Source organism: Melissospora conviva, from assembly GCF_049523535.1.
In the GTDB taxonomy this organism is placed as follows: Bacteria; Actinomycetota; Actinomycetes; order Mycobacteriales; family Micromonosporaceae; genus Melissospora; species Melissospora conviva.
This window is the reverse complement of sequence record NZ_JBLLDT010000005.1, coordinates 280541-337047: the sequence shown is the minus strand read 5'-3', so window position 1 is coordinate 337047 and position 56507 is coordinate 280541. Positions and strand designations below refer to the sequence as shown.

Below are 56507 nucleotides of genomic sequence, written 5' to 3'. Positions count from 1 at the left end.
GCCTGCTCGTACCCGTCGTGCTCTTGCCCCTACGTAACCGGGATTCCTCGACCGCGGCGCTGATCCTCCTGGCGGCGGCGGCGGTGGAAATAGCGCTCTTCGTTTTCTGGGTGGCGGTTTCTTTCAGTGGCGTGTTCTTCCTCGCGCAGCCACTGCTCCCCGAGGCGCTGATGTGGTGCCTCGTTCTGGATGCCGCTGCCGTTGGGGCGTTGACCGGGGGGTGGCTCGACTTGCGGATGGCGCAGCGCCCCGCTCCGGCCCCCGCACTCGCGGACTGACCCCGCCACCGATCCGGGGACGACAGTCAACGGCGGCGTTGCCCCCACGGGCGGGTCGGTTGCAGCACGGCCTCGCTCAGCGCTTTGGTGCGCAGGTGCGTGATGCGCCGGTACGCGGGGTCGGCGACCATCTGGCTGAACGCGTGCCGGCTCAGGTAGCGGACGAGCAGGACGGCGTCCCACTGCTGGCCCGCCTGAGCGATGAGCGGGTCGCCGCCGTCGCCGGCGTAGACGACCTCGACGCCGTAGCGCGGGGCGACGGTCTCGGCGAAGGCTTTCGAATACTGCTGGTAGTAGGCCCGGCCGCCCTCGGCGAAACGGAGCAGGTTCAGCATCACCACCGGCTGATCCGGGTCGTCGGCGAGGAAACCGGCGAGGAAGTCGCCCTCCGCTGTCACCGCCATCGCTGACCTCCGTTCTCGCGGTTGTGGCCATGCTCCGGCGGGGAGCGGCTGCCGTCAATGAGGTGCGCGAGTGGGATTTTGCACTCTCAGTGCACTTGTCTGGTCTTTCAGCTCTGCCTAGCGTCACTGTCATGGCTGCTACCTGGACCTTCGCCGTGGCCCGTGACGACCTCGCCCGCACCACCCTCACCGAAGGCACGACGCCCGCCGTCGCCGACGGCGAGGCGCTGCTGCGCGTCGACCGCGTCGGCCTCACCGCCAACAACATCACGTACGCGGTGCTCGGCGACGCGATGCGCTACTGGGAGTTCTTTCCGCCCGCCGCCGGCGGGCTCGAGCAGCAGTGGGGTCTGCCGCCACTGTGGGGCTTCGCCGAGGTCGTCGAGTCGCAGGTGCCGGGAGTCGAGGCCGGGCAGCGCGTCTACGGCTACCTGCCGCCCGCCGGTCACCTGCTGGTGCGGCCCGACCGGGTGGACGCCACCGGGTTCCGTGACGCGAGCGTGCACCGGGCCGAGCTGCCCTCGCCGTACAACGCGTACCGGCTGACCACCGGCGACCCGGCCTACCGGGCGGACCAGGAGGATCTGCTGATCCTCTTCCGGCCGCTCTTCTTCACCTCCTTCATGCTCGCCGACCAGGTCGTGGACAACGACTTCTACGGCGCTCAGACGCTGCTGCTGTCGTCGGCGTCCAGCAAGACCGCCTACGCCGCCGCGTTCGAGCTGCACGGCCGCGGCCCGCGTCTGGTCGGCCTCACCTCGCCCGGCAACGTCGAATTCACCCGCTCGCTCGGCTGCTACGACGAGGTCGTCTCCTACGACGACCTCGGCACCCTTGACGCGGTCCCGACCGCCTACCTGGACCTCTCCGGCGCACCCGCGACCCGCGCGGCCCTGCGCGGGCACCTCGGCGACCAGCTCGTACGCGATGTCGCGGTCGGCCTCACCAACCAGATCCCGAACGCCGCCGCTGCCGAGGAGGTCTTCTTCGCCCCCGTGCAGATGCGCAAGCGCCGCCAGGACTGGGGCCGTGACGGGCTCGACCAGCGCTTCGCCGACGCCTGGCAGCGCTTCGCCAAGGTCGTCACCGGGTGGATCGACGTCCGGGTCGGCAGTGGACCCGCCGACCTGGAGCAGGCGTGGCAGGAGGTCCTGACGGGACGAACGCCGCCCCGGGTGGGGCACGTCGTCCAGCTCTGAGCGGTACGCCGAGCCGGGTGGCTGCGAGCGTCGATCATCGAACGGCCCGGCTCGGTAGGGTGTGCCGGTGCCTGACGAGAATTCCTCACCTGAGGTCATCGGCCATTTCGAAATCCACATCACCGTCGCGGCGCCGGATGTGGATCGGCTCGCCCTCTTCGCCGACACGCACGGGTTGAAGTACACCCACGTGGTCCTGGACGGTGGCCGTACCCCGTCGCAGCCGATGCTGACGCTGACCGGGAACGGATTTCTGGACGGGCAGCGGCGTACGGCCGAGCAGTGGGCTGCGCGACTGCGGCATGCGGGCCTCTACGTCGTACGGACCAAGATCGAGGCCGCGCCCTGGTGCAGTGGCGTGCCCGCAACCGACGAGGAGGCCGCTGCCCAACCCCCGGGGCGGTACTTCGAGCACCACGTCAAGCTCCTGCTGCCACCGGGCGTGACCCCGCTGGTGGCCGCCACCGAACTGGCCGAGCGGCACGACGCGCGTTTGTCGCGCAACGCCCGGCGGATCCGGGAGGACGGCCACCGGGAGCGGTTTGTCACGCAGCGCTGTTACGGCGTGGGGCGTGCTGCCGCCCGTGCCCGGCTCGACGCCCTCGTCGCCGCGTTCACCGCCGACGGCCACGACATCGCCGCCGTCGAGGAGGAGTACGTCGTCTTCGACGACCGGATCGGTCTGGATGCCGAATGGCTGGAGTCATCCCGGGCGCGCGAGGCGGAAAGGCGGAAGGAGCGCAAGGCCCCGCTCCCCGGCGGCACGGGTCTACCTGCCACCTACCGTCCGCTGCCGCCCCGGCCGGGCGTTTGGCAGCCGGCCGTTTTCGACCCGGCCCTCAAGCAGTACGAGGACGCCTACCGGGCGGGCGAGCCGGTCTTCGCCGACCCCGCCGAGGGCGGGCGCTGGCGGGCCGCCCGGCGCGGCGCGATGCGGCATCTGCTCGCCGTCGTCGCCGACACGCACTGGGCGAAGCACCTGGTTCTGCGGGGCAGTGTGACGATGCCGGCCTGGTGCGGCGACGCCGCACGGGAGCCGGGGGATGTCGACTTCGTCGTGATCCCGCCGTCGATGGCCGTTCACAGTGCCGATGCGGATGCCATCCTGGCCGGGATCGTGGAAGCTCTGCGGGAACGGCCGGGAGCAGGGCTCGACGCCGGCCGGGTGGAGAGCTCCGACATCTGGACCTACGAGCGCGCCGACGGTCGGCGTCTGCTCGTCCCGTTCGCCACCGACGACGGACAGGTCGGGTCGGTGCAGGCGGACTTCGTCTTCGGTGAGCAGCTTCCGATCGCGCCCACCCCGATCCGTCTGGACGGGATCGACCGTCCCCTCTCCGCCGCCGGCCCGGCGCTGTCGCTGGCGTGGAAGCTGATGTGGCTCGCCACCGACCTCTACCCGCAGGGCAAGGACCTCTACGACGCGGTGCTGCTGGCCGAGCGGACAATCGTGGAGCGGCAACTCGTCCGCGATCTGCTCCGCCCCGAGCACGGCGCCGAGGCCGACGACTTCACCGCTGAGTCGGTGCTCGCCTGGGACGTCGACTGGGCTGAGTTCGTCGGCGAGTACCCGGCGATTCCCGGCACCGCCGCACACTGGCGACGCCGCCTCGCGCTCGCCCTCGACCGGATGCCCGGCTGGCGGTGACCCGGGCGGGGCGGGCAGCGGACGGCCAGGTCAGCTCGCTGCGATAACCGCCGGGTGTTTCCCGTTCGTCGACGGAGCCTCCGCGGCTTCGGTCCACGCGGGCGGGCTGGAGGTGTGCAGGCGGACGGCATCCCGCCAGGCGGCCAGGCCCCCGCGTAAGGGCCAGGCCGGGGTGGGGGCGCAGTGGATTCCGCACGCGTGCACGTCCTCTCCGAGCTTGCGGTGCGCGTTGGCGAGTGCCGCCTCGGCGCCCGCGACCCGGGCCTCGGCCTGTCTCCGAATATGCGGCATCGCCTGCGCGTACCGGGCGATGTAGGCCTCCACGTACCACTGATTCTGCTCAGGGGAGAGGCTGCTCAGGGCCAGGATCGGCGGTTGTCGGCCCTCGAGGATTGCGGCACGGAAGCGGTCGTGACCGTCGAGAAGGACAAAGGAGTCAAGACCGCTGATCCACCACACCAGGATCGGCGGCAGGCTCCCGTCACGTGCCTGCTTCCGGTACGCCTTCACCCGGCTGTCCCCGGCGTCCGACAGTTGTCGCAGCGGCAGGACCTGTCCGCCGCCGTACGTCGGCCACCAGCAGATGAACCCCTCGGGATCCCCCGAGAGCAGTTCCCAGCGCTGCGCGGTGTAGTACGTCTTGTGCAGCCCCCACTGGGGATCGGAGTCACCACTGATGATCCAACGGCCGCTCTGCAGTGGACCAAGATCGGTGCCAGCCAGTTCGCTCGCGAAGTGATGGGCCCATCGGGACAGCGTGGAACCGGTGTCACCGGTGGCCACCATGCGGGCGTGTGCGGCGCGGATCGGCGGAACCGGGGAGCGGTACCGGTCGGTGCGCAGGTAATCGACGACGTCCCTGCGGCAGGGCCGGGTACGGGCCAGCAGCACCGCCTCGGCGTCCTGCCGGAGCAGCAGCTGTCGCCGGCCCGCGATCTGCACCTGAAGGCTGGCCCGCCGGGGGCGCCCGACGTCTAGGACGAGCGCCTGCCATGATTCGCCGTCGGCGGTCATGATGTTGGATCGCTGCACCGCGCCATCGTAGGTGGCATCCGAACACCTCGGCACCGACATTAGGGGCGGTAGGGCTGCGTCCGTAGGGTGGCGGCGAACTCTCCTGACGAGTGGAGACGTACGGCAGCCCACCAGGAGGCATCGCCGCCGGGCAGCGGCCAGGCAGAGGTACGGCCACAGTTGATCGCGGCGTTCTGCACGCGTTCTCCGAGTACGCGATGCGCGGCAGCGAGAGCCTCCGCGGCCCCGGGGATGCCGGCTCTGACCTGCCTGTCGATCTGTGGCACAGCGGCCGAATACCTCGCGATGTGATCGTTCGTCTCGTGCTGCATCCGGGCTGCCAAGACGCTCTGTAGCGTCAGCATTGGTGGTTCCTGGTTCTCGAGGAGAGCGGCACGGAAACGATCGTGACCGTCGAGAACGACGGAGCAGTCGAGGCCGCTGATCCACCACAGCAGGATCGGCGGCAGGCATCCCTCACGAGCCTGCTTGCGGTACGCCTTGACCCGTCCGTCGTCGACGTCCGAGAGTCGCCGCAGCGGCAGGACCTGCCCACTGCCGTTGTGCACGAGCCAGTCGATGAACCCGTCGGGATCGTCAGTCAGCAGAAGCTCCCCCCAGCGCTCCGCCGGGCTTCGGGCGCCGGAAACTGCTCGCAGCTGCGCGTCACGGCCGATGGCCCACTGTCCTGTCTGCAACGGACCGAGGTTTGTCGCGGCCAGTTCGCGCGCGAAGTGGTGCGCCCAACGCGACAGTGTGGAATCGGTGTCCCCGGCTACCAGGTCGCGGGCGTGTGCGGCCCGGATCGGCGAGACGGGAGAGCGAAACCGGTTGGTGCGGAGGTAGTCGGCCCCGGTGTGGAAGCGACAAACCTGGGCCAGGAGCACGACCTCCCCGTCTTGAACGACGAGCAGTTGTCCCCGGCCGGTCACCTGCACCTGAAGGCCGGCGCGTCGGGGGCGGGCAACGTCGAGGGAGAGGGCACGCCAACCCTGGTCGCCTGCTGCCCGGACATTGGACCTGTGCATCCCGTGATCGTAGGGAGGAACCACGGATCGAGGTGCGCCACCGGAATCGGTACCGGTGCGGTCTGCCAGCGTCGCGGTGCCTTGTTCGCGTCTGCGATGCTTCCGGGCGTGACGACCGGCAGCCCCACCAGACCACGCCCGCGCCGCCGCGTCTGGCGCCTCCTGCTCCTCGTGGCGGCCGTGCTCGTGATCCTCGTCGGCGTCGCGCTGGTGGTGGTGCCGAGGTTGATGCAGCCGGGTCCGCGTCCGCTCTTCCAGATGCCGGTCGGCTGTGGCGAGACGTGGCAGATCGGCACCTATCCCGGTCACGGCGATTTCGACGTCGACCTGTTCCCCATCGAGGGGGAGCCGTGGGGGCAGCCGGTGCTCGCCTCCTACGCCGGCACGGTGACCGTCGCCGGAATCAACGGCACGCTCGGTGGGCGTACGCCGGAGGACCCGGACGGGCCGCGCGGACGCGGTGGTGGTTACTGGGTCAAGATCGATCACGGTGGCTGGTGGGAGACGCAGTACCTGCACCTGCTCGAACCGCCGATGGTCGAGGTGGGTCAGCGGGTCGCCCAGGGCGAGCAGATCGGGCGGGTCGGCAGCACCGGTAACTCCGGTGCGCCGCACCTGCACTACGAGCAGCGCCGCAGGTGGCAGAAGGTCGAAACCCACTTCGACGGGGTGCCGTCGGGCATCACCCACGACGACGCCGAGTACACCGTCCGGCTGACCAGCAACAACTGCGAGTAGCCGCAGTCCTGGCGGCGGGGCGGAAGAACGCCGGCCCGCGCCGCCGACGGGGAGCAACCTCGGTGTGGACTAGGCGATTGCCATTTCTCCGGTGGGCTGCTCGCCGGCCGGCTCGGCCGGCATCGGCGTCGGCTCCGGTCGCTGCTGCGGCACCGTCGGGTACTCCGCGGTCTCCGAGCCGCCGCCCGCAGCCGCGGCCATCACCGCAGCCGCCGCCAGGTCCGCGACCCGCTTCGCTTCCCGCTGCACGCGCGCCCGTACGTCCTTGGCGTGCTGCTCGACCGAATCCGCCGCCCGGCGGGCCTCTGCGAGTCGGTTCGTCTCGGCGGTGAGGTCCCGGCGGATCTCGGTGACCTGTCGCTGCAGCCGCGTGTACTCGTTCTCGGCGGCCGCGCCCTCCTGCTGGATTTCGGCGAGCTGCTGCCGGCCGGCGTCCAGTTCGGAGTTCAGCTGCATCAGGGCCTGCCGCTGCCGCTCGACCTCCTGCTGCACGGCCTCCAGCTGCTCCTGGTGCAGAGCCGCCTGCTCGTCGGCGCGCTTGCGTACCTCGGTCGAGTACTGCTGCGCCTCACCGATCAACGTGCCGATCTTTTCCTCGGCGGCGGTCAGCTGCGCGGCGACCTCCCGCTCGGCGGTGGCGCGGTGCTCGGCGAGTTCCTGCTCGGCGTTGGCCCGCCGCTCGTTGATTTCCCGCTCCACATTGACGCGCAGCTGGGCCAGCTCCTGCTGGCTCTGCGCCCGCGCCGCCTGGATCTCCTGCTGGATCTGCGTACGCGCCGCCTTGGTGAACGCCTCCGCGGCGGCCCGGGCCTCCTCGGCCTGCTGCGCGGTCAGTTCGCTGATCCGCGTCGCCTCCTGCTGGGCGTGCGCGTACGCGGCCTCGCCCTCGCCGCGCAGCTGGGCGACCAGCTCCTGGATGTCGGCGAGCTGGGCCTCGGCGGCCGCGCGGCGCTCCTCGTAGAGCTTGTCCTGCTCGGCGCGGCGCGCGGCCAGCTCCTCCTCCAGGTCCTGCAGGACGGCGGCGGAATGCTCGCGTGCCTCGGTGCGGATGAGTTCCGCCTCGTGGCGTAGCTCCTCGGCCCGCTGCTCGGCGGCCTCGGTGATCAGCCCGGCCTGCTTTTCGGCCAGCGCCAGGATCTGCTCCACGAGCGGACCGAGATCACGGAAGGAGGCGCGGTCCACCTGCGCCGGCCGTTCCCGCAGCGAGGCCAGCTCGGCCTGCAACTGTTCGAACTGCTGGGCGTGGCGGCGCAGCTGGTGCTGTGCCTGGTCCCGTTCGGAGCGCAGCTGTGCCGAGGCGGCGTGCAGATCGTCGATGTAACGGTCGACCTGCACCTTTTCGTAGCCGCGACGTGCCTGCTCGAACATCGGCCGTCCGGCCGCCTCGCCGCGCATCGCGAACGACTCCCCGCCGTGGGACATGCCGCAAACCTCCGTACCGTGGGCCGTTTTTCTTCGGCCGACGGCGGACCGCCCGGCCGACAACGATGGAGCGCAAGGTTACCGCCGCCGGGGTGGAGACTACGGCCCACCTCGGACGGGTCTCCCACCGGCATTGTCCACGCGGGCCGGTCGGTCCGGGCTGCCACGTGCGGTGCCGTGGCAGCGTGCCGACGACGGTGCCCGTGGCTGCGGCCGTTCCCGGCGGCGCGCATGGGCGCGTACTGCAGATCCTGTCGCCAGTGCGGCGATACCGTAGGCCGGTCGTCGACGTACTTCGATCACTGTGAAGGATTTCCAATGACGTACGCGCAGGTTGTCGTGAGTATGCCGATCGCCGACAGGGCCGTCTCCTGTCGCTTCTACCAGGAGGCGCTCGGTCTGGAACCGATCGGCGAGCCCGCGCAGGACGGCATCCCCGAGCCGCTGCAGTTCGCCGTCAACGACGGCCTGCGCCTCATGCTGGTGCCCGCCGACGGCTTCCGCTGGGTGCTCGGCCCGCGCGAGGTCGCGCCGCGTACGCACGCCGAGTCGGTCCTCGGCCTGACCGGAGCCACCCCTGCCGAGGTGGACGCCATGGTGGCGCGAGCCGGTGCGGCCGGGGCCGAGGTGGTGACCGCGCCCTCGGCGCAGCCCTGGGGATACACCGGCATGTTCGCCGATCCCGACGGCCATCTCTGGGAGGTCACGGCAGTGGGCCCGGAGGAGAGAGGGCGGTGACCGCGTACCGTCATGGGACGATGCCCGCCCGGCTGCGGCGCGGCCACCGTCAACGCACGTCACGCGGTTCACAGGAGGATCTGCGCTCCGTACGGCGCCGGGTGTCGATCATCGATCGTGGACGTGTCTCTGGCAGTATGTCGGCCATGTACGACTTGCAGCTTCCCGAGGGCAGTTGGCGGGACTGGGACGTCACGTCCTGCTCCGACGGTGAGCTGCGGCTGGCCGCGGGCACTGACCTGTCCCGCGATCACGGGCTGGAACTTGTCTTCCAGGAGGCCGTATACGTCGCCTGCCCATCGTTGTTCCACACACCGGTCTTTCGGCAGCCGACCGCCTTCGAGTACGAACTGGTGCGGCAGTCCGTGGGCCGGGAGGTTCCGGTGCTGGTCGCGTTCGACATCGCCGACGCCGAGCGGGGCAAGCTGCCCTGTCTGATCGGCGCGGAGCGGGTCGAGGTGCGGCAGGGCACTGTGTTCCGCTACCACCGCACCGACCTGAAGCCCGGCGAGCGTCTCGCCGACTGGCTGCGGGCAGCCTGAGCGTGACCCTGGCGGTGGGCAGTCTGGCTGCGCCCCCGGAACCCGCCCGGTCGATGGCGGTTACCGCTGCGAGCCGGCCGGGTATGCGCCGGGTTCGCGACGGAGGGTTGATCCTCCGCCGTCAGGAGGGAGACCTGTGATGGGTGACCGCAACCAGCTCCACGACCTGCGCAACCAGGCTCACAAGGCCGGCGTCGAGGGCAGTTCGAAAATGTCCGAGTCGCAGCTCAAGCGGGCCATGCGTGACATGGACAAGGGCATGAAGCCGATGATGGCCAAGCAGGACGCCCGGTCCAGGAAGTGACACCGCGGCCGTGCGCCGGGCGACCGGTGGACGGGTGACGTTTCGTCGACGTGGGGGCCGCGACAGCGGCCCCCACGTCGCTGCCCGGGTGCTACGGCCCCTTCGCTCTCGCATGGTGGGCAAACCTTGATAACCCACCGGGTTGATAGGACACTGCTCGCATGCTGCCCCGCCTCCGACTCACCTCCCGCCGGGTCGTCGACCTGATGCGGGTGGCGTCCGAGCTCTGTCCGGGCGACCGCCGCACCACCTGAGGCCACCGTCGGTTCTTCTCCCGACGGGCATCGCCGACCACCTGCTTCACCTGCGACTGCGCCGCGTCATCGGCGCGGTGAAGCTCCTGCTGCCGGGTCTCCGGCAGTCCTCGCCTTCCGCGCAGCCGCGAATCGACGGCTGTCGCATCGTGCTGCCTGACCGGCGGCCGGCATCCCACCCGCAACAGCAGCGCCGCTGTCGGGCACCCCCCATCTCGCGAAGGAATCGTGATGAGCGCAGAACCGTCCGCCTCGGCACCGCCGACGGCGAAGGAGAGTCATTTCCACATCAACGAGGACTGGGCCGCGACCATCCTCGGTCTCGTCCTGCTCGCCCTGGTCCTGATCGGCGCCATTCCCGCCGGGCTGGTGCCGTGATGAGCAGCGACCACAGCACCGACGTCGCCGTGGCGACCGAGGAGTCCGGCGATCAGACGTACGCCCCGTCGCCGCGCTCCGGCGCGTTCTGGGCGTGGACCCTCTTCGGCCTGGTGGTGGTCGTCGGGCTCGCCTGGCTCACCCGCTACCTCGAGGCGAACGTGCCGGGCTATTTCGAGGGCACCAGCCTCGAAAAGATCGCCAAGGCGATCGAGTACCCGGTCTACGCCATCCTGCTCGGCCTGCTCGGCAACGTCGTCGTCACCTTCACCGGCATCCGGGACCGCATCGCCGCGGCCTTCCGGACCGAGTTCTTCATCAAGACCGGTCTGGTGCTGCTCGGCGCCTCGATCAACCTCTCGGTCATCGCCAGCGCCGCCGGTCCGGCGATCGTGCAGGCGATCCTGCTGATCACCGGGGTCTTCTTCTTCACCTGGTGGCTGGCGGGCAAGTTCGGTCTCGACGACAAGCTGCGCGCGCTGCTCGCCGCCGCCGTCTCGATCTGCGGTGTCAGTGCCGCGATCACCGCCGCGGGCGCGGTGCGGGCCCGCCGGGAGCAGCTTGCCTACACCGCCAGCCTGGTCATCATCTTCGCGTTGCCCTCGATCTTCCTGCTGCCGTGGCTGGCGGGTGTCTTCGGGCTGACCGATGCCGTCGCCGGCGCCTGGATCGGCGGCAACATCGACACCACCGCCGCGGTGACCGCGGCCGGCGCCCTCGCCGGTGAGGAAGCGCTGCAGATCGCAAGCATCGTCAAGGTCACCCAGAACGCGCTGATGGGGCTGGTGGCGGTCGCGCTGACCGCGTACTTCGCTTTCAAGGTCGAGCGCAAGCCCGGTGCGGCGCGGCCCGCCCTCGGTGAGCTCTGGGCGCGGTTCCCGAAGTTCGTCCTCGGCTTCGTCGCGGCCTCGGTGATCGCCACCTGGTACCTGGGCTCGGCCGGCGCCGACGGCAAGGCGACCATCGGCATCGTCAACGACCTTCGTGCCTGGTTCCTTATCCTGGCCTTCGTCAGCATCGGCCTGGAGTTCCGGGCGGCGTCACTGCGGGAGGCCGGCTGGCGGCCGATCGCGGTCTTCGCCGGCGCGACGGTCTTCAACCTGGCGCTGGCGCTCGCGCTGGCCTCGGTGCTCTTCGCCGGTTTCGGCGCCTGAGCGTGGCGGGTGGGGACGGTGTCCTCCGGTCCCCACCCGCCTGACCGCCCCCGGAAAAGCTGTGGCCTCCGTCCCAAATCTTCACGCTCCCGATACGTGTCTGTAACGGAGTTCGCGTTTGCGGTTAGTCTGCCGCCACGACGGGTGCTCCCGTCGGGTCGAACAGCCGTGACCACAGCGTCGTGATCCCGCGGCTGAACGGGCCTACCGCGAGCCCCGCTGGGGACTCGTCGCCGGGCCGGTGACGGTCAGGGCGCCCAAGGCCCCAGAGAACGCGCAGGAGGACGGATGTCGGGACGCGACAAGTCAGCGGTGATCTTCGCGGACGTGGTACGGCGCAATCCGGGAGAGAGCGAGTTCCATCAGGCCGTGCTGGAGGTGCTGGAAAGCATCATCCCGGCCCTGGACAAGCACCCCGAGTACACCGAAGCGAAGATCATCGAGCGGATCTGTGAGCCCGAACGTCAGATCATCTTCCGGGTGCCGTGGGAGGACGACCGCGGCGAGGTGCACATCAACCGCGGATTCCGGGTGGAGTTCAACAGCGCGCTGGGCCCGTACAAGGGTGGCCTGCGCTTCCACCCCTCGGTGAACCTGGGCATCGTCAAGTTCCTCGGTTTCGAGCAGACGTTCAAGAACGGCCTGACCGGGATGCCGATCGGCGGGGGCAAGGGTGGGTCGGACTTCGACCCGAAGGGCCGCTCGGACCGCGAGATCATGCGGTTCTGCCAGTCGTTCATGAACGAGCTCTACCGGCACATCGGCGAGTACACCGACGTGCCGGCCGGTGACATCGGCGTCGGCGGCCGCGAGATCGGCTACCTCTTCGGCCAGTACAAGCGCATCACCAACCGGTACGAGTCGGGCGTGCTCACCGGCAAGGGCCTCGGCTACGGCGGCGCGCAGGTGCGCCGGGAGGCCACCGGTTACGGCGCCGTCTTCTTCGCCGACGAGGTCCTGCGGACAAGCAGTGACCGGCTCGACGGCAAGCGGGTGCTGGTCTCCGGCTCCGGCAACGTCGCCATCTACGCCGCGGAGAAGGCCCAGCAGCTCGGCGCCGTGGTGATCGGCTGCTCGGACTCCTCCGGCTACATCCGCGACGACAAGGGTCTCGACCTCGAGCTGCTCAAGGAGATCAAGGAGCTGCGGCGGGTCCGGATCGACGAGTACGTCCGGGCCCGTCCGCATGCCGCGTTCGTCCCCGGCAGTCCGATCTGGGAGGTGCCCTGCGACGTCGCCATTCCCTGCGCCACCCAGAACGAGATCAGCGCGACCGACGCGGCGAACCTGGTGGAGGGCGGATGCCGGCTGGTGGTGGAGGGTGCCAACATGCCCACCACCCCGGAGGCGCTGCGGGTCTTCGAGGGCGCGGGCGTGCGGTTCGCCCCGGGCAAGGCCGCCAACGCCGGTGGTGTCGCCGCGAGCGCGCTGGAGATGCAGCAGAACGCCAGTCGTGACTCGTGGTCTTTCGGGTATTCCGAGGAGCGGTTGCAGGAGATCATGAAGGAGATCCACGCCAGCTGCCACACCACCGCCGAGGAGTACGGGATGCCCGGGAACTACGTCGCCGGGGCGAACATCGCCGGTTTCCGTCGGGTGGCGGAGGCCATGCTCGCGCTCGGGCTCATCTGAGCTGCGGCCGGGGCAACTGGCAGACGTACCCGACGAGAGGACTAGCTGTGGCTCAGATGCTGGCCGGACGACTGCACGTGAAGGATCGGCGCTTCGCCCTGGATACGGTCCCGGTGCCCGAACCGGGTTACGGCCAGGTCCGGATCAAGGTCGAGGCGGCCGGCGTCTGCCTCTCCGACGTGCATCTGATCGACGGCACGCTCACGCCGCTCTACCTCTCCGGTGACGTGGTGACTCTGGGCCACGAGGTGGCTGGGACCGTCGACGTCGTCGGTGACGGGGTCACCGACTGGCAGCCGGGTCAGCGGGTGCTGCTGCAGGCGGGGGAGATGGACGCCAAGGGCACCGTCTACACCCGTGGGGTGGATTACGACGGCGGCTGGGCGGAGTACGCCCTGGCCTCCGCCACGACCCTGGTGGCGATCCCCGACGATCTTCCCTTCGAACAGGCCTGCATCATCCCGGACGCGGTCTCCACCCCCTGGGCGGCGATCACCAGTACGGCGCAGACCCGGCCCGGAGAAGCGGTCGCGGTCTGGGGTGTCGGTGGTCTGGGCGCCCACGCGATCAAGCTGCTCCGGCTGGTCGGGGCGGCGCCGGTCATCGCCGTGGAGCCGAACGAGGCGGCCCGGGAGCGGGCGCTGGCCTTCGGCGCGGATGCCGCCTTGGATCCGGCCGATCCGGGGCTGCGAAAGGCGCTCGCCGCGTTGACCGGCGGCCGGGGACTGGACGTCGCGTTCGACTTCGCCGGGGTGCCGGCGGTACGTGAGCAGGCGCTGACGGTGCTGGGCAAGAAGGGACGGCTGGTGCTGGTGGGGCTGGCGCAGCAGCCGGTGACGATCCCCTCCGACACGGTCTTCGCCTACCTGGGGCAGGCGGTGCTCGGGCACTACGGATCCGAACCGGAGCACGTGGAGCAGTTGGTGGCGCTCTCCCGGCAGGGCCGGCTGGATCTGGCCGACTCGATCAGCGGTGTGATCGCGCTGGCCGACGCCGGTAAGGCGGTCGAGCAGGTGCACCGCAAGCAGGGCAACCCGATCCGGTTGATCCTGCGTCCCTGAACGGCGCCGACCCGCGGGCGCCAGGCGCCCACGGGCCGGTCGGTACGTTCGTCCGACTCGCGGCGGTGCCGCCACCGGCAGGTGGCGGCGCCGCCGTCGGTCACTTCAGGCCCGCCGCCTTCGGCGGACCGCCCCGGCCGTCGGAGTCCGGGCCGGCACCCCGGCCGTCGGATTCCGGGGCCTTCGTCGCCGGTGCGCCCGCGGGCACCGCGACCGCGTCCGGACCCTTCTCTGTTGCGGGCAGGTCCAGGCTGCTGCGGAGCACGGTCGGCTTGAGCAGCAGCGAGGCGACGACGCTGATCACCGCGATAGCCGCGGAGATGAGGAAGATGTGCCCGGTGGCGTCGCCGTACGCACCGCGTACGACGGCCACGACCGGCGCCGGCAGCTCTGTCAGGTTCAGTGCGCTGGTCCCGCCGGAGGCCGCCGGGTCGATGCCGAGCGCCGTCAGGCCTGCGGTCATGTTCTCCTGCACCCGCCGGGCCAGGACGGCGCCGAGCACCGAGATGCCGATCGTGCCGCCCATGGAGCGGAAGAAGGCGATCGAGGCGCTGGCCGAACCGATGTCCTTGAGCGCCACCGTGTTCTGCACCATCAGCACCAGGTTCTGCATCGTGGCGCCGACACCGAGACCGACCAGCAGCATGCCGGCGCTCAGGATGAGCAGTGAGGTCTGGTGGTCGATGGTCGACAGGATCAGGAAGCCGCCGATCAGCACGATCGAACCGGCGACGATGTACGGCTTGACCTTTCCGGAGATGCTGATCAGCCGGCCGCAGACGGTCGAGGAGATCATCACGCCGAGCATCATCGGGATGGTGAGCAGGCCGGCCTCGGTCGGGGTGTAGCCGCGGCCGATCTGGAAGTACTGCCCGAGGAAGACCGCGCCGCCGAACATCGCCATGCCGACCGCGAGGCTGGCGATGATGGCCAGGGCGGTGGTGGGCTGCCGGATGACCTTCATCGAGATGACCGGTTCGGGGACTCGCGTCTCCACCAGGACCGCCAGGGCCAGCAGCAGCACGCCGCCGCCGGCCAGCGCGAGGGTCTGCCAGGAGAGCCAGGCGAACGAGCTGTCGACGAAGGAGATCCAGACCAGCAGGATGCTCACGCCGGCCGCGATGAGGGTCGCGCCGAAGTAGTCGATCTTGACGTTGTCGCGACGGATGAAGGGGAGTCGCAGGGTCTTCTGGAGCACGAAGAGAGAGGCGATGGCGAACGGAACGCCGATGTAGAAGCACCAGCGCCAGCCGAGCCAGGTGGTGTCGACGATCAGGCCGCCGAGCAGCGGGCCGCCCACCGTCGCCACCGCCATCACGGCGCTGAGGTAGCCGTTGTACTTGCCCCGTTCCCGCGGCGGGATCATCGCCGCGATCGCCACCTGCACCAGTGCCTGCAGGCCGCCGACACCGAGGCCCTGGATGGCGCGGGCGCCGATGAGCTGCTCGGTGTTCTGGGCCGCGCCGCTGATCAGTGAGCCGACGACGAAGATGACGATCGAGACCTGGATCAGCATCTTCTTGCTGAACAGGTCGGCGAGTTTGCCCCAGATCGGGGTGGAGGCGGTGGCGGCGAGCAGCGTCGCGGTGACGACCCAGGTGTACTGGGTCTGGCTGCCGTTGAGTGACCCGATGATGGTCGGCAGCGCCGTCGAGACGATGGTGCCGCTGGTCATCGCGACGAAGAGCACCAGGAGCAGCCCGGTGAGGGCCTCCATGGTCTGTCGGTGGGTCATGTTCTCCGGGTGATCCGCCCGGATGGTCGTTGCGCTCATCGAGCGGCCTCCATTGATGCTGTGGAGTCGGATGTGGTGCCGGTCCTGGGCTGCGGTACCGCGGTGCCCAGGCAGTCGGAGAGGTCGGTGGTGAACCGCCGGAGGTAGCCGACCAGGGTCTGCAGGTCCTCGGTGCTCCAGTGGCCCAGCGCCTGGCCGAAGAGCCGGCCGTACCACTCGTGCTTGGCATCGAGGGCGGCCCGGCCCGCGCCGGTGAGCGTCAGGACGCTGGCGCGCCGGTCGGCCGGGTCGGCGTGCCGTTCGACCAGTCCGCTGCCGACGAGGCTGCTGACGGCCCGGCTCACGGTGGAGGGGTCCAGGCCGCAGCGCGCGGCCAGGTCCTTCACGTGGCAGCCGTCCACGGCCGGATCGGCCTGCGAGGCCTGCGCGATCTCGGCCAGCAGGCCGGCCAGGCCGGCCGGGACCGCGGATTCCTGGTAGGCCTCCTGCTGGCGGAGCATCCGCATGACCTTGATCAGTTCTCGTAGCTCGGTGCGGAGTGCGCCGGGGACGGCGTCCGGGACGTGCGGCATGCAGCCTCCAGAGAATATGGTTGCCGCACACAACTATCCATACTTGTTGCCCACTGTGCAAAGTTTGGCCGAGGGAGCTGTGTCACAACCCGGCTACCATGCAGTCGTGGATCAACCGGCCGGCCTGCGGGAGCGCAAGAAGCAGGCGACCCGTGAGGCGCTGCACCGCGCCGCCCTTCGTCTCGTCCGCGAGCGCGGCCTGGACCAGGTGACGGTGGAGGCGATCGCCGACGCGGCCGGTGTCTCCCGCCGCACCTTCTCCAATTATTTCTCGAGCAAGGAGGAGGCGCTGCTCCACGGCGAGCAGATGCGGATGCGGCTGCTGGTGGAGATCGTCCACGCCCGGCCGGCGGATGAGACGTACTGGGCCGCGCTGATTGGCGCGGTGGGGGAGTTCACAGCCCGGGTCGGGGTCGAGCATCCGGGCTGGCGCGAGGAGATCCGGCCGATCCGCGGCGAGCCGGCGGCGCTGGCCCGCCAGGTGGCCGTGCACGCCGAGATGGAGCGCGAACTCGCCGCCGAACTGGAGCGGCGAATGCCCGCCGGCCCCGACGCCGAGCTGCGCGCGCGGTTGATGGCCGGGGTTTTCCTGACCACCTTGCGGATCACACTGCGGCAGTGGCTGCACCAGCCCGACGGGCCGTTCGCCCCGCTGCTGCGGCAGGCGCTGGAGATCGTCCGGGAGCGCTTCGACTGACCCTGGTGATCGGCCCTGCTCAGCCCAGCTGGAGGGTGCCGTCGCTCAGCTGAGGGATCATGATGGCGGCCAGGACGATCAGGTCGATCAGGCCCAGTGCGACGGCGGTGACCGCCGCCGGGCGACCCCAGCGGCCCGGCGTGCCCCGGCGCAGCGAGATCAGGCCGAGCACGATCCCGAGTGTGCCGAAGATCAGGTTGAACATGAAGATCCCGGTGACGGCACAGGCCAGCGCCGAGGAGGTGCGGCTGTCCAGCGGGACGACAGTCAGATCGCCCTTGTCCACCACGCCGACCTGGGCCGGGCGCGACGTGGCGTCGGCGCCGGCCTGCACCGGCGGGGGTGCCACCTCGCGGTCGCGCCCCCGGCGTACCAGCACCAGCCGGCCACGGGTCAGCAGGAGCGTCAGTCCACCCAGGACCGCCCCCGCGACGATCGGGATCAGCGGCGGGTCGACCAGCGAAGCGGTGCCCAGGCTGATGAAGATCAAAAAGATGGCACCCATGAGCGCGGCCACGGTCTCCTCCTCAGGTCGGCTTCAGAGCTGATACCCACCCACGGGAATACGATGCACCTCGATGTGAGCTGCGCCATGAAACAACCCCGTCCGGGCCTGCGGGTCGCCCCGCCGCGAGGATCGCCGGACCTTTCCGATCGCGCCACATCGGACCCGCAGGCCTTGCGGGCAGTGCCCGCGAAGGCGCAACGTAGTGACTGTTGTCGTTCTATTGACGCTCGGGCCACTGCGTGTTCCGGCATCCCGGCGAAGGGGGGCAGGGTGCGGGTGGACCGGCCACGCCCTCCGGCGGAGACCCTCGTCCGGTCCCGGCTGACCGCGGCGCTGCGCGCCGACCCCGGCCTGCCGACGCTCGTGGTGGCACCGGGCGGCTGGGGCAAGACCACACTGCTGAGCCAGTACGCCGACACGGCGGGGGTGCCGGTCGCCTGGCTGCGCATCGAGACGCCCCAGGCCCGCCCCGACCGCGTCCTGGCCCAGATGCGCGCCGGCCTGGACACCGCCGCCGGGGAGGACGCTGTCGCGCGCGGCCCCGCCTCGCTGCTGATCGTCGACGACCTGCACCTGACCGAGGGCGCCGAGATCGAACTCGCGGTGCTGGACCACGCCTTCGCGCTCGGTCGCGGCGGTGTACAGGTGCTGATCGCCAGCCGGCGGATGCCGCAGCTGGACCCGTCCCGCCACGAACTGCCCGGTGACCACCTCGTCGACGCCGAGCGGCTGCGGTTCCGTGCCTGGGAGGTGGAGCGGCTGCTGCGCGAGGTCTACCGGGAGCCCTTGCCCGCCGACGACGTCGCCGTCCTCTCGCGGCGCGTGGGCGGCTGGGCCGCCGGCCTCACCCTCTACCACCTCTCCACTCACGGCCGGGGGCTCGCCGAACGACGACGGGCCGTCGCCGCGCTCACCGGCGGCGCGACACTCGCGGGCGGCTACCTCACCCGTGCGGTCCTCGCCGACCTGCCCGAGGAGCTGCGGCGGTTCCTGAGCCGTACCGGGGTCTTCGAAGCCCCCACCGCGGCCCGCTGCGACCGGCTGCTCGGTGTCGGCGGCAGCCAGCGGCACCTCGCCGAGCTGCAGCGGCGACAGGCCTTCACCGTCAGCTACGACGGCGGACGGACGTTCCGGTACCACGAGGTGCTCCGGGCACACCTGGTGGCGACCATGACGCAGGAGCTGGGGGCGGCCGCAGTGCGCAGCTGGCACGCCCGGGCCGCCGAGATCCTGGAGGCGGAGGGGGCGCTGGTCGAAGCGGTCCGCTGCCAGGCCCGCGCCGAGGACTGGCCCGCCGTACGCCGGCTGCTGGGCCGCCTCGGCATCGAGGTGGCCGAACACGGTCTGGACGCCTGGGCCGAGGTCCTGCCGGGCTGGCTCATCGGCGACGACCCCTGGCTGATCCTCGCCGAGGGCCGGCACCGGGTCGCCCAGGGGCAGGTCGGGCTCGCCGTGGAGCGCCTCGCCCGCGCCGAAACGATGCTCGCACCCGGCGCCGCGCTGTCACACTGCCGGCTGCTGCGCAGCGCGGCACTCGCCTGGCTCCCCGACGCCCCCGCCTGGCGCGGGCACTGGTCGGGCTGGCTGCGTGCGGCAACCCGGCGCCACCCCGCGGTTGTCGCCGGTGAGGCCGAGTCGCTGCCGCCGCCCGAGCGCGCACTGGTCCGCGTCGTCGCCCTGCTGCTCGCCGGCGACCTGGCCGGCGCGGCCCGGGCGCTGCGCGGTCTGCCCGACGACGACGCCGTGGCCGGCACCCTCCGGTGCCTGCTCGTCGCCGCCGGGGCCCTCGCCGCAGGCCGGGCAGCGGCGGTTGCGCTCGATTCCGTCGCCCTGCGGGCCGAACGGGCCGGACTGCCGTGGCTGGGGCGCCTCGCCCGCGCCGTCACCGCCGTCGACGGAACCGCAGCCGGCGCCAAGGAGGCGCTCGTCGTGGCCGAGGAGTGCGACCGGCTCGGCGATCAGTGGGGCGGGCTGCTCAGCCGGTTGATCGTCGAGCTCGGCCGGTCACGCACCGGTGCGGTCGGCGTGGATCAGGCGACCGCACTGGTGACCGCCGCCCGGGAACTCGACAGCGGGGTGCTGACCGCCTGGGCGCAGTCGCTGCTGGCGCTCGCCGTGGTGCAGGACCAGCGACCCGACGCCGAACTGGAGGTACGCCGGGCGGAGAGCACCGCCCGCGCAGCCGGCGTCCCCGGCGCCCGGACCCTCGCGCTCGCCGCCGCCGTACGCGCCGACCCGCAGCGCCCCGACGTCCGGGCCGCGCTCGACCGCGCCGCGGCGCAGAGCGGGCTGCCATCGCGGCTGGTCGCCGCCTGGCGTAGCGCGCCACCGGGGACCGGGACCGCGGATGCCGGGGCCGGGGCCGGGGTGATGCTGCGCTGCTTCGGCGGTTTCCGGCTCAGCGTCGACGGCCGGACGCTGGACTGGTCACCGGTGCGTCCCCAGGCCCGCGCCCTGGCCCGGCTGCTGGCGATGCACGCCGGGCGGCCGGTGCACCGGGACCACCTCGTCGACGCGCTCTGGCCGCAGGCGGAGCGGCGCAACGCCACCCAGCGACTGCACGTGGCGCTCTCCTCGCTACGTCGTTTCCTCGACGCCAACCTGCCCGGCGCCGGTCCGGACTCGCTGCTCTGCCGCGACGGCGACGCCTATCTGTTCGCTCTGCCCGAGGGCGGCTACTGCGACGTGGCAGTCTTCCGGGAGGCGCTGGAGCGCAGCCGCCTCGCTGCCGGCACCGAGACGGGTCTGGCAGCGCTGCGGTTGGCGGTGGAGAGCTACCGCGGCGACCTGCTGCCCGAGGACGGCCCGGCCGAGTGGGTCGTCAACACGCGGGAGGCGCTGCGCCGTCAGGCGGCGGAGGCGGCGGCCACCCTGGCGGGCGCGGAACTCACCGCGGACGCCGTGCAGAGCGCCGCACCGGTACGGGCGGTGGCGATGGCGGCCCGCTGTGTGGAGATCGACCCGTGCCACGATCTGGGCTGGCGGCTGCTCATCGCCGCGCACGAACGCGCGGGCGACCTCGCTGCCGCGCAGCAGGCCCGCCGCCGCTACGGGGAGGTGCTGCTCTCGCTCGGGCTGGACCCGGCGGCGTCCGGTCTCCCGGTCCCGGCGCCGGTCACCGGCGGCCGAAGAATTCCACCTCCCCGATCGCCAGGCTCGGCCTCGACCGCGGCCCATAGGCCGAGCGGACCTCCAGCCGTAGTCGTACCACGTCAGCGGCCTCGAAGGTGAAGCGCTGCGGGCCCGGCTGATCCCGCAGCTCCAGGGTGCCCTCCACGGTGCGACCGTCGGCGGTGGTGGCGGTGAGGGCGAGCACCGCCGGGCGGCCGACGGTCAGGAACAACTCCTGCTCGGTGCTGACCCCGGAGGTGACCACGACGTCGAGCACCCGTACCGGATCGGCCCAGCGCGCCTCCACCCACGAGCCGTCGGCGGCGGTCGACGGAGACCAGAATCGGTTGGTGACGCCGTCGGCGATGTGCGCGGCGGGGTGGTCGCGCTCCTGCGACGAGGCGGTCACCGTGTCCGGGTTCAGCGGAACGTGGTCCTGGACGCGGTCGCGTACCTCGTCGACGAGGCGGCGGCCCAGCAGCGGGCCGCCGACCAGGGCGATCGTCAGCAGGCAGATCAGCGCGATGACCAGGAGCAGCCGGCGACGTGCGTGTTCGCGGCGGCGCCGGTCGGAGCGGCGTACGCGGGGCGCGGTGATCCGGTCGAGCCATCGCCGCCACCAGGGCCGCTTCACCGTCTCGGCGACGGCCACCGGGCGCGGTTCGCCGCACGCCCCGCAGAACCGGCGCTGCTGGTCGTTCCCGGCCCCGCACCGGACGCAGTGCCAGTCGTCGCCGATATGACGGGTACGACTAGGCGCCCGCCGGGGAGGCCGCCGGTGCGGGGTGGTGACAACCGTCGGCTGCACCGCCGCGGGCGGCTCCGCTGCGGGCACGGGATCCGCGGTGCCGGCCGCGTCGGACGGCGGGTCGGTGGGCGCCGTCGACCACTCCAGGAAATCGCCGCACTCGCCGCAGAACCGTTCGGTGGCGGGATTGGCGGTGCCGCACGAGGCGCAGATGATCATTGCCCGGTCACCTCGACCACGGTCGGCACGTGGGCCGGCACCATCCCGGACACCAGTTGCCGCAGCCGCTCGGTGTCCACCGCCGTCGGATCGGCCACCCGGATCAGCACGTGTGCGCGCGGCGACTGCGCCGGCGGCGCGGCACCGGGTTCGGCCGAGCAGCTCACCCCGCCGGTGTCGGTGACCTCCGCGGTGCCGCCGGTGAGCAGCCGTACCGCCAGCTCCACGCCGCGGGCGGTGCCGCGCCACCGGTGCAGCTGCACCGCATGCCGGACCACCGCCCGCCGCAGCGCCACCGGCCAGCTCTCGTCGACCTCCACCGCCACCCAGCCGGCGAGCCAGTCCAGGAAGTCCGCCGGTGCCAGCTCCAGATCCAGGTACGCGTCGAGACAGTCCAGGGTGAGCAGCACCGGGGCGAGCACCTCGTCCAGGCCGGCGGTCAACCGCTGGGTGAAGTCGTCATCGAGGTAGAGCGCGGGCAGCGCCAGCCCGATCGGATGGGGTGTCGGCAGCCCGGGAACCGCTGTACGCATCACTGCTCCTGAAGTCGGCGGTCGGCGAGGTCGTTCAGGTGCCGCTGCGGCCGAGGATCCGCACCTGGTGCCCGTAGGAGAAGGCCAGCGCGTTCGGCCCCAGCTCCAGACGCTGCACCGGCTCACCCCGGTCACCGGTACGCGGGTCGGCGCCGAAGATCCGTACGTCCTCGACCAGCTCCACCCCCTCGACCTGCTGCAGGACGGCGTACACCTCACCGGACTGGATGGGCCGGCCGAAGGGCCAGCCGCCGCCGTCCGGCCCGCCGTCGACGGGGTTGAGGTAGCGGTAGAGCGCCGCCAGCGACCGTTCCCGCAGCGTCGCGGCGGTGGTGCGGACCCCGCCGCGCAGCTGCGCCACCACCGTCACCCCCTGGTAGAAGGGAGGCTCGACCAGGATCTGTGCGCCGACGCAGCGGCGGCTCTCCAGCTCGGCCCGGATTCGCTCCAGGGTCTCCTCGCGGGGCAGCAGTGCCGCGAAGCGGGCCGAGTGGTCGTCGGCGTGGCTCTGTTCGCCCAGGGCCGGCACCACCAGCAGCCGGACCGCGGTGGAGTCCGGGCCGGCCGGCACGCAACGCACCCGCAGCGCCTCCGGCGCCGCCGCCCGGGCGAGCTGCTCGTAGTCCTCGGCGGTGACCGCCCGGTCGCGGGTGCGCAGACCCAGCGGACCGCGGACCGACGCCTCGGCGACCGACTCCCCGTCCACGCCGCCGGTGGCGGCCGCGCGGTTGGTGACCGTGGAGACGAAGGGCACCGGGTCCCGCAGGACTGTCAGGCTCTGCGGGGCCACGTTGCCCCGTCGCCCGCCACCGGTGCGGTACCGGGGCACGCGGATCGGCGCCCCCTTCGGCGGCACCGCGCCGTGCTGCCGCAGCGTGCCGTCGGGCCGGCGTACGGCCGGGCCGAACGCCACCTCGCCGGCCGAGCGGTCCACGGTGAAGTGCGGGTCCTGCGGTCCGGACTCGGCGAAACTCGCGACCTCCTGCCAGCGCGTCCAGGAGTCCCCGCCGGCGACCTCGACCTCCAGCGGGGTGTCCCCGGTGACCATCGGCGGGCGCGCGACGGCGAACCGCTGGCCCGGCACCCCTTCGGAGAGGCCCAGCGTCTCCGCCTCGATCGTTTCGGCGTGGCCGGCACAGACCGTCCCGCCGATGGTGGCGGCGGTGGCGCTGCGCAGTCGTGGGGGAGCGTGGAAGAACGGCTGCCCGGGGGCGGCGGCCACCAGCCGGCAGCGCAGCCAGCCGGCCCGCCGCCGGGCCAGCACCGACGCGATGTGCCCCTCCGGTACGTGCAGCACGACCTCGCCGGCGCGGTTGAGCGCGCCGGTGGTGTCCCGCTCCACCGTGCAGGGCCGCCAGCCCTGCTCGGTCCAGGCCTCCCAGATCAGCGGCGGGTCGGTCGGGTCGACGCCCCGGCCGGCGACGGTCCACTCCATCCGCAGCAGCACAGCGCAGCCGGGCACCGCGTCGGTGAGCCCGAAGGCCACCACGTCGCCGGCGGCCGGCGGGTCGGCGAAGCCGGGGATCCAGTCGTCGCCGAGGTCACCGGTGCGGTCGGCCGGTTCGCCGCCGGCCGGTACGGTCAGCACCCGGTCCAGGGAGCAGGCGACGATCCGCAGCTCTTCACCGGTGGTGAAGGTGACCGGCTCGTCGGCCTCGGTGCGTACGGTCGCCACGTGCGTGCCGGCCGGCACGACGACCGTGTTGCGGCGGGGCGCGGAGAGCCAGAAGGTCAGGTCGGCGCTCGCCACGGCGGGCGGGAACGGGCGTACCCCGATCAGGTCGAGGAATTTCAGGTAGTGCCGGTCGGGCACCCGGTTGAGCCGGTACAGCAGCTGATCGACCATGAACGCGAAGGTCTCGATCAGCGTCACGCCCGGGTCGGAGACGTTGTGGTCGGTCCATTCCGGACATCGGCGTTGCACGAGGCGCTTGGCGTCGTCGACCAGGTCCTGGAACCGGCGGTCGTCGAGGTTCGGCACGGGTAGCGGCATCAGTCGCCTCCGGGCGGGTGCGGCGGGATCACATAGAACGGGAAGACGAGGTTGCGGGGGTCGTTGTCACCGCGCAGCCGGTAGCGGATGTCGATGTAGAGGGTGCCGCGGTCGGCGTCGGTGAAGTCAACGCGCACGTCGTCACAGACCACGCGCGGCTCCCAGCGCTCCAGCGCCACCCGTACCTGGTAGGCGATCTGCCCGGCGGTGCTCGCGTCCGCCGGGGCGAAGACCAGCTCCTGCAGGGCGCAGCCGAACTCGGGCCGGGCGGGGCGCTCACCCGGGGTGGTGCCCAGGATCAGCCGGATGCTCTCCACCACCTCCCGCTCGCCGCGGACCAGCGCGATCGCCCCGGTGGCATCGGTACGCAGCGGGAACGCCCAGCCGGCGCCGATGAAGTCAGCGGTCATCTCAGCCGCCGATCAGCACGGTCGGGGCACCGGCGACGATCGGGGCGCCGCAGCCGGTGAGGTCGCCCAGCCGGGCAGCGGGCCGGCCGCCGATCAGCACGGTGGGGCAGCCCGGCGGGACGACCGCCGAGGGCGGGTGCGGGGTGCCCGGAAAGGAACAGGCGTGCAGGGTGCCGACGGTCGCCGCGGGCATGCCGGCGATGAGGACGGTGGGCACGCCGGGGCCGCTGAGCGCTCCGGGGTGCGCGGTCGGGTCACCGACACGGGCGGCGGGGGGCATCGGCGTCTCCTCTCAGTTGATCCGGACGATGCCGCCGCGGACCGTGACCGATCCGCCGGCGGTCACTTCGGTGCTGCCGGTGCCGGCGACCTTGACGGCGGCCCCTTCGACGGTGGCGCCGGCGGTGCCCTTGAGGCTGACCGTGCCGTTGCCCTCGATTGCGACGTCGCCGGCGGAGCGCACCCGCACCTGCCGGCCGGCGAGCTCCAGCGGGCCGGTGCCGGCGTCCACTGTCAGCCCTTCCTTGGCGGTGATCCGGACCTGGCCGGAGCTGATCACCTCGACGAGCCGGCCCTTGGCGTCGAGCCGCAGCAGGCAGCCGTCGTCGCCGGTACTCAGCAGCACCCCGTCGGGACCGGTCGCGGTCTCGGCCAGCTCCAGCCGGTGCCCGGTCCGGGAGACCAGAGCGCGGACCACCACCTCGCCGGAGGTGTCGACGGGTTCGGCGCCGAGCTTCGGCAGCGGGTCCTGGCCGTTGTGCAGCCCGCCGAGGACGTACGCGCTGTCGAGGTTGTCGTCGGTGAAGCCGGCGAGCACCTCGTCGCCGACCTCGGGCAGGATCAGCTGACCGCAGCCCTTGCCGGCGCCGGGCTGCACGACCCGCGCCCAGCCGGTGGTGTACTTCCCGTCCAGCCAGGGCAGCGTGAGCCGGACCCGGCCGAGCCCTTGCGGGTCCTTGACGTCGTTGACGATCGCGGGCAGCAGCCCGTGTGCGCGCTGCTCGCCGCTCTGCGCTCCACCGGTGAGCCCGAGCAGTGAGTGGTCGGAGCGGCCGGAGACGGTGAAGGCGGTGGTGTAGCCGGCCTCTTCGCTGAAGAGGTGGCGGGTGGTGGTGAGGACGTACTTGCCCTGGAATGGTTCGCCGACGTTGGCGAGGGTGACGGCGGCGCCGGCGCGGAGGCGGCCGTTGCCCTTCGCCACCCCCTCGATCTCGGCGAAGGCGCCGCCGAGTTCACCGGCGACCGCCTCGGCGACGGCCCGGACCGCCGCGTCGGAGGTCAGCGCCGGGGTGGCGACCACGTACGGCGGGCTGTTGAAGGTGCTGCCGAGCTTCGCCGGGTCGACTCCGGTCACCTCGGTGCCGGCCGCCTTCGGGGTGGCCGCAGCGGTGACCTCCTTCTTCGCGGCGACGTCCCAGCCGCGGGCGGTCACCTCGGCGACCTGGGCGGTGGCGGTGATCCCGGCGCGCAGGGCGAGCAGGTTGCGGTTGGCCTCCAGCACCAGCGGGTCCTGGGTTGCCTTGGCGGTGGGCTCGGGGGCGCCGGTGGGCGGTTCGGGGAGCCGGAAGTGCAGTGCGCCGCCGGCGACGAGCAGCTGCGCGCCGACCAGTTCGGCCAGCCGGTTGAGGAATGTCCAGTCGCTGACGTTGTCCTGGCTGAGCTGGCTCTGCGGGTCTGCGCCGAAGCCACTGACCGCGTCGACGGTGCCCACCTTCAGCCCGGCGCGTTCGGCGACGGTGCGCACCACGTCCGGCACGGTCATGTTCGGGTACGCCGCCACCCGCCGGCCGCGCAGCAGCCGGTGGGCCAGGTCGAGTCCGCGTACCTCGGTGAAGGTGCCGGTGGCGTCCAGTTCGCACTCGACGGCGGTGATCTCCCCCTCCATCAGCGGCAGCGGACCGCCCGGGTCGGAGGTCTGCACGGTGAGCTTCACCGGCGCGCCGATGGTGAAGCCGCCTTTGGCGAGGACCGAGCGGGACGGGTCGCGGTAGCGCAGCAGGAAGCGGGCGGGCAGGTTGCGGCTGTCGTCGACGTAGGCGTAGGCGAGCAGCGTGGCGACGTCGGCCGGGAGCGGGCCGCCGCCCACCTCGACCAGCAGCGCGTTGGCGAACTGCTCATTGGCCACGGTGGCCTCCGGCGGATTCGATCTCCTCCAGCGCCGGCACCAGGAGCCGGGTGCCGGGGCGCAACCGCATCGGGTCGTCGATCTCGTTCGCCTCGGCGATCTCCCGCCACAACCCGGGCCGGCCGTACGCCCGGTACGCCACCGAGTGCAGGGTGTCCCCGGCGACGACGACGTGTACGTCGCGGGCGGCCAGCGCACCGGAGGTCGGGTTCTGCCCGGCCTGTTCGCCGGAGATCTCCTCCAGGGTGACGGTGCAGAGGGCGCGTACCGGCGTACCGCCGGGGGTGAAGAGGGTGTATTTGGCGGTGACGCCGGCGACGAAGGCCGGGAAGCCGACCATGCCGCCCCAGTGGAAGACCACCCAGGGCGGGGAGCCTTTCTTCTGTTCGCGGCTGGTGGCGGTTGGCACGCAGCAGGCGAAGAGCTCTTCGACGCGTTTGACGACGGTGGAGTCCATCGTGTCGGTGGCGTCGAAGAACATCTCCAGGGTCAGCTTGGCCGGGTCGGCCCCGGTGAACTCCGGTACGCCGCTCTTGGCGGCGTTGCGCTGGGCGTCGCGTTTCCATTTGGCGGTCTTGGCCAGCGACAGCTCCTTGGGGTTGAACTGGAACGGGATCCGCCCCAGCGGCGGGCCGGGGTTGGCGGTGGCCCCGTTCTTCGGGGGCTCGTGCAGTTGCAGGTAGGCGTGGGTGAGCTGCGGCGGGGCGCCGCCGAGGCCGGGGCCGGCGCCACCGGCGGCGGTGAAGGTGATGGGGGAGGCGCTCATCGCCGGCTCCTCAGCCGCCCGTGCCGGGGCCGAAGAAGCCGTGGTGGGCCAGTTCGAGGGTCTCGGTGGCGACCTTGGGGCTGTCCGGGTTGAGCTGTGGTCCGGTCCAGCGGATCGGGATCACGTCGAGCAGCCCCCAGCGGGCGATGACGGTCCCCTCCAGGGTGCGGGCCTCGATGGTGGCGGTCTTGCGTTTGATGCCGCCGGCCATGGTGGAGAACCAGCGCATCAGTTTCGCGCTGTCGGCGGTGATGGGGCGGGAGAGTTTGACGTTGGAGAATTTCATCCGGGTGGGCAACTGCCAGATGTGACCGTTGTTGCCGCCCTCTTCGCGCTGTTCGACGACGACCTCGCAGCCGAGCCCGTCACAGGTGTTGAACGCGCCGAGGTCCTGGTCGTCGATCTTGACGACGAACGCGACGGCGACGGCGACCTCGTCGGAAGCCATTCATCTTCTCCTTCCGGTGGGTCGTGACTGGTCGGCCGGTGGGCGGCGGGGCCCGTTCATCCGGGGCCGCTGCGTAGTCCGTGCCGCTCCCGGTCGAGCCGCAGTTCGGTCTTGAGCCGGCGCAGCAGCGGGTCGAAGAGCTTCTTGAGCAGCTCCTCCGGCTCCATCGCCTTGTTCGCGGCTGCTGTTGCCCCGGCTGTCCCCGCTGCCCCTGCCGGCCGGGCTGCGCCGGTCGCGCCTGTTCCGCCGGGTCCGCCCGGCTCGCCGCCCGTCGGCGACGGTCCGTTCGACGGCGGCGGGGGCGCTGGTTCGGGTACGGCCGCCGGCCCCTGCCCGTCACCGTCGGCCCGTTGCAGAGTGAAGAACCTGTCCAGGACTCCCGGGGAGGCCGTAGCAGGGGGCACGACGGCGCGGGCGAGAGTCAACGGCCGTGCGGGTGGGGTCGCGGCGGCTGCGGTCAGGGGTGACGGGGTGCCGGGCGCGGCGGCCGGTGGCATCGACCCGGGCGTGCGCTGGACGAAGGCTCCCGGGGGCAGAGCCGCCCCCGGGGCCGCACCCAGAGCCGCCCCCGGGGCCGCACCCAGAGCCGCCCCCGGGGCCGCACCCGGTGTCGGCCCGAACAGCAGCGGGCCGCTCTCGGTGCCCACCGCGCCGGCGAGAGCGACGCCGGCGGCCGGCGTCGCTCTCGTCGGCCAGGACCCGGGCGCGGCCGTCTCGCGTAGGCCCTGCACCGTGGCGACGGCTGTACGCACGCTCCCCGTGCTGTCTCCGCGGCCGGCCGGGCTCTGTCCGCTCCCGGCGGCGGGTTGTCCGGTCCAGTCCGTGGTCGATCCGGTCCACGACGCGGCATGTCCGTTCCTGCCGCTGGCGGGTCCGGGGTCGGCCGCGGGACCACGGTCCCACTGGATGCGTTGCACGCGTAGCGGGAGGGGCGCCGGGGTGAAGCTGTTCGGCCGGTCCTGGTCGGGGGAGAGCAGTTGGGCGGGGCGATCCCCGATCAGCCGCGCCACGGTCACGGGCGGCGTCGTCCCGGCCGCGCTCCCGGCTGTGCTGCCGACCACGGGCAGTTCCGGCAGGGGCCGGGCGAGCCCGGGCGCAGGCGCCGGCTCCGGATAGGACGGCCCGGGTGGCGACGGGACCGGCGGGGGGACGCCTCCGTCCGGTGCGGCCTGCCGGGAGACCACGGGTGTCGGGGCTGCGGTGGCGGGGAGCCTGGGCGGCCACGACGGCGCCACGATCGGCTCGCCCAGCCCGAGTCGGCGCGGCAGCGGGGCGCTGCCCGGGTCCGGCCCGGGCACGGCACTGCGCTGCACGACGGGCGGCTCCGGCATCGTGATCAGTGGCGTCTCACCGATCGGTGGCGCAATCGAGGTGGTCGCCGCATCGTCCGCCGCAGGAAGGCTGTCCGTGGCATCACGCAGATCCGGTTCGCTGCCGGCGACCGGCTCGGCCCCTGCACCGCCCTCACCCGGTGCGAAGTCCGGCTGCGCGGTGGGAGCCGGAGCGGCGTACGCGACGGCGGGGAGGGCGACGGCGAGCCCCTGCTGCGGGGCGGTGGTGAGCCGGCTGACAGCCGCCGGCTGCGGCCGCACCGGCCCGACGGGGAGGGGAGACTCCTCCGTCGACCGCTGCACGGCCGGGCTGGGCTCGGCGGACACCGGTACGGCGAATCCCCGCAGCAGGCCGGCGGGTTCCCCCGCGCCGACGGTGTGCCCCAGCGGCTGCAGGTACGACGGGTTCTGCCAGGCGGCCAGCGTGTCGGTGACCCGGTCGGGGCGGATGGTCAGGGCGTCGGTGCCGAGGACGCGCTGGATCGGCGGCAGCCTCGGCCAGGCCGGCGGCTCGGGGCGCGGGCCGGCCGCAGCCGGCGCGGCAGTCTCCTGCGGGGTGCGCTGGACCGGTGCGCTGCGGCGACGCCATGGCCACATGTGTCACCGTCCCTGGCTGATCCGGGTGTTGATGTCGGCGATCTGGTCGATGTAGCGCAGGCGTTCGGGATGTTCGAGGTCGAGGATGGCCTCGAGCGGCCAGTGGAAGTGGTAGGCGACGTACGAGACTTCGCGGTAGATGCGGTCGGCCCCGTACGTCACGATTCCCCCAGGCGACCGCCGGCGAGGTCCACGGCGAAGCGGTGGGTGCATTCGGGACAGACAACGGCGGCCCGGGTGTGCCCTTCACTGTTGATCCGGCGGTACATGTCCTGCAGGAATGCCAGGTCGGAGGCGAAGAGGTCCTCGACGATGCCGGGGTGCACGTCGGCGATCGAGCCGATCCGGGTGATCACCCGGCTGAGCAGCACCACCGTCAGGTACGGCGGGTTCTCCCGGACCCGGTCGTCGCGCAGCGGGATGAGTTCGTCGCGGGCGGTCGCCAGGCGCATCACCCCGTCGCGGTGCACGGTGCCGGCCGCGTCGACGTACCCGCGGGGCAGTTCGAAGGGGAACTCGGTGCGCAGGGTCTCCCGCTGCGGCGCGGTGACCGGCTCCGCGGCGGGCTGCTCGGCCGGTGGGGCGAGGGCGGATGTCCGGCGCACGGCGCTACTCGACTTCCATCGACTCGTACGTGATGACCAGCTTTTCGGTGAGGACGCTGGTGTCGCCAGCCTTGAGTGAGCCGATCTCCAGGCTCTTCGCCCAGGCGTTGGTCAGCTTGTACCGCTTGATGGGCAGGCCCTCGTAGTCGAAGACGATGATCGAGCCGCCTTTGCGGGCCTGGCCCATCTTGCCGAAGCGGCAGTCCTGGATCCACCGTTCGAAGCTGTTGTCGCTGGTCAGACCGCGGGTCAGGGTCACCTCGCCGGCCTTCGGTGCGCCGGGGGCCTTGCGGACGACGAACTTGCCGTCGGCGGTGTTGGACTTGTATTCGATGACGTCCTGCTCCATCTTCAGCCCGGAGACCTCGGTGATCTGCTTGATCACCACGCTGTCGACCTCCAGCCCGAAGGAGTGCCCGACGGCGGAGTCGAAATCGGGGAGCGGCACGGCTACCTCCTCACCTCACCGGCCGGGGTCCGGCCGGTACTGCTGCTATTCGCTGACGATGCTGGTGCCGCCGGAGATCTGCGCCAGCTGGAAGATCACGAACTCGGCGGGCTTGACCGGCGCGATGCCGATCTGGCAGATCACCTGGCCGGCGTCGATGCTCTCGGCGGTGTTGGTCTCCCGGTCGCACTTGACGAAGAACGCCTCGTCGGGGGTGAGCCCGAAGAGCGCCCCGCGCCGCCACTCCATGACCAGGAAGGCGCTGATGGTGCGGCGGATGCGCGCCCAGAGCGCGTCGTCGTTCGGCTCGAAGACCACCCACTGGGTGCCGGCGAGGATCGACTCCTCGAGGTAGTTGAAGAGCCGCCGGACGTTGAGGTAGCGCCAGGCCGGGTCGGAGGAGAGGGTCCGCGCGCCCCAGACGAGAATGCCCCGTCCCGGGAACGCCCGGACACAGTTGACCCCGATCGGGTTGAGCAACTCCTGTTCCGTACGGGTCAGCTGCGTCTCCAGCGCCACCGCGCCGCGGATCACCTCGTTCGCCGGCGCCTTGTGCACGCCACGGGCGTTGTCACTGCGCCCCCAGATCCCGGCGATGTGCCCCGACGGCGGCACGAACCGGTTGGCGCCAGTCAGCGGATCGAAGACTTTGATCCACGGGTAGTAGAGGGCGGCGTAGCGCGAGTCGTACCCGGACTGGTCGGTGCGCCACTCGCGGACCTGCTGGGCGTTGAGCGCCGGTGGCGGGTCGAGGATCGCCATCCGGTCGCCCATCAGCTCACAGTGGGCGATCATCGCTGTCTGCACGGCCTTGACCGACTCCAGGTCGATCGCGCCGCGCTGGTAGGCCCCCATCAGGTCCGGCACCGCGACCATGGTGATCTCCTCGATCGCCTCCAGCCCGCCGAACCCGGTACGTTCGGCGGCGTCCCCGACGTAGTCGTCGGCGGCGATCTCGGCGGGCGCGGCGGTCGCCGGCGGTGCGGGGGCGAGCGCGACCTCGCCGCTGGGGCGGGCGAGCTGCCCGGCCGGCACTGCCTCCTCGACGGTGATCAGTGTCGAGCGTTCCCGGACGACGGTGACGACGTTGTCCTTGCCGCGTTTGGTGGTGACCGACTCGAAGGTCTCGGCGACCTTGCCGCCGCGCTTGACGACCAGGTTGAACCGGTCCTCGCCGGCGCCTTCCGGGGGGTCGGTGACCTCCACGCTCAGGTCGTCCGGCAGCTCCCCGCCGGGCAGTTCGCGGGCCACGACCCGGTAGGTGCCGAGGATGGCGTTCGGTCCGGCCCCCAGCGCGGCCGGGCTGCGGTCGTCGGCACCCTGCGCCCCGCCGACCCGCACGATGTACGCGGCCCCGCCGCCGTTGAGGAAGTACCCGTAGACGGCGTGGCCGAGATGGCAGTCCGGGGCGAACTCACCGAAGATCTGCGAGTACTGGCTCCAGTTCGCCACCAGCGTCGGGGTGTTGAACGGCCCCTGCGCGGCGAAGCCGACGAAGGCGGCGACGGCCGTGCCGACGCCCTCGATCGGCCGGGAGCCGGACTCCATCTCTTCGACGTACACGCCCGGCGCCAGGTAGTTGGGCATCCCGCCTCCTCGTCCCTCGTGGGTCGAGTCGAGCGTTGCGCGCCGTACGCCGGGGGGATACGGCCGTCAGGCCGCATGATCGGGAAGCCTTCGATGTCCTTTGAGGCAACGCGGCACCGACAACCTCCGGCACCCGCCGGTTTCACACGGTATGCGCCAGGAACTGCCGCCAGTAGTCCGACGTTTCCGCGGATGACTCCCGGTCGGCGGCCTGGAGACGGGCAAGGGTCTGCTCCAGGGTGCGCTGGAGATCCGATTCGGCCATGACGTTTCCTTCCTCCATCCGATTGAGCTCGAGCTGAATCAGGTAGAGGAAGTGGACCAGGATGGAGAGGGAAGAATTGACCTTGAGCAGGTCTTCCCCGCGCCACGAGAAGACCTCTCCGGTCGTCCCGTCGAGGAGCAGGGTGTCCTCATCGGGGCCGGAGCCGAGGTAAACCAGATCCTGTATACCCTCCGGTGGTGTGCGCAGGGCCTCTCGCAGGGTCAGACAGCCCTTGGAGAGGTCGTGGAAGAAATAGTAATCGCCAAGGCGTTCCGGTAGGCCGATCTGTAGGAGGACGTTCCTCGCTTCCTCCGAGGAGACCTTTCCTTCGATTCCCTCCGGGGTTGCTCGGGTGATTTCCAGGCCCCAGTGGTCGAACGCCGCGTGCAATTGATCATGATTTGGTGTCATGAAACCTTCATGCCTCTGCCTTCATCTTCTGAAGTTCCGCGTTCACCGCCGCTATGGCCTTCTGCAGGGCGGCGCCGGCTGACTGCAGGTTGAGTTGTTGAGGCTGGGTGAGCTGCCCGGACAGGTCCTGCTCCTCGAGGACCTCGACCGATACTCCTGATTCGGCCAGAATCGCCAGCGCCAGCTTGCCCTGATTTTTGCTCCGCTGGATCGTATACCAATGCTCGTTCGCCGGATTGCCTCCGTCGAGCTCCTCGGCCGTTCCCCAGTACCGCCCCGGCGTCGTGGGTTGCAGGGCTCCCGTGCCGGGCTCCATGAAACCCGAGCCGATGAATGCTTCGAACAACTTGCGATGATTGTCGACGGTCGACTGCGGCACGGTGGTGGGATTTGCTCTCGGTCCACTCATCTGCCCTCCCATGTAGAGGGAGGCGAACTTGATCCGCGCGTTGACCTCATGTCCGGCCGCCCTCAGGGACCTGACGAACCCGGCGATGTAGCTGGCGCAGTTCACACAGCAACTGCAGCCCACATGCATTTCGATGTTGATCTGGTGTGGTCCTGCGCCCCCCTCTTTCACGAATTCCTTGAAGTACTCCCTGAATCTCGCTGTCACCGTTTCTTCGGCGTGTGACTTCTGAGCCACTGTCGCCTCCTTACGGGCGGCGGCGTACGGCTGGCTCTTCGACGGACCGAACAGCACGCCGGTCATGCTGTTCGCCGCGAATGCACCGGTCGCCCAGGTGGCGCTGTTGCCTTCGCGCGCCTGTTCGTAGGAGAGAAGATGCTGGACGTTGCTGGCGGGAGGTGGAAGCCAGGCTGCCGCGGGGCTCGGCTTCGTCGGGTTGACCTTCGCGATCACCGTGAATCGCGCGCCACCGAGGAATTTCAGGGAGAGGCTCTTCACTCCCTTGGCTCGCCACTTGTTCAAGGTGGTGTTCAGGATGCCGGGGATGTCGCCGAGCCGGGCTCGTCTGCTGATCGCCTGGTACGCGTCGTGGGCTGCCGCGTCCGCAACCTGTTCCTTGCTCTTGCGGCTGCCGTCGGGATTCTCCTTGCGCCGGTTGCTGATGGTGTTTCTGGCCCTTGCCCAGATCTTCCTGCCGAGGCTGACGATCTTGTCGGTGATCCAGTTGACAACTCTGTTGACGGGCCTCGTCAGGGTTCGGAAGAAGCTCTGAATCCTGCCGGCGATGCCGCCGATGCCGAGGAGGGCGGCGAGCGCCCCGATGAGGACGGGGATCGACCGCGACAGGGCGTTCTCGATGAGCCCCGGCACGCCTCCTGCGCCGCCGCCCGCGATGGCGATGACGGCGTCGAGGATGGCGTGGACGAATTGGATGATCTGGGCGCCCTGGGTGACAACGAAGGTCATGAAGTCGATGATCATTTTGCAGGCGCGGATGAACGCCGAGGCGGGGTTGAGTAGCGAGATGATCCAGGTGATGCCGGCGATGAGGACGGTGGGGATCAGGTATTCGCTGATCTTTGACAGGAGGTTGCCTTTGAGGTCGCCGACCTGTCCGGCGATTTCGTCGGTCACCCCGGCGACGCCCTGGGACTGGAGTTTCTGCGCGACCGGCACGGTCTGCTCGACCGTGGTCATGGCTCGCTCGGGAACCCCGCGTTGAACGACGCGGGCGCGGATGCTGGCCCAGGTGAGGCCGAGCATGGAGGCGATCATGGTGATGATGCCGCGCAGGTCGAACTTGGCGGGCATCTGCAGGCCGGCGCCGGCCATGGCGCCGAGGAGCCAGCCGATCAGCCCTTTTTTGAGGTGTGTGCCGATGTTGCCGATGAAGAGTTTCAGTCCGGAGCCGACGGCGGAGGCGAGGTTGCGCAGGAAACCGATCGGGTCCTTGAGGATTGCCATGACCGCCTGCGCGGCTTTGGCGAGGACCCCCATCAGCATCTCTTTGAGCTGGAGGATGGTGTCGATGGCGCCCTTGACGGCGTCGACGGCCTTGGCGACCAGGCCCCGGTTCTTCTCCTTCTCGGCGTTGATCTCGGCGTCGACGGCTTTGAGGGCCTCGTTGTACTTCGACGCCAGGGTCTGCACCAGCTGCTTGCCTTTGGCGTCGACGGAATCGACGAGCTGGTCGAACTTGGCGGTGAACTGCCCGGCGGCCTGCCGTCCGATGGCCTGCAGGTCGGCGGGAAGTTTCCGCACGGCGGCTTGGAGTTGGTTGCGGCCGGCGGCGATGCGCTTCTTGGCGCGGTCGAGTTCGGTGCTGATGATGTCGGCGACGCCGGAGATGACCTGCTGCATGCGGGTGACGTAGCCCTGCCGGGCGGCGGTGAAGATCTGGTTGGCTTCGGCGGGCAGGCCGGCGAACTTGTCCTTGAGCCAACGGGCGCCGCCGAGCGGTCCGGAGTACCGCTTGTCCTTGTAGGTTTTCATCCGCCGTTTGTGGTCGGCGGTGAACGCGTCGCGGGCTGCTTTTTCGCCCTTGGTGAAGGCGGCGTCGACTTTTTTGTCCAGCCCGGACAGGATGCCCTCGACATCCTTCTTGGTGGTGTCGAAGACCTTCTGCAGGACCGCGGTGACCTTGGCGCGTTTCGTCTCGTCGGCGGATTTCGCCTTTTCCTTGCCCGAGTCGACCTGGCTGCCGGCCTGTTTGCGGTCGCCGGCCAGGGCGGTCATCGCCGTCGCGCCGGCCGTCGCGGCCTGCGCCTTTGCCCCGGCAAGGGTCTCTTTCTCCTCGGCGCGGACCTGAGCCGGAGCGGTCGCCGCGTGCTTCTCGGCGGCCTTCTTCTGCTTGAGCGCCCCGGTGAACTCCGGCTCGTTGGACTTGGCCAGTTGGTCGTCGGTGACCTTCGCGTCGGCCATCTGCCGGTCGACCTGGGCCGGGCCCGCCGAAAAGTCCGTCGCGGCCGGCGGCGCCTTGTCCGGCACCGCATTGCCCGGGTCCGGCCGGGCGGGCGTGGCCGGGGGTTTGTCGGCGACCAGCGGGGTGACGGGTTTCTCCTTGGCCGCCGACGTGTCCGGCGCGGCCTTGGTGGTGGTGGCGATCGCCTTCGCCGAGGCGTCCGTACCGGCGGCGACCTGTCCCTGCACCTGGCCCTTGACCGCGTCGGCGCGACCGGAGTCGCCGAACTTCTCGGCCTCGTCGAGGTTCTTCGGCGCCTGCGCCGCGATCGCCTCGTTCACCGCGGTGATGAACGCGGCCTTGTCGAAACTGCCCGGCTTCGCCGCGTTCATCTTCTCGGCGTTACGGGTCTTACCCTGCGCCTCCTTGTCGTCCGGCGGTGGCTTCGCCGCCCCCTGCGCCCTCGCCGCCTCCGACCGCGCCGGCGGATGCGCCGCCACCGTCTTCTGCTTACGCCCCACATCCGCCCGCACGGCCGCGAACTTCGACGACGCCGAAGCGGGCGGACGGCGTACCGGCGTAGCCGTCTCCACAGGAGCGCGCTGCACCGCGAGATCGGCAGCCGTCGACGACTGCGGTGCGGTCGGTTCGAGGGTCGGCGCGGCAGGCGAGGCGGAGACGATGGCGGCGGAGGTGTCGGGGGCGATCGTGCCGGAAGCGGTAGTGGTGGAAGGGGCGGTCGCGGTGGTGGCGCGTTGCGCCGGGACCCCGGGACCGGAACGCGGACTGGGGGAGCGCTGGGCGACCGGCTTCGCCGGGCGTGCCGCTTTCCGCCGCTGGGCCACCAGCGCCGACACCGCCCGGTTGCCGGCGGAGGCCTGGAGGCGCTGGGCCACCGCCCGGCTTAGGGGCGCCGTGCTCCGCGACCCCGGTGCGTCGGCGGCGCGTGATTCGTCGGCGACCGGAGTGGAGGCACGGCGGTGGACGGAGTCGCGCTCCGGACTCCGCTGCTCCGCCGCTGCCTTCACCCGCTGCCCCTACTCCGCTGGCGTTTCCTCGTCCTCTTCCACGTCCTCGGACTGGCGCTGCACGTACGTCTGCGCCGTCTCCTCCTCGCCCTCCTCGTACTCGTCGCCCGCGCTGCGCTGCACGTACGTCTGCACGTGGTCGTGCCCGTCGTCCTCGCTGTGCCGCTGCACCGGCGCGGCAGCGGTGGCGGCGACGGGAGCGGGCGGCGCGGGCGTGACGGAAGGCTGTGACATCAGCCGGTCGGCGTTGGCGACCGCGTCCCGTTCGAAGCGGTCCGACGGGTCGCTGACCTTCACCCCGCCGCCGGTGTCGGTGCCGTCGACCGGGCCGCTGCGCTGCTGCACCACGTGCGTCAGCTCGTGGGCGAGCATGTGCTGCCCCGCCGGGCTCGCCGGGTCGTAGGTGTCGCGCTGGAAGACGATGTTCGACCCGACCGTGTACGCCTGCGCGTGCACCGCCTTCGCCGACTCGTGTGCCGCGCCGTCGGTGTGCACGCGTACGTCACCGAAGTCCTGGCCGCCGAAGCGCGACTCCATGTCGGTGCGCACGGCGGACGAGAGCGGGGAGCCGCCGCCGGAGTTGATGACGTTGTGCACCGGCGAGCGCTCCTCGGTCGGCTCCATCAGCCCGGTCACCGCCGCGTTGCCCGCCGCCCGCTGCAGGCCCAGCAGCCCCTGAGCCCCGAGCACGTCCGTACGCCCCTGGGACGCTGCCTGCCCCATCAGCGCGTCGTGCTCGTGGGTTGCGTCCGGTAGCCGGTCTCCGGCGGGCCGGAGCTCCCCGGACTCGACATCCCGATGTCCGCGCATGCCGCTCCTCCTCGCCGGTCGACGGCACTCGAACCTCGACAGTGCAACGGCGCACCCGCCCGGTCGAGACGCCCCGGTGACGCCACCCGGGCAACCGCCACTGCCCCATCGGGCGATGCCGACGACTGCGGCGCGCGGCGACGCGCCACCCATCGGCCGGAGCGCACGAGCCGGACTGCCGGCGGTCAGCCGGCCAGCCCCAGGTACGGGCCGAACTCGCTCTCCAGCGTCAGCCGGCCGAGCTTGCGGTACTCGCGCCCTACCGCCCCGATCAGCTCCGACATCCCCACCGGCCGGTCCGCCCCGGCCGCCAGGTACGCCGCCGTCACCGCCGCCGAGCGGATGTGCCCGCCCGCCAGCTCGAACGCCTCCGCCAGGAACGCGAGGTCCACGTCGGTGCCGCGCGGCACCCGGTCGCCGAGGCAGCGTTCCCAGAGCGCCAGCCGGGCCTCCTCGTCCGGCACCGGGAAGTCGACGACCAGGTCCAGCCGGCGGGTGAACGCCTCGTCCAGGTTGGCCCGCAGGTTTGTCGCCAGCACCGCCAGCCCGTCGAAGGTCTCCATCCGCTGCAGCAGGTAGGCGCTCTCGATGTTGGCGTACCGGTCGTGGGCGTCGCGGACCTCGGAGCGCTTGCCGAAGATCGCGTCGGCCTCGTCGAAGAGGAGCACCCCGTTCACCCCGGCCGCCTCGGTGAAGATGCGCTCCAGGTTCTTCTCGGTCTCGCCGACGTACTTGTCCACCACCGTGGCGAGGTTGACCGTGTAGAGGTCCAGACCGAGGCTGCCGGCCACCACCTCCGCCGACATGGTCTTGCCGGTGCCGGAGTCGCCGGCGAAGAGCGCCGTCACCCCGTGGCCACGCCCGCCGCCCGGGCGCATCCGCCACTGCCGCAGCACCTGGTCCCGGTGCCGGGCCCGGCCCGCCAGCTCGTGCAGCAGCGCCAGGATCGCCGGCGGTAGCACCAGGTCCGGCCAGCTCACGCCCGGCACGATCCGCCGGGCCAGCCGCTCCAGCCCGGCCGCGTTCTGCGTACGGGCGCCGGCACGCAGATGCGCCTCGCCGACCGGCTCCCCGGCGGCGGCGGCGAGCTGGGCGGCGACCGTGGCGGCCCGCCGGATCGCCGGGGCGCCGAGGATGAACTGCGCCGTCGCCGCCGCCGGATCCAGACCCGGCGCGAGCGCGGCCGGCAGGGCGTCCCGCCAGACCAGCGCCCGGTCCGCGGCGTTCAGCGGCGTCACCTCCACCTGTAGCGGCGTCCGCGCGCTCCACACCGGATCCCAGGCCCGTGACCCGTAGGCCAGCACGGGCGCGGGGGCGGCGGCCAGCCGGTCCCAGATCTCCCACGGCTCGTTCCCCTCGACCGGGCCCACCACGATCCCGGCGCCGGTGAGGACCGACTCGCGCAGCAGCAGCATCGACAACTCGGGGCAGCGCGGGCTGTCGGCGAGCCGGGGCAGATCCACCACCAGCGCGGGGTGACCGGCGCGGGCCAGCGCGGCGACCGCGAGCGCGGCGGCGCTGCCGCCGGCCTTCTCGCGCAGGTGCACCAGACGGGCACCACCGCGGCTGAGCGCGTCGGCGAGCGCGCCGCTGCCCGGCGGTGGCGGACCCGGCGCGTCGGCCGGCTCGGCTATTCCGGCGAGCAGCGGCTCGCCGGTGGCGGTGCCGAGCAGGTACGCCCCGACCCGGTCCGGCACCCGCAGCGCCCGGGTCAGCACCGGCCGGTCCGGATCCTCGATGCGCAACAGGCCAAGGTCGATCAGCGGGGCGCCGGCGGCGAGCCGGCTCCGGGCCACGGCGGCGGCCTCCGGCAGCCCGCAGAGCCGCACCGCCAGCCCGACGGTGGCGCGGCGGCGGGTGACGTCGTCGTTGAGGTAGCCGTAGAACTGCTCGAAGCGGCTGTCCACATCGGGGGCGAGCGCGACCAGCAGCAGCGCCTCGTCCAGCGCGGTGAGCCCGGCGCGCTCCGCCAGCACGGTCAGCGGATCGGGGGAGTCCGGATCGTCGGCCGGCTCGGACCAGCCGGCGAAGGGTGCACGAGCGGCTTCCAGGGTGGCGTCCAGGGCCTCGTCGGAGAGGTAGAGCCCGCGGAACGCGTCGTCCGGGTTCGGGTCGTTCTCTCGCTGCCGTGCGACCGCATCGCGTACCGCGATCTCCACCCGCTGGATCCGGCGCAACAGTGCGGCCGTCACCGCGCCGGTCATCGTCACCGTCCCGCCGCCCGGCGGCGCATCGCCGGCCGGGCGGCGTCCTCGACGTGATGACCGGCCACGTCCGTCGCGGCCTCCTCGTCGGAGATGTCGCTGAGCCCGACCTGGAGCCCCTCGCGCACCGGCGGGCCGGCGGCGACGACCTGGCCGCTGTGCAGCGGCGTGCTCACCACCACGTCGAGCGAGGGCTTCAGCTCCCCGCCCAGCGCCGACCAGACGTCGGCGAACGCCCGGTCCTCCGGCGGCGGCAGCGCCACCGTCATCGGCACCGGCAGTCCGATCGCCGCCACCGAGCCGGTCAGCAGCGTCGCCGGCACCGCGTCGAAGCGGATGAAGCCGAGCAGCAGCGCCGAGAGCAGCCGATGCTCGTCCTCCGGGCGCTGGGTCCACGCCGTCACCAGGTACGACAGCTTGATGTAGCGGGGTGGGGCGATGCGCTGCACCACCCGCCCCTGCTCGTCGTACTCGTTGATCAGGCCCCGCGAGCGGCGGCGCAGGTCCTCGCGGATGTCGTAGAGGTAGACGTTCACCGTCGGGGCGTTGCGCCGGGCCGCCCACTCCTTCGTCGGGGCCTCGAAGACCACCTCGACTCCGGAGGAGGGCAGCGCCTCCTCCTTCACCAGCCGGCGCAGCGCCTCGTCGATCTCGTGGATCATCGCTAGTTCCGGCCGGTGAAGTCGGGCGGAGTCAACGAACGGGGTACGACCAGGAACGCCTCGGTGGTGCCGACGGCGGCGAACCGCGGGCCGGAGACCCGGGTGACCGTCAGGTCCCGGGGGCCGAGCCGGTCCTTGCGCAGGATCAGCAGCTGTACCCGGAAGGTGCCGTCCGCCGCGACAACGACGGTGTCCGGTGTCGCCGTCACACCCGGTTGCCACGCCAGCCGTACGCGGGCCCCGGGTGGGAAGTCCCGGCCACGCGCCTCGGTGACGAACCCGGGCGGCCCGATCGTCGGGGTCACCCGCACGGCCGGTGCGAGGACCAGCACGGGCGAGCGGGCCAGCCGGGCCGCCGTCCGGCCGCCGACCGTCGCCCCCAGCCGCGCCGTCACCGTGGCCTCGACCGCGGCCCGCGGCGACAGCCGTACGGTGATCGCGCGCCGCTGCCCGACCTGAAGCGTGCCCAGGTCGCAGCGCGCGGTGGTCGCCGTGCAGCCGGCCGGGAAGTCGGCCCCCGGGCGGAGCTCGGGGGGAATCCCCAGGGTCAGGAAGCTGCTGGCGGCCGGCAACCGCGAGGTGTTGCGGACGGTCACGGTGACCTCGACGGCGTCGCCGCCCACGTAGCCGGGCTGCCCGGACACGGTCACCGAGACGCGCAGGTCCGGGGTGGGCAGGGTCTGGAAGGTCGGCTGCGCGCCGACTCCGGCCACCAGGGTGGTGAGCGGGCCGCCGCCGGCCGGGAGCGTCACGATCGAGCTGCCTGCGGCGTCACCGAGGCCGACGGCGATCAGCCGGCCGTCCGGGCTCCACGCCGGATCGGCCACCCGCAGTGCCGCACGGAGCAGGACCCGGGGCCGGGAGCCGTCGGCCCCGGTCACGCAGAGCCCGGGCCGTTCGGCCTGGGCCGGCACCGCATCGATCACTATCGGACCACCGGGTGTGGCCGTCGGGCTGGGCGTACCCGGGTCGGTGGGGGGATCGGGCGTGCTCGGTGCGCTGGGTGTGGCGGACGGATCAGGTGTGCCAGGCGGACCGGGGGAGACCGGCGTGGGGGTGGTGGGGTTCTCGCCACCAGGGCCGAAGCCGTCGGTGAAGGCCAGGCTGGCGCCGTCGGGCGACCAGGCGGGTGCCCGGTCGTCGGTCCGGGTGGCGCACGGTGCCCCGACCCGGACGCTGAGGTCGTGCTGGTCGGTCACCGTGACGCGCTGCGCGATCCCGTCCGGCCCGCGCGCCGTGGCCAGCCCCACCGTCCAGATGCGGCCGCCCGTCGACCCGTCCGCCACGGTGATCGTCGCTACGTCCTGCCCGGTGCGGCCGGCGGCGTCGGTCGCCGTGCACGTCACCAGGGTCGCGCCGACCGGGAAGGTCGCGCCCGAGCGGTGACTGCAGTCGGGGGTGAGCGGTTCCCCGCCGGCGTCCGCCGCAGTGGCCTCGAACCGTACGGCCGTGCCCTGCGGGCCGCCGGAGGCGACGGTCGGATCGTCCACCCGGACGTAGGGCAGCGCGGGATCGGCGACCCGGACGGTCAGCAGCTGGGTCTCCTGCCGCCCGGGGGGCGGATGTACGTCCACGGTGAACCGGATCGTGCAGCGCAGCAGGGTTCCCGGCGCCACCCCGGCGGCGATGTTGATCTGCTCCCGGAACTCGGCCTTCGTCCCTGTCCGCGTCCTGGCAACCGCCGGAGTGACGGACACGTCGACGCCGTCGTCGCAGGCGAGCACGACGGCGCTGACGTCCACCATGAAGAGAGCGTCCTTGACCGCGTCGATCATCTGGTCGGGCCGGCTCTCCTGCGTCAGCCGCCCGCCGGTCACCGCGGCCAGCCGTCCGGCGACCCCGTCGCTGTTCAGCCCGTCCTCGATGACCGTGCCGACGATCGGCACCCCGATGAAGGTGATCTCGTTGCTGGTGAGTTCGCGGACCAGGGTCTCCTCGAGGATCGGCGTGTTGTCCGGCTCGGCCTTCACCACGCTGTACTGGTCGCCGATCAGGACGACGACGCGGTTGCTGCCCTCCCGGAACCCGATCCGGTCGTTCTGCGCGATCTGGCAGAGCGCGTAGAACCAGTTCTCGTCGTCGTAGTCGCTGTCGGCCAGGAGGCCGTCGACCGCCCGCTGGATCGCCGCGTCGTCGTCGGTGAGCGGCAGGCGCGGGTCGTAGACGTTCGGGTCGAGGTGGCCGGCGAAGGTCGCCAGCCCGAAGTGGGCGGTGGGCTGCTCGGCCCGTACCTCGTCGATCACCTCGTGGATGCGGGCCTTGAGCTCCTCGATGACGCTGCTTCCTCCCTCGCCGGGGCGGCCCATCGAGGAGGTGTTGTCGACCAGGAAGACGATGTCCGGGTCGGCCGGCAGCCGCGGGGTCTGGACCCGCTGCGGGTGCTCGGCGCTGCGGCCGGGCAGCACCGGCACGTCGATCAGCGGCCAGTCGAGGATGCTCGGCCGGGGCTGCGCGCTGCGGGCCAGCGCCAGCCGGCCGCCGTCGGGCGACCACGCCGGCTCCCGGTCCGTGCCGTTGAGGTGCGGCGGCATCGGCACCTCGCCGAGCAGGTGCGCGTCGGCCACGCGCAGCAGCAGGACCCGGCCGGATCCGTCCGCGTCGCTGCGGGTGAAGGCGAGTTGCGTGCCGTCCGGAGACCAGGCCGGGTCGCTGTCGTCGTCGCCACCGCGGGTGCCGGGCGGTGCGAGGATTCGCGGACCCCGGCCGTCGCTGTCGGCGACGACGATCCGCCGGCCACCCTCCGGCTGCTGCGCGGCGTACGCGATCATCGTGCCGTCCGGCGAGAAGGCGGGCGCCTCCTCGGAGAGGCCCGGCCGGGCAGTGAGATTGCGCCGGTCCTGCCCGGCGGCGTCGGCCGACCAGATGTCGGAGTCCCCGGCCGGCGTTTCGGCGGTGTAGACCACCTCCCGGCCCCGCCAGGCCGGCCGGCTCTCCGCCGCGGCCGTCCCGGCCACCCGCGTCAGCACGGCCCCGTCGAGCACGTAGACGTCCCCGCCGGTGTCGAAGCGGGTGGTGACCAGCGCCAGCCGCCGGCCGTCCGGTGACCAGGCCGGCTGGGCGGCGTCCCAGGGCGCCGGCACCGGGCGGCTCACCGGGCCGCCCGCCGCCGCGACCGTGGCGACCTCGGTGCGGCCGTACCGGTCGGTGGTGAAGGCGATGCGGGTGCCGTCGGGGGACCAGGCGGGTTCGGTCTCCGCGGCGGGACTGCTGGTCAGCCGCACGGTCCGGCCGCTCGCCACCCGCAGGACGTGCAGGTCGCCGGCTTCGTCGTCGCGGGTGCTGGCGAAGACGATCCGGGTGCCGTCGGGGGACCAGGAGGGGTGCGTGTCGTCGGCCGGATGATCGGTGAGGCGCCGTAGCCCCGAGCCGTCGGCGCCGACCACCCAGATGTCGTTCTGGCCGGAACGGTCGGAGGTGAACGCGACCCGCTGCCCGTCCGGGGAGAGGACCGGATGCCGCTCGGTGGCGGCGTCGCGGGTCAGCCGCACCGTCGCGCCGTCCCGTCGCCGCAGGTACAGGTCACCGCCGGGGTCGGCGTCGCCGCGCTGTCCCACCCAGACGATCGCGTCGTCGCGTACGTCGGCGTCGGAGTCGGCGAAACCGCGGTGGGCGGCCGCGAGCAGGTCACGGGAGGGCGCGCCGGGCACGGCCACCCGCAGCGCCGGACGGGCGGTGCCGGTGTACCCGAGTCGGTGGCCGGAGTCGGCCGGGGCCGCCACCGGCCGGGACGGGGCAGCCGGTGGTGGCCCGGCGGCCGTCAGCAGCGCGCCGGCCAGCAGGCCGGGGACGACGACCGCCACCCATCGTATCTTCCCGCGCACGGCGCCTCCGCAGTTTCGGCTGCCTCCACCGTGGTCGCGGCGCTGCCCCCCGGGCAGGTCCGGACGGCTCCGGTGATGGGGCACGACCGGCTGCCCGGGAGGGCAGCGTCCTCAGATGAGCCCGTTGCGCAGCGCGTACGCCACCGCGTGCGAGCGGTTGCGCAGATGCAGTCGGCTCGTCACGTCGTGCAGCACGTTCTTGATGGTCCGCGGCGAGTAGGAGAGCTTCGCGGCGATCTCGGCGGTGTCCAGCCCGTCGGCGACCAGGCGCAGCACCTCGACCTCCCGGTCGGCGAGCCCGGCGAAGGGCAGGCCGCGCGGGCCGAGAACATTGCGCTGCAGGGCGCCGACCTGCGCCAGCAGCCGCCCGAGCAGATCCGGTGGGACGGCGCCGTTACCCGCTGCCGCGGCCTGAATGACCTGCACCAGCCGGTCCGCGCCGGCCTCGGCGCGGCGGATCAGGCCACAGACCCCGACCTCCACCGCCGCGACGAGCCCGGCGTCGTCGAGCTGGGTGACCACGAGCACCAGTGCGTCGACCCCGCAGGAGCGCAGCGCGCGCAGGGTCCGCAGGGTCTCGTCGTCGAGGCCGTCGGCGACCACCACCGACACCCGGGCCTTGGCGAACTCCTCCGGTTCCAGCAGCAGGATCTCCGGGCGGGGCCGTAGCTGGCTGACCAGTCCGGCGCGTGAAATCATGTCCGTCGCGTGTAGAGAAACCGGAATGCGCACTTTGATCTCCCCAGGATCAAGTCGATAGATGCCGCTGAGTATTGCCGTGGCCACTATGCGTGCAGTTAACGTGGGCTCAACGGGCGAGGGAAACTGCCCCAAGGTCTTCCTCTCCGCCTCGGTTCGCGACACCGTTGCGCTCCCTACGGTCACGCCATGACCACGGATGCGAGTCTGGACCGCCCGGTGCTGGAGGCCGCGCCCGGCGACGAGGCGGTCTGCCTGCTGGAGATCAGCAACACCGGGCAGATCGTCGAGTCGTACGCGCTGGAGGTGCTGGGGGAGACCGCGCCCTGGACCGTGGTGGACCCCCCCACGCTCTCCGTCTACCCCGGCACCGCCGCGCAGGTCGCGCTCCGCTTCCGGCCGCCACGCGCCGCGAATGTGCCGGCCGCCGAGCTGCCGTACGCGGTGCGGGTGACACCCGCCGAGCACCCGGAGGAGGTGGCGGTCGCCGAAGGGGTGCTGCGGGTGCTGCCCTTCGTGGAGACAACCGCCGAGATCGTGCCGCGTACCTCCCAGGGGCGGCGCGGCGGACGGCACGAGGTGGCCGTCACCAACCTCGGCAACGTCGCGCTGCCGGTGGCGATCGCGGCGGAGGACCCCGACGACCGACTGGAGTTCGCCTTCCGGCCGGAGCAGCTCACCCTCGGCGCCGGCGAGGCGGCCTTCGTCGTCGTGCACGCCCGGCCCCGGCGGGTGCTGTGGCGGGGCCACCCCGTCACGCTGCCCTTCCGGGTCATGGTGATGCCGCAGGACGCGCCCCCGGCCGTGCTGGACGCCGGCACCGTGCAACAGCCGCTGCTGCCCCGCAACCTGGGGCGGCTCGTCGCCGCCCTGGTGGTGCTGATGCTGCTCGCCGGCGGAGTCTGGTACGCGCTGCTGCGCCCGGCCGTGACCTCACTGGCGAAGGAGGCCACCCGTACCGAGCTGGCGCCGATCGCCCGTAAGGCCGACGCCGCCGACACCACCGCCCGCCGGGCCGAGCAGCAGGCCGCCGAGGCGAAGGAGGCCGCGGGCGGTGCCCCGGCGCCGAGCCCGACCGCGAGCGCCCCGGGATCCGGGCTGCCGGGGGCACCCGCCGGCGCCACGGCGTTCAGCCGGCGGCTGGCCGCCGCCGGCGGGTCGGGGACGACCCGCACCGACGCGTACACCGTGCCGGCCCGTCGCACGCTGGTGATCACCGACATCGTGCTGCAGAACCCGCAGGGCGACGAGGGGCGGCTGGACCTGGTCGTCGACGGGGCCACGGTGCTCACGGTCGCGCTGAACAACTTCCGTGATCTGGACTACCACCTGGTCTCCCCGATCGAGGTGCCGACCGGGCGGACGGTGACCATGCGGATCACCTGCGGCCGTCCCGGACCGGCTCTGGTCGGGGCTTCCGGGGGCGCGCAGTGCCGGGACTTCGCCCTCCTGAGCGGCTACCAGCGGACGGTCGCCCGCGCGGCGCGGGACTAGCGGGGGGCCGGTGCGACACGGCGCGGGCTGATCGGATCTTTCGCACACCTGTCGGGTAGTTTTCTCCCTCGACCGCGCATCGACCCGCCGACAGGAGCACCACACACCATGGGCAAGAAGACCGTTCACGTCTCCGACTTCAGCGGCCGGATTCTGGCGCCCGAGGAGGAGGTCGTGCAGGTCGTCGTCGTGGACCATCCGGATCTGGTGGCCGGCCCGGTACGCCTGGACGCCACCCCCGAAGAGGTGGAGAGCATCGACGACGCCTCCCTCGACGTGGCGATCGTCGAGATCCACGACCGGCACGGCGGTGGCGAGCCGCGCCGGGTGGTGCTGACCGCCAGCGAGTTCGACGCGCTCGTCACCAGCGAGGTGCAGGTGGCGCAGCTGCTGCGTACCGCCGAGCGGGTCCGCCCGCCGAAGACGGCGCGCAAGTCTGCCCCGAAGCCGGACTACGCGACCCTCGAGCACGCCGGCAAGCCGCACCGCGGCGCCGTCACCGAGGAGGAGGCCCGCCTGGTCCGCGAGCACCTCGAGGAGATCAACAAGCGCCTCGCGGACGAGGGGCTGCGCCTGATCGATCCGGCCGACCCGGCACACGCCCTGCGATACGGATTCGCCTCCGCCGATTGACGGGATTAGGGTCATCCGTCATGGGGGAGAGATGTACGCGATGACGGCTGACCCTTCCCTTCCCATCCCGCGATCCAGTGCCGGCCGGACCGGTGTACGCCCAGGTGGCCGGCGGTGGTGAGCGTGACCGCGACCCCGCCGGACGCGCAGCTGCGCCGGCTGCCGTCCCTGACCGGCCTGCGCTGGGTGGCGGCCCTGCTGGTCTTCGCCTTCCACGCCGGCACGATGGGGATCATGACCGAGCCGCTCCTGCGGCAGGTCACCGACCGGCTCTTCAGCCTCGGCCTGTCGGGGGTGCAGTTCTTCTTCATCCTCAGCGGCTTCGTGCTGGTCTGGTCGGCCAAGCCGGGGGAGCGCAAGCGGGACTTCTGGCAGCGCCGGGTCGCCAAGATCTTCCCCAACCACGTCCTGCTCTGGGCGGTGGTGCTGTTGCTGGGCCTCTACTGGGGCAATGTCTTCGACCTGCGGGTGGCGCTGGCCAACCTCTTCCTGGTCCAGGCCTGGATCCCGGTCGGCGGCTGGTTCTACTCCGTCAACAACGTGAGCTGGTCGCTCAGCTGTGAGCTCTTCTTCTATCTCTGCCTGCCGCTGGCGCTGCCGACGATCAAGCGGATGCCGACCTGGCTGCTGACCGCCGTGCTGGTGGCCGTGCCGCTGCTGATCGTCGGCCTCTGGCCTGCGCAGCAGCTGCTGCCGGAGGAGATGCGGTGGTGGTTCACCCAGATCTTCCCGGTGGTGCGGTCGCTGGAGTTCTGGATGGGGGTGGCGGCGGCGGAGCTGTCACTGCGTGGCCGCTGGCGTGGCCCCGGTCTCGGCGTGGCGAGCGCGCTCTTCGTGGTCACCTGGCTCGCCGCGAGCTTCTGGATCCGTGCCGAACTCTGGGCCGCGCTGATGGCGGCGGTCTACGTCGTGGTGATCGCCGCCGCCGCGCGCAGCGACGTGCGGGGCACCTGGTCGCCGTGGCGAGGGCGGACGATGGTCCGGCTGGGCGAGATCTCCTTCGCCTACTACCTGCTGCACGTCTTCGTCATCGCCACGGCGCTGAGACTGCTCGGAGTCTCCGGCTTCGCCGGCTGGTGGGGCCCGGTCGCCGTGCTGGGCTTCCTGCTGCTCAACCTGGCCCTGGCCGAGCTGCTCTTCCGGTACGTCGAGACGCCGATGATGCGCCGGCTGCGCCCGCGCCGCCGCGGCTCCGGTGGCCGGCCGGACACTCCCCGGCAGCGGTCCGGCCCTCCGCCGCCGGTCAACGCCGAGGCCGGGGCGGCGCATTCCGGTCGGCCGATGATCACGCCATAATGGAGCGATGATCGCTTGGCAGTACGCCCTGCTGGTCCGCCGCCGCGAGGCGTTCGGGCAGAGTTTCCGTCTCACCTTCACCTGGTACGGGCCGGACGGCTCCCGCCGTGACGTCACCGACTACGGCGAGACGGCCATCATCCACCTCAACCGGGTCGGCGCCGAAGGCTGGGAACTCGTCTCCGCCGAGGAGGACGTCAACAACCTCGAGGGGACCACGGAGATCCACCGTTACCACCTGAAGCGGCCGGTGGGCTGATCGTGGGACGGCGTCGCACCCGCGGCCGTGCCGGGTTCGGCGCTGGGTAGGATTCGACCGCGCACCATCCACGCGCACCGGGGGACGATCCCCCGCAGGCGAGACACCCATCGCCGGCGCGGGGCTCGTCCTGACCGGGGCGTCCGAGCCCGGTCGGGTCCTACACCGCGTCGGCGGCCACCGGCTGCCGCGCGCACGATCAGAACGGACGGGGACGCGTGAGCAGCATCGGCGACAACTCCGCCACCTCAACCGAGTCGCTCGCCGGCCAGGCCGGCCCGTACTTCGGCCGCTTCGGCGGACGGTACGTGCCCGAGGCGCTGGTGGCGGCACTTGACGAGCTGGACGCGGCGTACCGGTCGGCGCTGGCCGACCCGGAGTTCACCGGCGAACTGGAGCGGCTGCACCGCACCTACACCGGGCGGCCCAGCCTGCTGACCGAGGCGCCGCGTTTCGCGGCCCACGCGGGCGGGGCGACGGTCTGGCTCAAGCGCGAGGACCTCAACCACACCGGCTCGCACAAGATCAACAATGTGCTCGGGCAGGCGCTGCTGACCGTACGGATGGGCAAGCGCCGGGTCATCGCCGAGACCGGCGCCGGGCAGCACGGTGTCGCCACGGCGACCGCCGCCGCCCTGCTCGGCCTCGAAGCGGTCGTCTACATGGGCGAGGAGGACACCCGCCGGCAGGCGCTCAACGTCGCCCGGATGCGGATGCTCGGCGCCACCGTCGTCCCGGTGCACACCGGCTCGCGCACCCTCAAGGACGCCATGAACGAGGCGATGCGCGACTGGGTCACCAACGTCGACGACACCCACTACCTGATCGGCACCGTCGCCGGCCCGCATCCCTTCCCCGCCATGGTGCGCGACTTCCAGCGCATCATCGGCGTCGAGGCCCGCGCGCAGATGCTCGAGCAGGCCGGCCGGCTGCCCGACGTCGTCTGCGCCTGCGTCGGCGGCGGCTCCAACGCGATGGGGATCTTCGACGCCTTCCTCGACGACCGCGACGTCGAACTGCTCGGTCTCGAAGCCGGCGGCGAGGGCGTGGAGAGCGGGCGGCACGCCGCCTCCATCACCGGCGGGGCGGCCGGGGTGCTGCACGGCACCCGGACCTTCATCCTGCAGGACGCCGACGGCCAGACCGTCGAGAGCCACTCGATCTCCGCCGGGCTGGACTACCCGGGCGTCGGCCCGGGGCACGCCTGGCTGCACGACACCGGCCGGGGACGCTATGAGCCGGTCACCGACGCCGAGGCGATGGAGGCCTTCCTCCTGCTGACCCGGACCGAGGGGATCATCCCGGCCATCGAGAGCGCCCACGCCCTGGCCGGCGCGATCCGCGAGGGCAAGCGCCGCGGCCCGGACGCGGTGATTCTGGTCAGCCTCTCCGGGCGTGGCGACAAGGACGTGGACACCGCCAGCCGGTACTTCGGGCTGCTGGACGACGAGCCGGGCAACACGCCGGTTCAGGGAGAGGAGCCGGTGGCATGAGCGTGCGGGCCACGATCGAGAAGGCGCGCGCCGAGGGGCGCGCGGCCCTGATCGGTTACCTGCCGGTCGGCTTCCCCGACCTGGAGACCTCTCTCGCCGCGATGCGGGCCATGGTCGCCGGTGGCGTCGACATCGTCGAGGTCGGGCTGCCGTACTCGGATCCGCTGATGGACGGCCCGGTCATCCAGCACGCCACCGAGCGGGCGCTGGCCGGCGGCACCCGTACCGCCGACGCCTTCGCCGCCGTGCGGACCGTGGTCGACGCCGGCGCCCCGGCCCTGGTGATGACCTACTGGAACCTCATCGACCGCTACGGCGTGGCGCGCTTCGCCGCCGACCTGGCCGCCGCGGGCGGCTCCGGGCTGATCACCCCCGACCTCATCCCCGACGAGGCTGCCGAATGGCAGTCCGCCTCCGAGGCGCACGACCTGGACCGGGTCTACCTGGTCGCACCGAGCTCCACCGACGAGCGCCTCGCGATGACCGCACACGCCAGCCGCGGCTTCGTCTACGCCGCCTCGCTGATGGGGGTCACCGGTGAGCGTGGCTCGGTCGGGTCCGGCGCCCGGGCCCTCGTCGAGCGGGTACGCGCCGCGGCGGACCTGCCGGTCTGCGTCGGCCTCGGCGTCAGCAACGGCGCCCAGGCCGCCGAGGTGGCGGCCTTCGCCGACGGGGTGATCGTCGGCACGGCCTTCGTGCGGGCGCTGCTCGACGCCCCGGACTCCGACGCCGCCGTGCGGGCGGTCCGCGATGTCGCCGAGGAGCTCGCCGCAGGCGTACGCGCCGCCCGGTCCTAACCCCGGTGGCCGCACTTCGTTCGCTGGCGCTCTTCGGCCTTGCCGCGTTCTTCGAGATCGGCGGGGCCTGGCTGGTCTGGCAGGGCTGGCGGGAACACCGGGGCCTGCTCTTCGTCGCCGCCGGTGTGCTTTCCCTCGGTCTGTACGGTTTCGTGGCGGCGCTGCAGCCCGACCCGAACTTCGGCCGGGTGCTGGCCGCGTACGGCGGGGTCTTCGTGGCGGGCTCGCTGGCCTGGGGTGTGCTGGTCGACCGCTTCCGCCCGGACCGCTACGACCTGGTCGGCGCACTGATCTGCCTGGTCGGCGTCGCGATCATCATGTACGGACCAAGATCCGCTCCGTAATCGGGTCGTGACTGTCGGTTCGAGTGGTTTTCGCTACTCTGCGTTGCATGCGGTGCCTGCTGCCATCGATTGCCGCCGGGGTCGCAACTGCGCCGTATGTGGCGAGCGGGCTCACGGTATTGGCAGGTCACAGCGGGTTGGCAGGAGGGTTTGGCAGCCCGTAGTGTCGATGCATCCGACGAGGTCCGCAGTCACTGACGGTGACACCGAGTTGGATCCGCTCAATCGTGAACCTACGAGCCGGGGACCCACAGCAACACCGGGGTGAATCCACGATCCGTGGTAGGGCCGCTTCCCGCCCGAACCCGTCAGCTAACCCGGTAGGCGGTTTCGGAAGGAGCAGTTCGTGCTGGACCAGCAACCACATCGATACCCCGGCCTGTCACGGCCGTCCTTCTCCAGGTTGGTAGTCCAGGCGGAGTAGTGCCCGGACACCGGCGTCTGTCGCCGGTGAGCCAGCGAGCACTGACCGCCCCCCGTGTCCTCACTGCCCCTGGGTTCGCACTGCGTACCCCGCGCACGCCTGATCGCGCCGGCCCGTCGTGGCCGCCCCGCACGCGTTGCCGGTTCCGAGTGACGACACGACCCCTGAGAAATCGCCGCGCCCCCGCACGCCTGCGACCCCACAGGCGACCGGCGCCCCGAATCCCGCGAAGGATTGTCGTGAACCGCATCAAGAAGAAGGCCGCCGCTCTGGTGGCCCAGCGCCCCTACCATGCCGTCGCCGTCTCCGCCCTGCTGCTGGCCCTGACCTCGTCCTCCGGTTTCCTGGTCACCGAGCGGGCCGCCGGCGGCAGCGCCGAGATGAGCCCCGCGTCCGTCGAGTTCGCCCCGACCGGGCCGGCCTTCCCCGAAGGTGCGGCGGGCGCCGCTCCTGAGGGCTCCGGGCCCGCCGATCCGGACCTGAACCCGTCGACCGAGCCCCAGCCGGCCGAATCCGAGCCGGCCGCGCCGCAGCCGACCGAGCCGCAGCCGGCCGAGGAGGCTCCCGCCGAGGAGGCCCCGGCCGAGCCCGAGCCCGCTCCGGCCCCGCCGGCCGCGATGACGGTCGATTACCAGTACCAGGTCCAGAACAACTACTACTACTGCGGGCCGGCCGCGACGCGGATCGCCCTGACCGCCCGTGGCGCCAACCCCAGCCAGGATGCCGTCGCGAGCAAGCTCGGCACCACCGTCTTCGGCACCAACTCCGCACACGAGACCACCCGCGTGCTCAACGAGATGGCCGGCACCGACTTCTACCAGACCCGCAGCATCCCCGGCCCGCGCGCCACCCCGGCGCAGATGGACCAGCTGCAGGCCGACGTCGTGCACGCCGTCACCAACGGGTACGCCGTTGTCGCCAACATCGCCGGGACCCTGACCGACGTCGACGGCGGCTGGCACTCCTACGACGGCGGCCACTACGTGACCATCGTCGGTTACGCCGACGAGGGCCGCCGGGTGCAGATCGCCGACCCGGCCAACGCCGGTGTCTCCTCGTACTGGATGACCACCATCGACATGGCGAACTGGATCGCCACCCGGGGATACTCGGCCTGATCCAGGACGCCGTCGACATCAGACGGTCAGCGCCACAAAGGCAGCGGTGCGCCCACCTTCTTCCGGTGGGCGCACCGCTGTCGTGTGTCCACCTTGCGGTGGGCGCCGCGTGTGAACGGCGAAGACCGTGGAGCGGGTGGTGCCGCGGAGGTGACTACCGGGCGATCTCGTGTGGCTGCTGCCCGGGTTCGCCATTGGCGCTTCCGGCCCGCGGAGCCGGCGCCTGCCAGGTCACGAAACGGCGGGCCTGCGAGACGAAGACGTCGGCGTAGCTTTCGGCGGGGAAATCACCCAGGTAGCGGCTGCGGGTGCTCCAACGCAGCTCGGCGAGGGGGTCGGTGACCAGCAGATCGTCGAGGACCCGGTCGAGGGTGGTCAGGTCGCGGTGCAGCACGTAACCGGCCCGCGACAGCGGGAACTCCTGTGTGAAGTCCTCCGGTGGCGCCGACATGTTGGTGACGGCGAAGGGCTTGCCGGAGTAGAGGTAGTCCGAGACCACGCCGGAGACGTCGGAGATCAGCGCCTCGGAGCGGTTGACGCACTCCGCCAGGCTCCACGTCCGGGTGGCGGTCGCGCCCCAGGCGTGCTGCCGGCCGCTGCGGTCCCGATCCGCGGCGAGCAGTTCCTCAAGCCGCGCCAGCTGCCGCGCCGACTGCGGGTTCTGCAGCGTGTACGGGTGCGGGCGCAGGATCACCGTGATCTCCCGCGCCAGCAACCGCCGCAACAGCTCTTCGGCGATCGGCAGCGAACAGTAGTCGGCGTCGGCGTTGTGCCCGGTCCAGGTCGGCGTGTACAGCACGGTGGTCACCCGGCCGGGCCGGCGGTGCGCGGGGACCACGGTGATTGACTCCACCTGCGGCCGTCCGACGACGACGAACTTCTCCCGCGGGATCTGCACGCCGTTGCGGGCGTACCGCTCGACGGCCGCCTCACCGGCTACGAAGACCTTGTCGAAGATCGCGGTGAGCGGATTGGCGCTGGGGGTCTTGTCGCTGTCGCCGTGGTGCAGCTGGATGTGGGTCAGCCGGGAGAACCGCAGGCAGTGGCTGTTCTTCGCACCGTGGTTGACGTAGAAGGCGACCCGCAGGCTCGGCACGATCGCCTGGTCCACCGCGCGGACCGTCGGCGAGTGCACCACCGGCGCGGTGGTGGCGGCGGCCAGCGCCGCCAGGTGATCCGCTTCCCGGACCAGGACCATGAACGGCCGGCCGATGCGCTCCAGGTACGGCAGCCACATCGTCGCCTGGTACTCCGAGCCGGCCGGGGCGGAGAAGTAGAGCACGAACTCCGGCTGGTGGCGCTTGAGCGCCGCCACGACAGGGTCCGGCGTGGCCGAGGGGCGCAGCCGGCGCAACACCAGGTCAAGGCCGCTGAGGCCGACGGCGGCAGCGATCAGCAGCGTCAGCAGCAGGGCCCACCAGGCGGCAAGTGGCACCAGGGCGCAGAGGGCGATTCCGGTCAGCAGCACCGCGACGGCGTGGCTGAACCGGGAGGTGACGAACGGGTTGCGGGTGGGCAGTTCGAGGTTGACCGCCCGCAGTTCGAAGGAGCGGGCCCGCCGCAGCGGCGCGTCGAGCAGCAGCAGCGCCAGCGCGACCGGTGCGGTGGCGAGCAGCGCCGGGTCGGCGCCGCCGCCGAGCTGCCGGTGGTAGGCGACGAGGATGCCGGCGAGCAGGAGCACGAACTCGGCCGTCACCTCGGCGTCGGGGCGCACGCGCCGCTCCAGCACCGCCGCGGCCACCGCGGCCAGGCTCAGCAGCAGCCCGGGCCAGGTGGCGGTGGTCAGCGCCAGCAGCAGAAAGGCCAGGACCGCCAAGCCCACGGTCAGGCACCGTGCGGTCAGCTTTCTGACGAGGTCACCACGCATCTAGATCTGCTCCCGCATGTCCCGGCCGGCACACAGTCCTGCACGGCAGGATGCACCGCCACCCTACTCGCCGGTGGCGGTGCATCGCGCCTGGCTCAACGGCTCACCCGCCGGTGGTGGTCACCGTCGCGTCGGTGGATTCCCGGGGCGCGGGTGCTCCCGGCGCCCGGCGTACGTCGATGACCTGACCGGTCAGGTGCGAGATCAGCACGTCCAGCGAGGCCCGGGCCACGGCCTCGGCGGCGAGCAGGGTGTGCTCGGGCTCCTGACCGAAGGCCTGGGTCCGCATCGGCGTGGCGGTCCGCTCCGGGTTGATGCAGTTGACCCGCACCTCGGTCTCGGCCCACTCGTCGGCCAGCGCCTGCGTCAGATTGACCAGCGCCGCCTTGGTGGAGGAGTAGAGCGCGTAGCCGCCCCGTCCGCGGGTGTACGAGCTGGAGGTGTAGAGCAGCAGCTGGCCCTTGGTCTGCTGCAGGTACGGCAGCGACTTGCGGGCGGCGGTGACCGGTCCCATGAAGTTGACGTGCAGGAGCCGGTCGATGGTCGCCTCGTCCATCTCGGCCAGGGCGCCCTTCTCCAGGATGCCGGCGGTGACCACGACGTGGTCGATGCGGCCGGTGGCCTCGAAGGCGGCCTTGAGCGCAGCCTCGACATCCTCCGGGCGCTCGACGTGGGTGCCGGTGGTGGAGCGGCTGAAGGCGAAGACGCGTGCGCCGTAGCCCTCGGCGAGCTGGGCCAGCTCCTGTCCGATGCCGTAGCTGCCGCCGAAGATCACCAGGGTCCGGCCGGTGAGTTCCTCGGCGTAGGCCTTGTCGCTGGTCACCCGGGGGGCCTGGGCGGCGGCGAGCTGGAAGAGCTTGTCGGCGAGGTGCACGTCGACCGGGTGGGTGACCTTGATGTTCTCGTCCGAGCCGGCGATCACCTTGATCGACACGCCGGGGAGGTACTTGAGCACCACGCCGCAGTCGTCGGTGGCGGCGAAGTCGGGGTCGTTCTCGGCCTTCTGGTACGCCGCCCGGATGGTGGTGGAGCGGAAGGCCTGGGGGGTCTGGCCGCGGCGCAGCAGGGCGCGGACCGGGATGTCGGTGATGCAGTCGTCGGCGTCGACCTGGACGATGGTGTCGGCCGAGGGGATGCAGACGTCGACCGCCTCGTACGTCCAGAGCGCGTTGACGCACTCCCGCACGATGCGGCCGTTGACCAGGGGCCGTACGGCGTCGTGGAAGAGGACGTTGCAGTCCTCGGTGCCGATGGCGTCCAGGGCGACGCGGGTGGTGGCGTTGCGGGTGTCCCCGCCCTCGACGACCTTGGTGACCTTGCGGAAGCCGGCCTTGTCGACGATCGCCTGCGCCTCGGGGACGTGCCCCTGGGCCATCAGCACGATGATCTCGTCGATCTCCGGCGCCGCCTCGAAGACCGCGATGGTGTGTTCGATGATCGGCTTACCGGCGATCTTCAGCAGCTGCTTGGGGATGCCCAGCCCGAGCCGGGTGCCGGTCCCGCCGGCCAGCACCACGGCGACCGTACGGTTGGGGCGCCACGGGGTGGTCTCCGTCGCGGCGTCAGGGGCGGGTTGCTGAGTCATTGCCGGTCCTTTGCAAGGGTCACGTGGGGTGAGCGGGGGCGACTGGCTCCTGGAAACGGTAGCGCGGGCCACCCTCGGGTGGACCCGGCCGCCGCTACTGACCGACGAAGTCCTCGTAGGCGGGGAGGACCTCGTCGGTCGGCCCGTCCATCTGGATCACGCCGGATTCCAGCCAGATGGTCCGTTCGCAGGTCTCCCGGATGCTGCTGAGCTGGTGGCTGACGAGGAAGACCGTGCCGGCGCCGTCGCGCAGTTCCTTG

The 56507-nt window shown here is 71.8% G+C and carries 51 protein-coding genes and 1 riboswitch (2 of these 52 running past the window's edge); of the genes, 21 read left to right on the top strand and 30 right to left on the bottom strand.

What is annotated here, in order from left to right; translation table 11 throughout:
- On the top strand, positions 1–278 hold the 3' portion of the coding sequence (locus tag ACK8GG_RS14825; protein WP_440350276.1) for a hypothetical protein. It extends 229 nt beyond the left edge of the window; only the last 278 of its 507 coding nucleotides appear in the window; its start codon lies off the left edge, out of view; it ends in the stop codon at positions 276–278.
- 26 nt (positions 279–304) lie between these two features.
- Here ACK8GG_RS14825 and ACK8GG_RS14820 read toward each other — a convergent pair whose 3' ends face one another.
- On the bottom strand, positions 305–682 hold the full coding sequence (locus ACK8GG_RS14820) for a DUF1330 domain-containing protein (protein ID WP_440356573.1): 378 nt from the start codon (positions 680–682) through the stop codon (positions 305–307).
- Positions 683–813: 131 nt separating this feature from the next.
- Between ACK8GG_RS14820 and ACK8GG_RS14815 the strand changes: the two genes are divergently transcribed.
- Entirely contained in the window at positions 814–1881 is a 1068-nt protein-coding gene (locus ACK8GG_RS14815; protein ID WP_440356572.1) for a DUF2855 family protein, read from the top strand.
- A gap of 67 nt (positions 1882–1948) precedes the next feature.
- A complete protein-coding gene (locus tag ACK8GG_RS14810) occupies positions 1949–3529 on the top strand; it encodes a nucleotidyl transferase AbiEii/AbiGii toxin family protein (protein WP_440353679.1) in 1581 nt (526 codons plus the stop codon).
- A gap of 30 nt (positions 3530–3559) precedes the next feature.
- On the opposite strand, the gene ACK8GG_RS14805 is transcribed toward ACK8GG_RS14810, so the two are convergent.
- Positions 3560–4603, bottom strand: coding sequence for a ParB/Srx family N-terminal domain-containing protein (locus ACK8GG_RS14805; protein ID WP_440356571.1), 1044 nt, complete (start codon positions 4601–4603; stop codon positions 3560–3562).
- Positions 4603–5475 carry a hypothetical protein gene (locus ACK8GG_RS14800; RefSeq protein WP_440356570.1) on the bottom strand — a complete coding sequence of 291 codons (873 nt, stop codon included), beginning with the start codon at positions 5473–5475 and terminating at the stop codon, positions 4603–4605. The genes ACK8GG_RS14805 and ACK8GG_RS14800 overlap by 1 nt, the downstream gene beginning before the upstream one ends.
- A 204-nt stretch (positions 5476–5679) precedes the next feature.
- On the opposite strand from ACK8GG_RS14800, the gene ACK8GG_RS14795 reads away from it, so the two are divergent.
- Positions 5680–6309 (top strand): M23 family metallopeptidase, encoded by a 630-nt coding sequence (locus ACK8GG_RS14795; RefSeq protein WP_440356569.1) that lies wholly within the window; start codon positions 5680–5682, stop codon positions 6307–6309.
- Positions 6310–6378: 69 nt separating this feature from the next.
- Here the strand turns inward: ACK8GG_RS14795 and ACK8GG_RS14790 are convergent, their stop codons facing one another.
- On the bottom strand, positions 6379–7731 hold the full coding sequence (locus ACK8GG_RS14790; protein WP_440356568.1) for a coiled-coil domain-containing protein: 1353 nt from the start codon (positions 7729–7731) through the stop codon (positions 6379–6381).
- A gap of 318 nt (positions 7732–8049) precedes the next feature.
- Here ACK8GG_RS14790 and ACK8GG_RS14785 point away from each other — a divergent pair, with 318 nt between their 5' ends.
- From ACK8GG_RS14785 to ACK8GG_RS14755, 7 genes are all read left to right on the top strand, one after another.
- Positions 8050–8469, top strand: a complete 420-nt coding sequence (locus tag ACK8GG_RS14785; RefSeq protein ID WP_440350283.1) for a VOC family protein — start codon at positions 8050–8052, stop codon at positions 8467–8469.
- 146 nt (positions 8470–8615) lie between these two features.
- A complete protein-coding gene (locus ACK8GG_RS14780; protein ID WP_440350284.1) occupies positions 8616–9011 on the top strand; it encodes a hypothetical protein in 396 nt (131 codons plus the stop codon).
- A 139-nt stretch (positions 9012–9150) separates the two neighbouring features.
- A complete protein-coding gene (locus ACK8GG_RS14775) occupies positions 9151–9315 on the top strand; it encodes a hypothetical protein (protein WP_440356567.1) in 165 nt (54 codons plus the stop codon).
- 485 nt (positions 9316–9800) lie between these two features.
- Positions 9801–9947, top strand: a complete 147-nt coding sequence (locus tag ACK8GG_RS14770) for a hypothetical protein (RefSeq protein WP_440350288.1) — start codon at positions 9801–9803, stop codon at positions 9945–9947.
- Positions 9947–11101 (top strand): YeiH family protein, encoded by a 1155-nt coding sequence (locus tag ACK8GG_RS14765; protein ID WP_440356566.1) that lies wholly within the window; start codon positions 9947–9949, stop codon positions 11099–11101. The genes ACK8GG_RS14770 and ACK8GG_RS14765 overlap by 1 nt, the downstream gene beginning before the upstream one ends.
- A gap of 288 nt (positions 11102–11389) precedes the next feature.
- Positions 11390–12733, top strand: a complete 1344-nt coding sequence (gene gdhA / locus ACK8GG_RS14760) for an NADP-specific glutamate dehydrogenase (RefSeq protein WP_440353685.1) — start codon at positions 11390–11392, stop codon at positions 12731–12733.
- 56 nt (positions 12734–12789) lie between these two features.
- Positions 12790–13794 carry a zinc-binding dehydrogenase gene (locus ACK8GG_RS14755; protein WP_440356603.1) on the top strand — a complete coding sequence of 335 codons (1005 nt, stop codon included), beginning with the start codon at positions 12790–12792 and terminating at the stop codon, positions 13792–13794.
- Positions 13795–13894: 100 nt separating this feature from the next.
- Here the strand turns inward: ACK8GG_RS14755 and ACK8GG_RS14750 are convergent, their stop codons facing one another.
- Positions 13895–15568 carry an MDR family MFS transporter gene (locus ACK8GG_RS14750; protein WP_440353686.1) on the bottom strand — a complete coding sequence of 558 codons (1674 nt, stop codon included), beginning with the start codon at positions 15566–15568 and terminating at the stop codon, positions 13895–13897.
- Positions 15565–16101, bottom strand: a complete 537-nt coding sequence (locus ACK8GG_RS14745; RefSeq protein WP_440353687.1) for a MarR family winged helix-turn-helix transcriptional regulator — start codon at positions 16099–16101, stop codon at positions 15565–15567. Before ACK8GG_RS14745 ends, ACK8GG_RS14750 begins: the two co-directional genes overlap by 4 nt.
- A 106-nt stretch (positions 16102–16207) precedes the next feature.
- Here ACK8GG_RS14745 and ACK8GG_RS14740 point away from each other — a divergent pair, with 106 nt between their 5' ends.
- Entirely contained in the window at positions 16208–16798 is a 591-nt protein-coding gene (locus ACK8GG_RS14740) for a TetR/AcrR family transcriptional regulator (RefSeq protein ID WP_440353688.1), read from the top strand.
- Positions 16799–16817: 19 nt separating this feature from the next.
- On the opposite strand, the gene ACK8GG_RS14735 is transcribed toward ACK8GG_RS14740, so the two are convergent.
- A complete protein-coding gene (locus ACK8GG_RS14735) occupies positions 16818–17315 on the bottom strand; it encodes a hypothetical protein (protein ID WP_440356565.1) in 498 nt (165 codons plus the stop codon).
- A gap of 261 nt (positions 17316–17576) precedes the next feature.
- On the opposite strand from ACK8GG_RS14735, the gene ACK8GG_RS14730 reads away from it, so the two are divergent.
- On the top strand, positions 17577–20537 hold the full coding sequence (locus tag ACK8GG_RS14730) for an AfsR/SARP family transcriptional regulator (RefSeq protein WP_440356564.1): 2961 nt from the start codon (positions 17577–17579) through the stop codon (positions 20535–20537).
- On the opposite strand, the gene ACK8GG_RS14725 is transcribed toward ACK8GG_RS14730, so the two are convergent.
- The 20 genes from ACK8GG_RS14725 to ACK8GG_RS14630 all read right to left on the bottom strand — a co-directional run bounded on the left by ACK8GG_RS14725 (position 20422) and on the right by ACK8GG_RS14630 (position 44937).
- On the bottom strand, positions 20422–21384 hold the full coding sequence (locus ACK8GG_RS14725; RefSeq protein ID WP_440350860.1) for an NADase-type glycan-binding domain-containing protein: 963 nt from the start codon (positions 21382–21384) through the stop codon (positions 20422–20424). The two genes, ACK8GG_RS14730 and ACK8GG_RS14725, sit on opposite strands and share 116 nt — an antisense overlap.
- Positions 21381–21917, bottom strand: a complete 537-nt coding sequence (locus tag ACK8GG_RS14720) for a phage tail protein (protein ID WP_440356563.1) — start codon at positions 21915–21917, stop codon at positions 21381–21383. Before ACK8GG_RS14720 ends, ACK8GG_RS14725 begins: the two co-directional genes overlap by 4 nt.
- Positions 21918–21951: 34 nt before the next feature.
- The gene (locus tag ACK8GG_RS14715; protein ID WP_440356562.1) at positions 21952–23910 is read right to left on the bottom strand and encodes a putative baseplate assembly protein; all 1959 of its coding nucleotides are present in this window, start codon (positions 23908–23910) and stop codon (positions 21952–21954) included.
- Positions 23910–24320 carry a GPW/gp25 family protein gene (locus ACK8GG_RS14710; RefSeq protein WP_440350857.1) on the bottom strand — a complete coding sequence of 137 codons (411 nt, stop codon included), beginning with the start codon at positions 24318–24320 and terminating at the stop codon, positions 23910–23912. The genes ACK8GG_RS14715 and ACK8GG_RS14710 overlap by 1 nt, the downstream gene beginning before the upstream one ends.
- Position 24321: 1 nt before the next feature.
- The gene (locus ACK8GG_RS14705) at positions 24322–24600 is read right to left on the bottom strand and encodes a PAAR domain-containing protein (RefSeq protein ID WP_440353694.1); all 279 of its coding nucleotides are present in this window, start codon (positions 24598–24600) and stop codon (positions 24322–24324) included.
- A 12-nt stretch (positions 24601–24612) separates the two neighbouring features.
- Positions 24613–26445 (bottom strand): VgrG-related protein, encoded by a 1833-nt coding sequence (locus tag ACK8GG_RS14700; protein ID WP_440353695.1) that lies wholly within the window; start codon positions 26443–26445, stop codon positions 24613–24615.
- Entirely contained in the window at positions 26435–27211 is a 777-nt protein-coding gene (locus ACK8GG_RS14695) for a CIS tube protein (RefSeq protein WP_440356561.1), read from the bottom strand. Before ACK8GG_RS14695 ends, ACK8GG_RS14700 begins: the two co-directional genes overlap by 11 nt.
- Before the next feature lie 10 nt (positions 27212–27221).
- Positions 27222–27659 carry a phage tail protein gene (locus ACK8GG_RS14690; RefSeq protein ID WP_440353697.1) on the bottom strand — a complete coding sequence of 146 codons (438 nt, stop codon included), beginning with the start codon at positions 27657–27659 and terminating at the stop codon, positions 27222–27224.
- A 56-nt stretch (positions 27660–27715) separates the two neighbouring features.
- Positions 27716–29587 carry a hypothetical protein gene (locus ACK8GG_RS14685; protein WP_440356560.1) on the bottom strand — a complete coding sequence of 624 codons (1872 nt, stop codon included), beginning with the start codon at positions 29585–29587 and terminating at the stop codon, positions 27716–27718.
- A gap of 3 nt (positions 29588–29590) precedes the next feature.
- Positions 29591–29749, bottom strand: coding sequence for a DUF6760 family protein (locus tag ACK8GG_RS14680; protein ID WP_440353699.1), 159 nt, complete (start codon positions 29747–29749; stop codon positions 29591–29593).
- Positions 29746–30192 (bottom strand): hypothetical protein, encoded by a 447-nt coding sequence (locus ACK8GG_RS14675; RefSeq protein ID WP_440350850.1) that lies wholly within the window; start codon positions 30190–30192, stop codon positions 29746–29748. The genes ACK8GG_RS14680 and ACK8GG_RS14675 overlap by 4 nt, the downstream gene beginning before the upstream one ends.
- A gap of 4 nt (positions 30193–30196) precedes the next feature.
- Positions 30197–30640 carry a phage tail protein gene (locus ACK8GG_RS14670; protein WP_440350849.1) on the bottom strand — a complete coding sequence of 148 codons (444 nt, stop codon included), beginning with the start codon at positions 30638–30640 and terminating at the stop codon, positions 30197–30199.
- Positions 30641–30685: 45 nt separating this feature from the next.
- Positions 30686–32227, bottom strand: a complete 1542-nt coding sequence (locus ACK8GG_RS14665; RefSeq protein WP_440356559.1) for a phage tail sheath family protein — start codon at positions 32225–32227, stop codon at positions 30686–30688.
- A 142-nt stretch (positions 32228–32369) separates the two neighbouring features.
- Positions 32370–32903 carry an SUKH-4 family immunity protein gene (locus ACK8GG_RS14660; RefSeq protein WP_440356558.1) on the bottom strand — a complete coding sequence of 178 codons (534 nt, stop codon included), beginning with the start codon at positions 32901–32903 and terminating at the stop codon, positions 32370–32372.
- A gap of 7 nt (positions 32904–32910) precedes the next feature.
- Positions 32911–36609, bottom strand: coding sequence for a phage tail protein (locus ACK8GG_RS14655; RefSeq protein ID WP_440356557.1), 3699 nt, complete (start codon positions 36607–36609; stop codon positions 32911–32913).
- 141 nt (positions 36610–36750) lie between these two features.
- Complete coding sequence (locus ACK8GG_RS14650; protein WP_440356556.1) at positions 36751–37551, bottom strand: eCIS core domain-containing protein; 801 nt, start codon at positions 37549–37551, stop codon at positions 36751–36753.
- 185 nt (positions 37552–37736) lie between these two features.
- Positions 37737–39755 (bottom strand): ATP-binding protein, encoded by a 2019-nt coding sequence (locus ACK8GG_RS14645; protein WP_440356602.1) that lies wholly within the window; start codon positions 39753–39755, stop codon positions 37737–37739.
- A 2-nt stretch (positions 39756–39757) separates the two neighbouring features.
- A complete protein-coding gene (locus ACK8GG_RS14640) occupies positions 39758–40417 on the bottom strand; it encodes a Pvc16 family protein (RefSeq protein ID WP_440356555.1) in 660 nt (219 codons plus the stop codon).
- A 2-nt stretch (positions 40418–40419) separates the two neighbouring features.
- Complete coding sequence (locus ACK8GG_RS14635; protein ID WP_440356554.1) at positions 40420–44217, bottom strand: VWA domain-containing protein; 3798 nt, start codon at positions 44215–44217, stop codon at positions 40420–40422.
- A gap of 132 nt (positions 44218–44349) precedes the next feature.
- Complete coding sequence (locus ACK8GG_RS14630) at positions 44350–44937, bottom strand: response regulator transcription factor (RefSeq protein ID WP_440350839.1); 588 nt, start codon at positions 44935–44937, stop codon at positions 44350–44352.
- Positions 44938–45126: 189 nt separating this feature from the next.
- Here ACK8GG_RS14630 and ACK8GG_RS14625 point away from each other — a divergent pair, with 189 nt between their 5' ends.
- From ACK8GG_RS14625 to ACK8GG_RS14590, 8 genes are all read left to right on the top strand, one after another.
- Positions 45127–46431: a COG1470 family protein gene (locus ACK8GG_RS14625; RefSeq protein WP_440353708.1), complete on the top strand. Its 1305-nt coding sequence runs from the start codon at positions 45127–45129 to the stop codon at positions 46429–46431.
- A 108-nt stretch (positions 46432–46539) separates the two neighbouring features.
- Positions 46540–47064, top strand: a complete 525-nt coding sequence (locus tag ACK8GG_RS14620) for a hypothetical protein (protein ID WP_440350837.1) — start codon at positions 46540–46542, stop codon at positions 47062–47064.
- A 123-nt stretch (positions 47065–47187) separates the two neighbouring features.
- Positions 47188–48360 (top strand): acyltransferase family protein, encoded by a 1173-nt coding sequence (locus ACK8GG_RS14615; RefSeq protein WP_440353709.1) that lies wholly within the window; start codon positions 47188–47190, stop codon positions 48358–48360.
- A gap of 7 nt (positions 48361–48367) precedes the next feature.
- Complete coding sequence (locus ACK8GG_RS14610) at positions 48368–48619, top strand: hypothetical protein (protein ID WP_440350835.1); 252 nt, start codon at positions 48368–48370, stop codon at positions 48617–48619.
- A gap of 227 nt (positions 48620–48846) precedes the next feature.
- Positions 48847–50112, top strand: a complete 1266-nt coding sequence (gene trpB, locus ACK8GG_RS14605) for a tryptophan synthase subunit beta (protein ID WP_440353896.1) — start codon at positions 48847–48849, stop codon at positions 50110–50112.
- A complete protein-coding gene (gene trpA / locus ACK8GG_RS14600; protein WP_440353710.1) occupies positions 50109–50909 on the top strand; it encodes a tryptophan synthase subunit alpha in 801 nt (266 codons plus the stop codon). The genes trpB and trpA overlap by 4 nt, the downstream gene beginning before the upstream one ends.
- 5 nt (positions 50910–50914) lie before the next feature.
- Positions 50915–51253: a YnfA family protein gene (locus ACK8GG_RS14595; RefSeq protein ID WP_440353711.1), complete on the top strand. Its 339-nt coding sequence runs from the start codon at positions 50915–50917 to the stop codon at positions 51251–51253.
- Positions 51254–51461: 208 nt separating this feature from the next.
- Positions 51462–51595: riboswitch (cyclic di-AMP (ydaO/yuaA leader) on the top strand.
- Between the two features lie 321 nt (positions 51596–51916).
- Positions 51917–52795, top strand: coding sequence for a C39 family peptidase (locus tag ACK8GG_RS14590; RefSeq protein ID WP_440353712.1), 879 nt, complete (start codon positions 51917–51919; stop codon positions 52793–52795).
- Positions 52796–52949: 154 nt separating this feature from the next.
- Here the strand turns inward: ACK8GG_RS14590 and ACK8GG_RS14585 are convergent, their stop codons facing one another.
- The 3 genes from ACK8GG_RS14585 to ACK8GG_RS14575 form a co-directional block, all read right to left on the bottom strand.
- A complete protein-coding gene (locus ACK8GG_RS14585; protein WP_440353713.1) occupies positions 52950–54662 on the bottom strand; it encodes a CDP-glycerol glycerophosphotransferase family protein in 1713 nt (570 codons plus the stop codon).
- A 103-nt stretch (positions 54663–54765) separates the two neighbouring features.
- Positions 54766–56247 carry a D-ribitol-5-phosphate cytidylyltransferase gene (locus ACK8GG_RS14580; protein WP_440353714.1) on the bottom strand — a complete coding sequence of 494 codons (1482 nt, stop codon included), beginning with the start codon at positions 56245–56247 and terminating at the stop codon, positions 54766–54768.
- Between the two features lie 94 nt (positions 56248–56341).
- Positions 56342–56507: the end of an ABC transporter ATP-binding protein gene (locus tag ACK8GG_RS14575; RefSeq protein ID WP_440353897.1), read on the bottom strand. The gene runs 656 nt beyond the window's last position; the window shows 166 of its 822 coding nt (coding positions 657–822); the start codon falls outside the window, past its right edge — the gene reads right to left on this strand; the stop codon is at positions 56342–56344.

Excerpts from the sequence above, each read along its gene's own strand:
- ACK8GG_RS14690 (WP_440353697.1), bottom strand. The coding sequence starts at position 27,659 with ATGGCTTCCGACGAGGTCGCCGTCGCCGTCGCGTTCGTCGTCAAGATC.
- ACK8GG_RS14625 (WP_440353708.1), top strand. The coding sequence starts at position 45,127 with ATGACCACGGATGCGAGTCTGGACCGCCCGGTGCTGGAGGCCGCGCCC.
- ACK8GG_RS14765 (WP_440356566.1), top strand. The coding sequence starts at position 9,947 with ATGAGCAGCGACCACAGCACCGACGTCGCCGTGGCGACCGAGGAGTCC.
- ACK8GG_RS14805 (WP_440356571.1), bottom strand. The coding sequence starts at position 4,603 with ATGTCGGTGCCGAGGTGTTCGGATGCCACCTACGATGGCGCGGTGCAG.
- ACK8GG_RS14660 (WP_440356558.1), bottom strand. The coding sequence starts at position 32,903 with ATGACACCAAATCATGATCAATTGCACGCGGCGTTCGACCACTGGGGC.
- ACK8GG_RS14720 (WP_440356563.1), bottom strand. The coding sequence starts at position 21,917 with ATGCGTACAGCGGTTCCCGGGCTGCCGACACCCCATCCGATCGGGCTG.
- ACK8GG_RS14665 (WP_440356559.1), bottom strand. The coding sequence starts at position 32,227 with ATGCCCAACTACCTGGCGCCGGGCGTGTACGTCGAAGAGATGGAGTCC.
- ACK8GG_RS14770 (WP_440350288.1), top strand. The coding sequence starts at position 9,801 with ATGAGCGCAGAACCGTCCGCCTCGGCACCGCCGACGGCGAAGGAGAGT.
- ACK8GG_RS14695 (WP_440356561.1), bottom strand. The coding sequence starts at position 27,211 with ATGAGCGCCTCCCCCATCACCTTCACCGCCGCCGGTGGCGCCGGCCCC.
- ACK8GG_RS14715 (WP_440356562.1), bottom strand. The coding sequence starts at position 23,910 with ATGCCGCTACCCGTGCCGAACCTCGACGACCGCCGGTTCCAGGACCTG.
- ACK8GG_RS14750 (WP_440353686.1), bottom strand. The coding sequence starts at position 15,568 with ATGAGCGCAACGACCATCCGGGCGGATCACCCGGAGAACATGACCCAC.
- ACK8GG_RS14650 (WP_440356556.1), bottom strand. The coding sequence starts at position 37,551 with ATGCGCGGACATCGGGATGTCGAGTCCGGGGAGCTCCGGCCCGCCGGA.
- gdhA (WP_440353685.1), top strand. The coding sequence starts at position 11,390 with ATGTCGGGACGCGACAAGTCAGCGGTGATCTTCGCGGACGTGGTACGG.
- ACK8GG_RS14815 (WP_440356572.1), top strand. The coding sequence starts at position 814 with ATGGCTGCTACCTGGACCTTCGCCGTGGCCCGTGACGACCTCGCCCGC.
- ACK8GG_RS14775 (WP_440356567.1), top strand. The coding sequence starts at position 9,151 with ATGGGTGACCGCAACCAGCTCCACGACCTGCGCAACCAGGCTCACAAG.
- ACK8GG_RS14620 (WP_440350837.1), top strand. The coding sequence starts at position 46,540 with ATGGGCAAGAAGACCGTTCACGTCTCCGACTTCAGCGGCCGGATTCTG.
- ACK8GG_RS14610 (WP_440350835.1), top strand. The coding sequence starts at position 48,368 with ATGATCGCTTGGCAGTACGCCCTGCTGGTCCGCCGCCGCGAGGCGTTC.
- ACK8GG_RS14685 (WP_440356560.1), bottom strand. The coding sequence starts at position 29,587 with ATGTGGCCATGGCGTCGCCGCAGCGCACCGGTCCAGCGCACCCCGCAG.
- ACK8GG_RS14725 (WP_440350860.1), bottom strand. The coding sequence starts at position 21,384 with ATGATCATCTGCGCCTCGTGCGGCACCGCCAATCCCGCCACCGAACGG.
- ACK8GG_RS14785 (WP_440350283.1), top strand. The coding sequence starts at position 8,050 with ATGACGTACGCGCAGGTTGTCGTGAGTATGCCGATCGCCGACAGGGCC.
- ACK8GG_RS14755 (WP_440356603.1), top strand. The coding sequence starts at position 12,790 with ATGCTGGCCGGACGACTGCACGTGAAGGATCGGCGCTTCGCCCTGGAT.
- ACK8GG_RS14580 (WP_440353714.1), bottom strand. The coding sequence starts at position 56,247 with ATGACTCAGCAACCCGCCCCTGACGCCGCGACGGAGACCACCCCGTGG.
- ACK8GG_RS14790 (WP_440356568.1), bottom strand. The coding sequence starts at position 7,731 with ATGTCCCACGGCGGGGAGTCGTTCGCGATGCGCGGCGAGGCGGCCGGA.
- ACK8GG_RS14705 (WP_440353694.1), bottom strand. The coding sequence starts at position 24,600 with ATGCCCCCCGCCGCCCGTGTCGGTGACCCGACCGCGCACCCCGGAGCG.
- ACK8GG_RS14820 (WP_440356573.1), bottom strand. The coding sequence starts at position 682 with ATGGCGGTGACAGCGGAGGGCGACTTCCTCGCCGGTTTCCTCGCCGAC.
- ACK8GG_RS14640 (WP_440356555.1), bottom strand. The coding sequence starts at position 40,417 with ATGATCCACGAGATCGACGAGGCGCTGCGCCGGCTGGTGAAGGAGGAG.
- ACK8GG_RS14585 (WP_440353713.1), bottom strand. The coding sequence starts at position 54,662 with ATGCGTGGTGACCTCGTCAGAAAGCTGACCGCACGGTGCCTGACCGTG.
- ACK8GG_RS14645 (WP_440356602.1), bottom strand. The coding sequence starts at position 39,755 with ATGACCGGCGCGGTGACGGCCGCACTGTTGCGCCGGATCCAGCGGGTG.
- ACK8GG_RS14710 (WP_440350857.1), bottom strand. The coding sequence starts at position 24,320 with ATGACCGCTGACTTCATCGGCGCCGGCTGGGCGTTCCCGCTGCGTACC.
- ACK8GG_RS14780 (WP_440350284.1), top strand. The coding sequence starts at position 8,616 with ATGTACGACTTGCAGCTTCCCGAGGGCAGTTGGCGGGACTGGGACGTC.
- trpA (WP_440353710.1), top strand. The coding sequence starts at position 50,109 with ATGAGCGTGCGGGCCACGATCGAGAAGGCGCGCGCCGAGGGGCGCGCG.
- ACK8GG_RS14630 (WP_440350839.1), bottom strand. The coding sequence starts at position 44,937 with ATGATTTCACGCGCCGGACTGGTCAGCCAGCTACGGCCCCGCCCGGAG.
- ACK8GG_RS14745 (WP_440353687.1), bottom strand. The coding sequence starts at position 16,101 with ATGCCGCACGTCCCGGACGCCGTCCCCGGCGCACTCCGCACCGAGCTA.